The sequence below is a fragment of the Nonomuraea sp. NPDC050451 genome (assembly GCF_044458585.1).
In genome coordinates this window covers 1-54,178 of sequence record NZ_JBITHZ010000037.1, presented here as the reverse complement: position 1 = coordinate 54,178, position 54,178 = coordinate 1, and the positions used below count along the sequence as shown (strand labels likewise).

The window sequence follows — 54,178 nt, the reverse complement described above, 5'->3', positions numbered from 1 at the left end:
CGGCGTAGGCCCAGGTCGGGGAGGTGCCGCCACACCTGTCGAACCGGACATCTGCAGAATCGTATCGGTCTGTCCCATGTGTCGCAGCAGCAACCCCGGAAAGCGCGATGCTCCGCGTGCCAGTGCGGGTGTGGTCCCTGGGCAGTGACAAAAGAATTATCGGCGGGGAAATGGCGGTCACGAAGCGCGGCGCGTGCCATTGCTCTATGGAGCCGCGGCCCGCACTAGACGCCGATCCCCACGTCGTGGGAGATCGCCTCCGGCGGCTGCGGCACGAGCGCGGCGTGTCGCTGTCGGAGCTCGCCAAGCGCGCGGGCATCGACAGGGAGACGCTGTCGGACGTCGAGACCGGCAAGATCGACGCGACGGCGGAGACGCTCTGGGCGATCACCGCGCAGCTCGGGGTGCCGATCGGGGCGATACTCGACGCGCCGCCCGAGCCGCAGATCATGCGGGGCAGGGCGATGGAGGCGGAGCTGCTCGAGGTGTTCGAGGACGACCGGGTCACGTACGAGCTCTACCGGGTGATCGTCCCGCCGGGCCTCACCCAGACCTCGCCCGCCCACCACGAGGGCGTGAGCGAGCACGTCACGGTCTTCACGGGCACGCTCAGCGCGGGCCCCATGCGCGAACCGCTCACGGCCGGGCCGGGCGACCACATCTCGTGGATCTCCGACGTGCCGCACGGCTACCGCGCGCACGGCCCCGACGTCGTACGCGCCACGCTCCTCATACGCTACCCGATCAAGCCTTAGGCACCGGCGGGCCGGCACGTGCGGCACGGCCGGTAGCCGGCGGCCCTGGCCTGGGCGATGGTGCGGAAGCCGTGCCGGTGCCGCGGCGTGATGCGCCGGGCGTTGTGGCAGGTCGGGAAGCACACCACGCCCGTGGTGTCGCTGGCCAGGTAGAACACCCGGTCCCCCGCCAGCTCCCGCACCCGCTCCAGGTCGGCGCCCTCGGCCAGCAGCAGCCGTTCCTTGGCCGCCGGGCCGAACACGTAGTCGCCGACGACGCCGTCCGACCGGGTGACGCGGTGGCACGGGATGAGCAGCGGCACGGGGTTGCGGCCGAGCGCCGTGCCCACCGCGCGCACCGCCCTGGGCCGGCCGATCCGCTCCGCGATCCACGAGTACGGCCTGACCTCGCCGCGCGGGATCGTACGGGCCGTCTCCAGCACGTCGCGCTGGAAGTCGCTCATCCCCCGCAGGTCCAGCCGCAACTGGCCCAGGCGCCCCGTGCGCAGCGCGGGCAGCAGCCCGGCGGGCGGGCGTTCGGCGGGCAGCAGCGGGCGGGCGAAGCGCCCCCTGAACGCCTCGGCGAACCCGTCTCCCGGGTGCACGTAGGCCACGCCCTGGTCGGTGAACGCGACGCGCAACTCCCCGATCGGGCTCGGTACGCGTACCCAGCGGGCCGCGATCCGGTCGAGCAGTCCCTCGGGCGCGTCGGCGGCCAGTGCCGACAGCCCGGCCAGCAGTGGATCGTGGGTCATCGGGCACCTCCCAGTGCGCGCAGCCGCCGCAGTCCCCGCGACACGTGCGACTTGACCGTGCCCTGGGGGATCCTGAGCACGGTGGCGATCTCGCTGACCGGCAGGTCGACGACGTGCCTGAGCACCACCGCGACCCGCTGCTCCTCGGGCAGCAGGCCGAGCAGCCCGGCCAGTTCGTCGCCGGTCTCGTGGCGCACCGCAGCCTCCTCGACGTCCTGGCCGGGGTCGGCTTCCTCGATCGGCTGGTCCTGCAGCTCCGGTGGCGGCTTGCGGGACCTGGTCCTGGCGCAGTTGCGCCAGATGTTCATCAGGATCGTCATCAGCCAGGCCCTCGGCTGGAGCGTGGCGATGCGGTCGCGCTCGTATCCGGCCAGCGCCCGGTACGCGCGCAGGAACGCCTCCGCAGTGAGATCCTCGGCGTCGGCCCAGCGCCCGCTCAGCCGCAGCGCTGTCGAGAAGACCAGGCCGCGGTAGGCGCCGTACAGCTCGGCGAACCCCTCGTCGAGGTCGTCGAGCAGCGCCTTGCGCACCGGGTCGGGACAGTCGGTTTCTCTCACGCTGACTACAACACCGCCGTGCCCGGATCCGTTGCAGCGAAAAGACCCGCGTCCGGAAAGGACGCGGGTCTTTACGTCGGCAGGCTCAGACGGCGACCGCGAGCGAGGAGACCTCGCCCAGCTTGGCCTCCACCTTGATGTCCCGGGTGACGCCGCCGCCCGCGATGATGCGGACGGTCCAGTCGCCGGGGGCGGCGAAGAAGCGGAAGACGCCCTCGTCGGACACCACGACTTCGCCGGTGAACTCGCCGGAGTGGTCGAGCAGACGCGCGTACGCCGTGCCGGCGCCGGTCACCACGCCCTGGATCACGGCCTGGGTGGACAGGTCGATCCCGGCGGGCAGAGTGATCGTCTGCTCCGGCGCTCCGCAACCCTGTGCAGTAGTCATCAGCGGGCCTCTCCCAGCTCGATCGGCACGCCCACGAGCGAGCCGTACTCGGTCCACGAACCGTCGTAGTTCTTCACGTTGTCCTGCTCGAGCAGCTCGTGCAGCACGAACCAGGTGTGCGCCGAACGCTCGCCGATGCGGCAGTAGGCGATGGTGTCCTTGCCGAAGTCGACCCCGGCCTCGCTGTAGAGCGTGCGCAGGTCGTCGTCGGACTTGAACGTGCCGTCGTCGTTGGCGGCCTTGGACCACGGGATGTTGCGGGCGGTGGGCACGTGGCCGGCGCGCTGCGCCTGCTCCTGCGGGAGGTGCGCGGGAGCGAGCAGCTTGCCGGTGAACTCGTCGGGCGAGCGCACGTCGACCAGGTTGAGCTTGCTGATGGCGCCGACCACGTCGTCGCGGAAGGCGCGGATCTTGGTGTCCTGCTCCTGCGCCACGTACTGCGTCTTGGCCCGCTCCGGCACGTCACGAACCAGCTCGCGGGAGTCGAGCTCCCACTTCTTGCGCCCGCCGTCGAGCAGCTTGACGTTGGAGTGGCCGTAGAGCTTGAAGTACCAGTACGCGTAGGCGGCGAACCAGTTGTTGTTGCCACCGTAGAGCACGACGGTGTCATCGTTGGAGATGCCGCGGTCCGACAGCAGGGCCTCGAAACCGGTCTTGTCCACGAAGTCGCGGCGCACCGGGTCCTGCAGGTCCTGCCGCCAGTCGACCTTCACGGCGCCACGGATGTGGCCCTTGTCGTAGGCGCTGACGTCTTCGTCGACCTCGACGAGGACGACTCCGGGAGTGTCGAGGTTGGCCTCGACCCAGTCGGCGTCCACCAGGGCGGCGGAGCGGCTCATTTGGAAACCTCCATGTTGGCGGCGGGCAGTAGACGGCGAATGAGCAGGTACATCTCGCAGCCAAGGCAGAATCCGAAGGCTGCGTTGAGGAAGGCGGCGAGGAGAGCCGCAGCCGTGGCCGCGAGGGCCAGCGGCGTGATCCCGGTGAGATATCCGACCAGGCCCGCGATCGCGAAGACCAATCCCACCGCCTGCGCGAACTTCGGCGGGCGGGAGTCCTCGGTCTCCTTCGGGGCGCTCTTGACGAACGCCTTGAAGAGCATCGTGTACAGCGAGCGCGACACGACTCCGAGTGCGAAGACCATCGCCTGGACGGCGAGAAGCCAGGCACTCCCCGTCACCAGGACGAGGGTGAGGACCAGGGTGGTGATGGCCGCGCCGAAGCGCAGCGCTCTAGGGTCGGCACGCATCGCGGGATGCTCCTGAAGGGTCGACGGGGCGGACCGGATGTCCGCGGGATCGTCCTCAGGCAGCGCGACAGAGCGCGGTGGTCACGCGGCAGAAATCAACCGCGCGCCGCTTCGTCAGCAGCTCTGTCGTTGGGTTCATGCCGAAGACACTACTCGGCGTCTCGTCATCTGTCACATCTCGTCCGGTTGGTGAGACGATTCGTGAGACGACAGCGGCGACACGGCCGTGGCGAGGGCCGCCAGGACGTCCGCCTTGCGGGGCAGGCCGGCGGCCCTTTTCACGATCTTCCCGCTGGTGTCGAGCACGAGGACCGTCGGCGTGCGCATGATGTCCAGCCGCCGTACGAGGTCCAGCCGGGACTCGGCGTCGATCTCGACGTGGGTCACCCCCGGCACGATCCCGCTGACGTCGGCCAGGATCCTTCTGGTCGCCCGGCACGGCTGGCAGAATGCGGTGGAGAACTGCACCAGCGTCGCCCGCTCACCGAGACCGGCGCCGAGGTCGGCCTCGGACAGCCGGTCGCCACCCGTGTCACGCACCCGTCCGTCGCGGCGCAGGCGAACCACCCCGATCACAGAGCCGAGCGCCAGAGTCGCCAGCGCCACCCACCAACCAGTCATCTCCCGATGCAACCACGCGCACCCGCGTTTACTTCCGCACCGGGATCCTGATCAGCACCTTCTCCTTCCGGTCGACCACGTAGAACGCGGTGATCTCGGACATGGGCAGCGTCGTCGACCGCTTGAAGACGGCCTTGTCCTGGTATGCCTCGCGGCTGACCGTCCAGCTCTCCGTCAGCTCGTGCCGCCCGCCGGCCACGACGAGGAGGCTGCAGGTCGTGTCGACGGGCACGCCCCGCACGCTCACGTACAGCTCCGTGCCGCTGTCGCCGGGGTAGGCCGACACGGTTGCGGAGTACTCCTCGGCCTTGTTCACGCCGGAGAACTTGCGGCCCTGGGCCACCTTGAACGGCGACCCGGTCACCTTGGGCCGCTTGCTGGCGGTGGGCTGCGGCGACGGCTCGGCCAGACGACTCAGCGGCGCCTGGTCGCTCTCCGTGGAGGCCGAGTCCTGCATCGCCTTCGGCGCCTCGGTGGACATGGGAGCCGCCGCACCGGAGGCCACCTGCTGCTGCGAGCCGCTGTTCACGACCGTCACGATCGTGCCGCCGAGCCCCAGCAGCGCGGCGGAGGCGGCCGCCACCAGCAGCAGCCGGCCGCGCCTGTTCCGTTTGGCGCGGGCGTTCAGCAGCCGGTCGAGCACCTGCCGCGGCGGGCTTGCCACCAGCTCCACGTCGCGTTCGGACACCTTGCCAAGAAAGGAGGCCACGCCTTCGAGGTCGAGCAGCTCGCGGCCGCACTCCTCGCACGTCGCCAGGTGGTTGTCGATCTCCAGCGCCTCGTCGGGGTCGAGCGCGCCCAGCGCGTGCGCGCCCAGGGCGAGCCTTACCTCCTCGCACGTCATCATGGCGCCAACCCCCGCTCCTCGAGGGCCAGTTTGAGCGCCCGCAACGCGTAGTAGGTGCGCGATTTGACCGTGCCCGGCGGTATGCCCAGCGTCGCCGACGCCTCCTTCACCGATCGCCCCCGATAGTAGACCTCCAGCAGCACCTCACGGTGCTCCTGCCTGAGCGCGGCCAGCGCCTCGGCGACCGCCCACGACTCGACGGCGCGTTCCAGGTCGTCGTCCGCCGGCATGACGGCCAGCGCCTCGTCCCCGGTCTCCTGCGGTCTGGCCTTCTTGGCCCGATGCTGGTCGACAACAAGATTGCGGGCCACTGTGAACAGCCACGCGCGCACCGGCCGCCCCGAGAGGGCGTCGGGATGTCGCCAGGCCCGCAACAGGGTCTCCTGCACGACATCCTCCGCCCGCCCGGAGTCTCCGGTCAGCCGCAGGACGTAGCCGTAGAGTGGCCCGGCATGCTCGTCGAAGAGGGTCCTCACAAGTTCCTCGTCCGCGGTGCCGGCTGTACTCACACCCTCTTCACGTACGTCGGGCCGGTCCGGTTCAGCGTCATCCACGGATCGGCACGTCAGACGCTTCGGCCGAGATCTCCAATCCTTCGGCCACGCTCTTGACCCCGGTCACCTTCACGTCGAAGGGCAGCTTCCCCTTGAACTTGATGGTGTAGGAGACGAGCGACGCGAGCTGGTCGGGCACGCCCTCGATCTTCTCGGCCTGGATCTTGATGCCGCCGTCGGCCAGCTCGACCCGCATCTCGGCGTTGAACTTCACCTTCTGCACCCCGACCGTCACCTCGCCCGACGCCGTGAGCCGGTTGCCGTTGCCGCCGATCTTGACGCCGCTGGGGGCGTACTTGTCGATCGTCGCCCTGGTCAGGGTGCCGCTGATGGCCACGCGCCCGGCCTGGATGTTGGCTCTGTTCTGCAGGACGTCCGCCAGGGGAGCCGTCACGTCGTAGGCGGCGCCCCGGAGGTTCTTGATCGGCACGCCACCGTAGGTGAACGTGCCGAGATTGAACCGTACCTCCGGATAGTGCCCTGAGATGGCCTGCGTGAGAAAAGGGATGCCCTCAATTGTCACGGTCGGCTTGTCGGAGAGGTCGGTCGCGGCCGCGATCCGGTTCGAGAGATCGCGCTCCACGCCCGCCACTGCGACCCGGTCGACGGCGACAAGGAGAATGACCAGCACGATCAGGAAAATGATCAGCTTCCGCATGGGGCTCCCTGTCTGAGGCGGGGGTCAAGAGCCTATCGACTGGCCTCACTCATTCCCCCACGGAACGCCCCATCACCCGCCCGCGAACGGCGGCAGCACCTCCACGGTCGCCCCGTCGGCCAGAACGACCTCGTCATGAGGGCGTTTGCCGACCGGGTGGCCGTCCACGAGGAACGAGCAACGCCTCACCACACGTGCCAGATCTGCACGATTTTGTGTGATTTTCGTCATGAGTTCACCAAGAGTGACCGCGTCGAACGGCTCCTCCGCCACTCCGGCCGCCTCCTTCGCCGCAGCCCAATAACGTACCTTTCCCGTGGCCATGGGCACCTCACTATCGCTTTCTGGTCTATTGTGCGTCGCCCTTAACAAGGTTGTTTCGGGAGACGCGCTGTTCACCTGCTGGACGCGCAATGGACGCGACTTACTCGTGGGATATCCTCACCTACGGGACCTGGGCGACGTAGCCCCCGGGTCCTTGCGTGTTTGAGGAGGCCGTAATGAGCAACCTGCTCCTGCTGACCAACGCCCTCGAGCCGTCCGCCGAGGTGCTTCCTGCGCTGGGCTTGCTGCTCCACTCGGTCCGGGTCTCGCCCGCGGAGGCGTCCGCGCTGATCGACACGCCTCCGGCCGACGCGGTCCTCGTCGACGCGCGGAAGGAGCTCGTGCAGGCCAAGAGCCTGTGCCGGTTGATCCGCACGACCGGCATCGACTGTCCGCTGCTGGTGATCGTCACCGAGGGCGGGCTGGCCGCGATGACGGCCGAGTGGGGCGTGGACGACGTGCTGCTCGACAGCGCCGGCCCGGCAGAGGTGGAGGCGCGCCTGCGCATGGCCACGGGCCGCATCTCGCAGGCCGCCACGGAGGAGGTGCCCGACGAGATCCGCAGCGGCGACCTGTCGATCGACGAGGCCACCTACACCGCGCGGCTGCGCGGCCGGGTGCTCGACCTCACGTTCAAGGAGTTCGAGCTGCTGAAATACCTCGCCCAGCACCCGGGCCGCGTCTTCACCCGCGCCCAGCTGCTGCAGGAGGTCTGGGGTTACGACTACTTCGGCGGCACCAGGACGGTCGACGTCCACGTGCGGCGCCTGCGCGCCAAGCTCGGCACCGAGTACGAATCCCTCATCGGAACGGTCCGCAACGTCGGCTACCGCTTCGTCCCCGACCGGCAGGACACCGCCGCCGTCTGATCATTGACAGAGCCACCCGCCGATGTGACAAATTGTCGTTGAGGCTGTTTCACATCTGTCATACGAGGACACCGCCGTCCCCAGATTGGTGGTGTCGGGGTGGGTCTGTTCCGGTCGTTGGTGGACGAGGGCGCCAGGCCCCGCGTTTACCGGCGTAACGAGACCATTTGCTCGCCGTTGCGGCCCGCCAACCAGGTTTACCTCATCGACCACGGCTACGCCCGCGAATACACCCCCGCGGGCGAGCGCGAGGCCATCCACGACCTGCGCGGCGCCGGTGACCTCGTCGGCGAGCTCGCCTTCTGGAACCCCGCCGAGCGCGCCAAGGTGGACGCGCTGACCGAGGTAAGGGCCTGGCCCATCGACATGCGCCGGCTGCGCGAGCACGCCGCCGCAGGTCCGGCCGTGGCCACGGCGCTGGTGCAGGAGCTGTTCGCCAGGAACGTGGCCGCCCGCAGGCACGAGTCGCTGGCCCGCGCCCCCGTCGCCGCCCGGCTGGCCGTGTGGCTGCTGCACCTGGACGAGCGTTACGCGCTGGCCTCGGAGTCCGCGCCGCCGCTGTCCATGGAGACGCTGGCCGACCTCGTGGGCAGCTCCCCCGACGTGGTGCAGCGCCAGCTCACGCAGTGGGTCCAGCGAGGCTGGCTGGTGCGGCCCGGCTACCGGCGGCTGCGCGTCGAGGATCCGTCCGCGCTGCGCGACCTGGCGGGCGGCTGGGAGCACCTGTCGGAGCCGTGGCAGGGACGGGTGACGCCGTTCCTGACCAGGCCGGGGGCGCTCGCGGAGCCGCTGCCCCTCGGCGAGGTGCCGAAGCCGCGCCAGCTCTCCGCCGACGTGCCCGACTTCACCGGGCGCCAGCAGAGCCTGGACCTGCTCACCGCCTGGCTGGAGCGGCCCAGGCGGACGAACACCATGATCGTCCAGGGCCTGCCCGGCGTGGGCAAGACCGCGCTGGTGACGCACTGGGGACACCTGCACGCCGGCCGGTTCCCCGACGGCCAGATCGTGATCGACCTGCGCGGGCAGTCGCCGAGCCAGCCGCCGATGACCCCGGCCGAGGCGCTCGGGCAGATCCTGCGCTCGCTCGGGGTGGGCGAGCACATGCCCGCCGACGACGAGGCCGAGCTGACGCTGCTCTACCGCAGCAGGATCGCCGGGCGCAGGCTGCTGCTCATCCTCGACAACGCCGCCGACCCGGCGCAGGTGCGGGCGCTGCTGCCGGGCGGCAAGGACTGCGTGGTGCTCGTGACCAGCCGTACGCGGATGGCGCCCCTGCGGGCCACCGGGCACGCCGACCTCATGGACCTGCCGGTGCTCGACCCGGGCAACGCGGTGGCGCTGCTGGTGGCCGTGCTCGGGGAGCACTCGCCGCGGGCCGCCGACCGGGACGCGCTGGCCGAGCTGGCCAGGGTGTGCTCGTACCACCCGTTCGCGCTGCGGATCTCGGCGGCCAAGCTGGCCGAGAACCCCGGGCTGAGCGTGCAGAAGCGGGTCCAGGAGCTGCGCAGGCCGGGCACGCTCCTGGTGGGCGATCCGGAGGAGGCGTTCAGGTCGGCGCTCGACCTGGCGTACGAGTCGCTGAGCCCTGGGCAGCGGCGGGCGTTCCGGCACGTGGGGCTGCTGCCTGGCCGGGACTTCACGCCCGAGGTGCTGGCCGCGGCGCTCGGCGTCCCGGTCGGCGAGGCCGTGGTTGCGGTGGAGGGGCTGCACCGGGCCTATCTCGTCGAACCGCTGGCCGGGCCGCGCTACCGGGTGCACGACCTGGTCAAGCGGCTGGCCAGGGAGCTGGGCAGGCACGCCGAGGCAGGCGTGCGGGAGGCCAGGGCGCGGCTGCTCGACCACTACCTGGCGGTGGCGACCGACCCCGCGACGGCGCCCGAGTGGTTCGAGGCCGAGCGGCGCTCGCTGGTCTCGGCCGTGCGGCTGGCCGAGGAGAGCGGCGCCCAGGGGATGGCCTGGCGGCTGGCCGAGGCCGTGTTCGAGCCGTTCAGGAAGCTGCGGTACAACGAGATCAACCTGGAGATCCAGCAGGCCGGGCTGACCTCGGCGATGCAGGTGAGCAACCGGCGGGCGATCGCGCGCATGCGCAGCAACCTGGGCTCGATCCACCGGGACATCGGGCCCTCGACGCTCGCGGCCAGGTTCATCGGGGAGGCGCTGGAGGAGTTCGCCTCGCTCGGCGACGCCGAGGGGCGGGCCCGCGCGCTCAACGACCTGGCCGAGGTGCACGGCATCGCGGGCAACAACGAGGAGGCCCTGCGGTGCGCGGGTGAGGCGCTCGACCTCTACCGCGAGATCGGAGACCTGGCCGGGGTAGCGAGCTGCCTGCACACGCTCTCGCGGCTGCACGTGTCCCAGGAGCGCTACGAGCTGGCGTTGCAGCACGCGGGCCAGGCCCTGGAGGTACGGGAGCAGCTCGGCGACCGCAGGGGCACGGCGCAGAGCCTGATCATCCTGGCCACGGTGCAGCGGAACCTGGGCGAGCCGAACGCGGCGCTCTCCGAGGGCCTGGAGGCGCTGTCGATCTGCCACGAGCTCGGCGACGAGCACGCCGAGGCCGAGACGCTGCTCTGCCTGGCCGAGATCTACGACCTGCTGCGGCTGCCGCACGACGCGCAGCGGGACGCCGAGCGGGCCCTGTCCGGGTACACGGCGACGGGCGACCAGCACGGCTGCGGGCGCGCCCTGTGCGCCCTCGGCCGGATCGCGCGCAACGGCTCCCGGTACGACGAGGCCCTCGCCTACTACGAGCAGGCGCTGGCCGTGCAGGTGGAGCTCCACCACGAGCAGGGCAAGGCGGAGACGCTCGGGGACATCGGGCTGGTGCACTGGCGGCTGTCCGACTACCTGCGGGCCGACGACTACCTCAACCAGGCGCTGACGATCAGCCGGGTGATCCGCGACGAGCCGGTGGAGGCCCGCATGCTCAACCGGCTCGCGAGGGTGCGCAGGCGGCAGGGGCTGCCGCACGTGGCGTTCGTGTACGCGCTCGAAGCCCTGGACATCGTGCAGGGCATGGGCAACCGGCGGGCCGAGGCGGACGTGCAGGAGACGCTGGCGAACACGTACCTGTCGCTGGGGCAGCACCAGCCCGCGCTGCGGGCGGCCAAGGCGTCGCTGGCGATCAGGGAGGAGCTGCGGGACAACCGCGCCAGCGCGCTGCTGTCGATGGCGCAGGCGCTGCACACGGCGGGCGAGCCGCAGGAGGCGCTGAAGCTCGCGTGGGAGACGGTCGAGCTGCAGAACGAGACCGGCACGAAGGACCGGTGGGCGGCGGCGCTCACGACGCTGGCGATGGTGCTGCTGGACCTGGGCCTGGCCGGGGAGGCGCTGGTCTACGCGCGGCAGGCCAGGGACGTCCATCTGGAGTGCGGGACCAGGCGGGACCTGGGGTGCGCGCTGCGGGCGCTGGGGCTGATCTCGGCCAGGCTGGGGAACCGGGGCCCGGCCGGCGGCTATCTGCGGGAGGCGCTGCGGCTGCTGGAGGAGGTGGGGGACGTCTTCGAGGTACGGCGGGTGTCGGAGGATCTTCGCGAGCTGGGGACCAGCCCCACATCCTGAAATATCGCTAAAAGTCGTGAAATCTCGGATGTGAGGTCGCAGATCTTCTCCGGAAATTTCCGTTAGCTGGTGCTACCAGCTACTCCAACGGGGGTGATCCGGATGCTCAAGAACCATCTGCGTCGAGACCTTCAGTGGCTCAAGCGCCAGGCGCGCAAGGACAGGCGGATCACAGTTGTCCTGCTCACCGGCGTGCTGGCCGCCTGGGTCCGCCAGCTCCCGCCGTCGGACCTGCTCGGCGGGTCCCCGACCCTGCTGGCCCTCTCGCTGGGACTGCTCGCCGGCTCGGGGGCGGCCTGGCTGATGTCGGCGTACCTCGTCACCAGGACCCTCAAGGCGCGCAGGGAGCCCGCCGAAGAGCTCCGGTGGATCTCCAGGATCAGCCGGGGCAAGGAGTGGGCCTTCTGCTCGCTGAGCGCCTATGTGGCCTGGCACCTGCTGCAGTTCGTCACGGCGGTGGTGCTGGGCTGACCTGGACGGCGGCGGGGTGCCACCCTCGGAATGGGGCCCGGGTGGCACCCCGCCGTCACGCCCGGCCCAGCTGGGCCTCCTCCAGCGCCTTGACGTGGATGCTCGCGTCCGCGAGGACGAACTGCACGATCTCCGCCGTGTCCAGCTCGGCCAGGCCGAAATCGACGTCGGCGTGGGCGTCGCACCAGTCGACGATCGGGCGGGCGTCGGCGAGCGGGCCGGCGAAGTGGACGAGGCTGACGTACCAGCGGTCGCGTACGCGTCCGTGCTCCAGGTCCCGAACCCCGCGCGAGGCCATCGCGCGGGCGAACCGCTCCCACAGCCTGACCAGCGTGTCGTCCTCCGGGTGGCCGCAGACCAGGACGCCGCCGGGATGGGGGCTCACGCCCGCCAGCCGCACCCGTGCGGGCCCGACGCCCTCCGCCGCCTCGGCCAGGGCGTCCCGGTAGATCTCGCGGAGCGGGTCGCCGGCCGGGATCTGATCCCGGTAGGGCTCCAGGGACCTGAGCGTGACGTGCAGGGTCCGCCGGCCGTGCACCCAGTGTCCCGGCGCCTCTATGGTCCCGGCCAGCGCCGCCAGCCGGTCCAGCACCTCGCCCGAGGGGCGGAGCACGGCCGCCGCTCCCCACCGCCTCGCGCCCTCCACCATGGGACTGTCGTGGGTCGCCCGGCCCGCCAGCAGAGCCGCCCGCCCCTCGATCTGGAAGTCGGCGAAATCGGACATCCGTGCAGTATGCCTGATCACGCCGTACTGCCGCGGTGGAAACGTGGTCCGATCCCGCCACGGATAGAGCGGGGCTTGTGCGGGCAGTGGCAGGTGGACGGCAGGGAGGTGGGGCACGTGTCCGGCGATCTGGTCGTTCCTGACGCCGCTCATGGAGTGGTGGTGTTCGCGCACGGCAGCGGCAGCAGCCGGCTCAGCCCGCGCAACCGCTACGTGGCCGGGGCGCTCAACAAGGCGGGGCTGGGCACGTTGCTGTTCGACCTGCTCACGCCCCAGGAGGAGGCCGACAGGGCGAACGTCTTCGACATCGGGCTCCTGGCCGAGCGGCTGCTGGAGCGTACGCGACGGCTGCGCGAGCAGGAGGAGGCGGCGGGGCTGCCCATCGGCTACTTCGGGGCCAGCACCGGCGCGGCGGCGGCGCTGTGGGCGGCGGCCGAGCCGGACAACGCGATCTCCGCGATCGTCTCGCGCGGCGGACGGCCCGACCTGGCGGGGCCTCGACTCGCGGCGGTACGCGCGCCTACGCTGCTCATCGTGGGCGGCCGGGACCCGATCGTGGTGAAGCTGAACGAGGAGGCTCAGCAGCGCCTGCGTGCCGAGAGCCGCATCACCGTCGTGCCCGGGGCGACCCATCTGTTCGAGGAGCCCGGCGCGCTGGAGACCGTGGCCGAGCACGCCAGAAACTGGTTCACGACTCATTTCAGGGGTCCCGCATGAGCTTCCGGTGGTCGACCGTGTGTCTGGAGGCGCTCGACGGGCCGGCGCTGGCCGCCTTCTACCGCGAGCTGCTCGGCTGGCGGGTCAAGGAGGAGGAGCCCGACTGGGTGGTGCTCGCCGCACCGGAAGGTGGCCCCGGGCTGGCCTTCCAGAGCGACCCCGGCTTCGTCCGCCCGGCCTGGCCCGCGTCGCCCGGCAGGCAGCAGATGATGATGCACCTGGACATCGAGGTCGACGATCTCGACGCGAGCAGCGCCCGCGCTGTCGAGCTGGGCGCGACCGTGGCCGACTTCCAGCCACAGGACGACGTACGCGTGCATTTCGACCCGGCCGGGCATCCCTTCTGCCTCTGGGTGAACGGGTAACGAGGGGCGGACACGTAGCGGGAGCGGCCAATTACGTTGCCGTGATCCACTCTTTGTGAAAACGTCGAGTGGTGGTCGAGGTTCCGCCGCTTCTTGAGCTGTCCGGCCTCGCCTGGCAGGCGCACGGCACGCGCCGTGCCCTCGCGCCCGACCCCCTGACCGTCGGACCGGGGCACACCGCCGTGGTGGTGGCCGCCGACTGCGCCGAGGCCGACGCGTTCACCGACATCCTGGTCGGCCTGGAGATGCCCGACGACGGCCAGATCCGCATCCACGGCCAGGAGATCACCCTGCGGCTGCCGGCCGAGCGCGAGATCGGGCTGATCCCGGCCGGGGCGGGCCTGCTGCCGCACCTGACCGTCGAGCAGAACCTCGCGCTGACCGCCCGCGACGACCAGGCGTCCCCGCCCATCCGCGGCATGGTCGCGTACATGGCCAAGAAGACCGACATCCAGGGCTTCCTGCGGTCGAGGCCGCACGAGCTGGCCCATGACGAGCGGCTGCACGTGGCGCTGGCCCGGGCCCTGTGCCGGCGGACGGCGGTCAAGGTGATGGTGGTCGAGGACCGCACCGGCTGCGGGCCCTGCCACGCGGCCGTGAGCGCGGCGCTGGGCACCGATCCCAGCCTGGCCGTGCTGGTCGTCACCGACGACCGGACCAGGGTGGCCAGCCTCGCCTCCCCCTCGCGCTTCTGGGAGATCACCGATGCCCCTGAGCCGTAGAACGTTGCTGGCCGCGCTCCCGGCGGCGGCTCTCGCCGGCTGCGCCGGCGAGCGGCCGCTGCAGGTGGCCGTGGTGTGGAGCGGCGAGGAGCTGCGGCGCTTCCTCGGCGTGGTCAAGGAGTACGGGCGCCCGGTCCACGTCTTCTCGGCGGGCGACAACATCGCCGCCGTGCTGCGCGGCCCCGCGGAGGAGGTCGTCCCCGACGTGGCCGTGATCCCGAGGCTGGGCCTGCTCTTCGATCCGATGATCCGGCCGCGCGTCCGGCCGTGGGCCGGAGACCACAGGCAGCGGGAGTTCTGGCGCGGGCTCGTGACGCCGCCCGGGAGCCACGAGGAGCTCGGCGCCTGGTTCAAGCTCGCGCACAAGTCGCTCGTCTGGCACCGGGCCGGGGAGTACACGCCGCCCGCCGACCTGGCCTCCTGGCAGCCCTCCCCCGGCAGCCTGGCGATCGGGGCGGCCGACGGGTGGGTGCTCAGCGACTGGTTGGAGAACGTGCTGCTCGCCTTCGCCCCCGAAGTCTACGGCGGCCTCTTCCCGCCCGGGCTGCCGGGCAATCCCGACTGGTGGAGCGCGCCGCAGGTCACGGACGCCCTGGAGCTGCTCGGCACGATCTGGCGCGGCGCGTTCACCCCCGAGCAGGCCCGGCGGGCGCTCACCATGCAGTTCCACGACTCGATCTTGGACGTCTTCGCCTACCGCACCGCGGGAGTGGTGGCCGCGCCGGACTTCGCCCTGCCGGTCATCGAGCGGTACGGCGGCAAGGGCGTCGCGGCGCACTTCCGGTTCCCCGCCTACGGGAGCAACCCTCCCCCGCTGGTCGTCGGCGGCGACGTGGCGGTGGCGATGCGGGACGGCCCGGCGCACGCGGTCGAGTTCGTCAACTGGCTGACCAGGCCGCGAGCGAGCGGGGAGCACGACGCGCTGACCGGCTGGGTCGCCGACGGCGGCTTCCTGACGCCGTTCACGCCACCCTCCCACGCGTTGCTGCGCGGGCCCGCCCAGGAGCTGAACGCCGCCGTGAACGCCCACTACGACCTGTCCGACCGGCTCATCGGCGGCCTGGAGGGCGGCGACGGGCGCGGGCTGTGGCGGGTGCTCACCGAGCTGTTCACCGCCGTCGCCGTCAACGCGGTCGATCCCGCCACGGCCGCGGGCGCGGCCCGCGACAAGCTGGTCGCGGGCAGCAAGGAGGGCGCCCTGTGAAGGAGACGCTGTGAGCGAGCGGAACGCCTTCCTGTTCGAGGTCGCCTCGCACCACGACGCCAGGATCCCGCTGGCCGGGCACGGGATCGGCCGCCTGCGCGCCTCGCTCTACCTCCTCCTGGCGGTCCTGCTGTCGGCGGGCGTCATCCTGGTCCCGCTCTGCGCGACGGTGGTGCTCAGCCTCTCCGGCGGGCCCGGCGCGTACGACGTGCTGCTCGACGGCCGGGTGCTCCAGTCGCTCGGCAACTCGTTCATGTGGCTGGTGCTGGCCGTGGTCGTGTGCGCCGTGGGGCTCGGCCTGGCCTGGCTGGCCAGGAACGCGGGCCCGGTGCTCGGCGGCGTGCTGCGCTTCCTGCTGGTGCTGCCGGCCGCGGTGTCCCCGCTCACCACGGGCGCGATCTTCCGGCTGATGTTCGACACCAACCCGCGCCGCGGCCTGGTCAACGCCCTGTTCGGCACGGAGGTGGCCTTCCTCGGCCCCGTGTGGATCTGGGTGGTGTTCGGGCTGGCGCTGGTCTGGCAATGGGCCGGGGTCGCGTTCCTGGTCTTCCACGAGGCGCTGGCGCGGCTGCCGACCAACCTGCTGCGGATGGCCAGGGCGTTCGGCGTCGGGCGGCGGCGCAGGCTCTGGTCCGTCGTGGTCCCGGCGCTCGCCGGGCCGGCCGCGCTGGCGTACCTGTTCGCGCTGGCGGCGGCGGCCCGCGTGTTCGACGTGGTGCTGATGGGCGCGCCCGGGTCGATGCAGGCCGAGATCGAGGGCGGCGGGCTGTTCTGGTGGCGGCACCACGGCGACCTGGGCGACACGCGGGCCTCCGCGCTCTCCGTGGGGCTGTCGGTCCTCGTGGCCGTGATGGCGGTGCCCGCCCTGTTCGGGCTGCGCGGGCGGGTGACCTGGGCCGAGCCGGTGGTCCCGCCGCCGCCCCGGAAGGGCTGGCGGATCTGGCTGCTGTGCGCGGCCGTGTCGGTGCTCTGGGTGCTGCCGTTCCTGGTGCTCGTGCTGACCTCGCTGCGCGACCCGGTCGCCGCGGCGCTGTCCGGGTGGTGGGGCGGCGGTCCCTGGACGCTCGGCTCGTACACGGAGGCGCTGGCCGACGGCGGGTTCGCCGGCGCGCTCGGCACCACGTTCCTGCGGGCCGTCGTGGTGGTGTGCCTGGTGCTGCTGGCCGCCGTGCCGGCCGCGTACGTGCTGGCGCACGAGCACCTGCTGCCGCGCCGGGCCTGGCGTCCGGTGCTGCTGGTCGCGGTGGCCCTGGCCGTGCTGCCGCCGCAGGCGTTCGCGGTGCCGCTGCAGCGCTGGCTCAACCCGGTCGTCGGCACCGCTCCGGCGCTGGCCATCGTGCACGCGGCGCTGGTGATCCCGCTGGCGGTGCTGGTGCTCTACAACGCATTCGTCCGCGTGCCGGCCCCCATGCTGGCGCGCGACCGCTGGGAGCTGTTCCACGTCGTACGCGAGGCGCGCCCCGCCCTGGTGCTGGCCGCGGTCCTGGCGTTCGTCCTGGTCTGGAACGACACGGTCGTCGGGCTGCTGCTCAACTGGCCGTCGGGTGATCACCTGCCGCTGATCCTGCTGGAGCAGGCCCGCCACTTCATGAGCGCGGCCGGGCCGCTGGCGGCGCAGTCGGTGATCGCGACCGCAGTGCCCGTGCTGCTGGTGGTCGTCACCGGGCGCTGGCTGTACCGGGGGCTGACGCGAGGGGTGCGCCGATGACGGATATCTCGCGAAAGGACCGGCTGCGCTTCCGCCTGTCCCGGCTCTCCCGGCAGGCCGGGGCGCACCTGCCCGAGCTGGGTCTAGGCGGGCTGCTGACCGCCGGCGGCACGGTCCTGTTACTGCAGGAGAAGCTGATCGAGCGGGCGACGGAGTGGCTGCCCGCCTGGCTGCTCGTCATCCTGATCGTCTCCGTGCCGGTCGTGGGCGGCTGGCTCACCCATTTCGTACGCAGCCGCCGTAGGACGACCCCACCCCAGACGATCTTCCAGCGCCTGCCCTTCCCCGACAGGATCGACGGGCTCGTCGGCAGGGACGCCGAGGTCCAGCAGGTCAGGGAGCGCGCGAAGGAGCGCGGGATCGTCGTCGTGCAGGGCGCGATGGGCATGGGCACGTCCTCGGTGGCGGTCCTGGCCACATGGGACCTGACCGCGGACGCCCGCAAGCAGCGCTACGCCGACCTCCGCGGCCCCGACAGGGACCACGCGGAGACGCCGCTGAGCGTGGCCCAGCGGGTCCTGCGCACCCTCGACCGGCCGCCCGGCGCGATCCAGGAGCCGGAGGACGCCACCGCGCAGGTGATCGAGGCGCTCACCGGCACGGACCGGGTGCTCCTGCTGGACAACGTCAGCACCTGGAGCCAGATCGCCTGGCTCCCGCCCCGGGTGCCGGGCGCGCACATCGTGGTGGCGGGCACGTTCACCGACGAGCTGCCGCAGCACATCGAGCCGATCCAGCTCGGCCCGCTCGCGCCCGAGGCCGGGCAGGCGCTGCTGGCCCGCCACATCGGCGACGACCGCGTCAACCGCGACCCGAAGGCGCTCGGACTGCTGGTGGACGCCTGCCTGGGCAGCCCGCTGGAGATCGTCAGGATCGGCCGCTGGCTGGCCCGCAACCCCGGCGTCGCGCTCCAGTCCCTGGTCGACGACCTGCGGAACCTGTCCGTCGTCAAGACCCTCGACTTCGTGCTCAACCTCAGCATCAGGCAGCTCAGGCCGACGGCCAAGCAGCTGTTCGTCCTGCTGGCGGGCCTGCCGATCGCCGAGGTCGACCACCGGGCGGCCGCCGCGCTGCTCGGCGTGCCCTCCGCCGCCGACGCGATCGGGGAGCTGGCCGATCTGGGCTTGGTGGAGAACGTACGGATGACGCGCGTCAGGGTGACCGGCGCGTTCCCCAGCGGCACGCCCGGACCGCCTCCCTCGCCGAAGGACGCCGCGGCCTGGCGGCGGCTGGTCGAGCACTTCGCCGACGAGGCCGACTCGTTCGCCGCCCTGTTACCCGGCGAGGAGGCCCGCGCCTGGTTCGCGATCGAGGACAGGGTGCTGCTGCAGGTGCTGGCGCACGGGAGCCCCGTGCCCAAGACCGCCCGGGCGCTGGCGCGCATCGCGGACGGGCTGGAGACCTGGTTCCGGCTCGAACAGCGGCACGAGGACCGGCTGCGGGCCGCGGAGGCGCTGGCCAAGGCGGCCAAGGCGCTGCGCGACGAGCACGTGCAGGCCACGGCCGAGCTGCGCCAGTGCGCGATCCTGCTCACCTGGGGCGACCCGACCAGGGCGCGCCAGCACTTCAACCGGGCGGCCAGGCTCCGGGTCAGGGTGGAGTCGTGGCCCGCCGAGCTGCACCTGGAGCACGCGGCCATCCTCCTGGCCGCCGGCGACGAGTTCACCGCCGTCGAGTCGGCGCTCGTGCGCTACGGCCAGGCGCTGTCCGGCGGCGACCTGGCGGGGCACTCGCTCCGGCTGATCAACGTGGCCGCGCTGCTCCTGCGCAAGGGGCAGACGCTCGACGGCGACGGGCGCGACCCCGAGGCGCGCCGCCTGTACGCCGACGCCCGCGCCGTGCTGTTCGAGTCGCTCGACCTGGCCACGCGGGCCGACGACGACGAGGCGGCGGCGCACGCGCAGGAGCTGCTCGCGCTCGCGCACCACTACCTGGGGCTGCGCTTCGACGCGAGGTCCAACCTGAAGGAGGCCGAGCGGCTCTACGTGGAGACCGCGGACGAGATCGGGCGGGCCCGCTGCCTCGTACAGCGGGCCGGGGTGCTGCTGGAGGAGCCCGATCACCGTCCCGAGGAGGTCGTCGCGCTGCTGGAGGAGGCCGAGCCGCGCCTGCCCCCGACGGGGGTGAGCACGGCGCTGGCCCACCTCCACCTGGCCCGGCTGCGGGCCGAGAGCGCCGCCGAACACCGTGAGGCGGGGCTGGCGGCGCTCTCCCCCTGGGACGGGATCGCGGAGCCGCGGCAGGTCCGCGAGCTGCGCGCGAGCCTGTCGCGGCTGTGAGCTCACACTTGGATGGTGGCCAGGCTCCTGCCGTCGAAGGTCTCGACCCTGAAGTGGTTCAGCTCGGACTCCGGGAGGCTGGTGCCGCCGTGCAGCAGCAGGGGGTCGGGGGACCCGGGCACGCCGTACCCCTTGTCGGGCACGCCCCAGCTCGCCACCACCTCGGAGCGGCCGTCATCGCCCACCGCCATGAGGCGGCACTGCAGCGGGCCCTTGACGCCCTTGAGCTCCAGCGCGACGTGGGTGCCCCAGCCCTTGTCCTCCAGTCCGACGAGAGCGGACACGCCGGTGCTCTTGTCGGTGGCGGAGTAGGTGTGGCCGGTCATGAGGAGCGCGCGGGCCGGGCTGTGGATGCTGTCGGGGTTCGGGCCGCTGGTGACCGAGTTGACGGCGAGGAAGACGCCGGCGGCCACGAGCACGCAGGCGGCGGCGGACATGAACGTGCGGTGCAGGCTCCGGCGGCGGCGTTCGGTGGCGGCGCGGCGCACCAGGAGCGATTCGACCTCGGGGTCGGGCGGGTTGGGCAGGAGGTCGTCCGGATGGACGGTCTTGATCAGCTGCCCCATCTCGGCGAACGCCCCGGCCTCTTCCGCGCAGCTCGGGCAGCCCCTCAGATGGCGCTCGAACTCGGCCTTCTCCTCCCCGCGGAGCAGGCCGAGCGCGTACGCGGCCACGTCTTCGTGACGCACCTCGGTCATGAGAGCGTCACCCCCCTTTCCTCGTGACGCATCTCCATCATGAGCGCGTCACCCCCCTTTCGCGGTGGCTTCCGTAGTGACGCGCCTCCCTCGTCATGGCAACGTCACCCCCCTTTCGGTGTGACTCTTGTCGTGACGCGCCTCCCACGTCATGGCAGCGTCACCCCCCTTTCCTCGAGCGCCACGCGTAACGCGCGCATGGCGTAGTACACGCGGGACTTCACGGTGCCCACGGGGACCCCGATGATCTCCGCCGCCTCCTGGACCGTGCGGTCCAGGAGGAACGTCTCCGTGAGCACCTGGCGATGGGCAGGCGAGAGCGACATCATCGCGTCGGTCACGACGATCTCGCGTAACAGCTGCTCGTCCTCCGCGGCCACCGAGTTGAGGCGTTCCGGGACGTCCTCGACGGTGTCGAGCGGGCGCGAGCCGGAGCGGCGCCGGTTGTCGATGACCACGCGGCGGGCGACGGTCGCCAGCCAGGGCATCAGGGAGCCGGACTCGGTACGCAGGTCGGGGAGGTTGCGCCAGGCGCGCACCAGGGTCTCCTGCACGACGTCCTCGGCCCAGCGCCGATCGCCACCCGTCAGCCGGACGGCGAAGGCCATCAGGGGGGCGCCGTATTCGCGGTACAGGGCTCGGACCATGGCCTCGTCGGTCACGCGGTGATTCACCCGCGACTCCTCGCGCTGCGGATACCAGGGAATATCCCGCCGATATTGGAACCATCACTCTAGCCACCGGAGGGGGCCAGATGCTGGCACTTTGCCCTTCTCACCGCTTCGCTGGATTTACCGGCTAAATCGTGCTTTGCCCACCTGCGGCGCCCCGATAAACCGGTGACTTAATGATCTTCAGGCTCGGCGGTGAACAGCTCGTAGCTGTGACCGTTGGGGTCGCGCACGTAAACGCCACGGCCGCCCGCCAGGTGGTTGATCTCGCGGTCCCAGCCGTTCATCGGGCCGGAGCCGTAGTCGATCGCCGGATCCCCGCCGAGCCGCTCCATGACCGCGTCGAAGGTGTCGTCGTCGACCAGGAAGGCGTAGTGGCCGGGCTGGGGCGCGCGACGGTCGTCGAAGTCGAGCGTGAGGTCGTCGTTGACGCTGACGGGCGCGAACGGCCCGGCAGGCGGGCCGACCCGCAGCCCCAGCAGCCCGGCGAAGAACGCGGCCGCCGCCTCACGGTCCGCGGCGGGGACGATCAGGTGGTTCATGACGATGGCCATGACGAGATCCCTTCCGGAGGAAGATGTATGTGAATCGCACATAATCATACGTGCGTATCGCATGCAACCTGTCGTAGGGTGAGGGCATGAGCGAGGAGGCCGACGGTGGGCCGGCACTGTTCCACCTGGTGCGGTTCTGGTCCCGCCGGTGGGCCGGGCGGGCGTCGGAAGAGCTGACCGGGGAGCTGCGTCACGTGCAGCACATCCTGGTGGTGGAGGCCGCGCACACGAACGCGCGCGCCGACGGACAGGCGCCCGAGCCGCCCACGGTGGGCACGGTGGCGCACCAGCTCGGCCTCGATCATTCGGGCGCCAGCCGCATGGTCAAGGACGCCGTTGAGGCGGGCTATCTCGCCCGCGACACCTCCGAGCGCGACCGGCGCCGCGCCTCCCTGCGGCTCACGGACAGCGGCCACGCGCTGCTGGACGGGGCGAGGCAGTGGCAGCGCCGGGCCTTCGAGGAGCTGACCGCCTCCTGGGACGAACGCGACCGCCGGCAGTTCGCGACCTACCTGCGCCGGCTGGCCGACGACCTCGGCGCCCCCTGACCCCGGCGGTCTCAGGCGCCGCCCGTCTCCATCAGCCGGTCGAGCCTGAGGCCGAGGTCGATCATCTCGCAGCGCAGCGAGTCGATCTTCCCGAGCAGGTCCGACTGGACGGCCTTGTGGTTCTGGTTCATCTGCACGCGGAGCCCGGCGACCTCCACGATCAGAGCCTCGAAGTCCTGGCTCACCTCGGTGCGGACGTCCGCGATCTCGGCCCTCAGCTCGGATACGTTGAGCGACATCTGCGTGACGAGGGCCGGCAGCTCGGGCCGGTACGGGCCGGGCTGGGTGGGGACGATGTCGTTGTGCCGGGGGCGTCGGTCAAGACCGCCGCTGGAGCGCAAGGCTGCTTCGAGAGTTTCCACCCGGAGCTTCAGGTCGAGGATCTCCGACTCTACGTTCACGCACACCTACCTTCGCCGGGATTACTGCTTTGTGTGAGCACATGATGGCAAGCCGTTCATGATCAGGGGTGATCGATCGTTGAAGCGGGTGCGGATTTTTCTCCGCCGGCAGGCGTGCTGTCCTCCCGGGACGTGGAGATTCGCCCCCTGGCCGGATCCGGAATGGTGACGGCCATCGCGTGAACGCTCCCGCGAAAGAGCCACGCTTCACGTTTCGCGGGAGAACTGGCGATGGCCGCAGGAACAGTCTGCTGGCCGGCCGATCGCCGGTGAAGTCCCATCGCGATCGGTGACTCCTACTTGTTGGGTCCGGGGCCGCATGACCGTACTTTCGGCCGGTGTGGCGGGCGGGCGGCGGCTCCTAGCCTGTGCGGTGTGCGGGTGCGGGAGTGGCGGGCCGGGATCGCGGCCGACGTGGTGATCGGCGCGATGTCCGCGGCGGTGCTCGCCTTCTACTGCTACCGGATCAGCGCGAGCTGGGGTGGGGCGTACTGGGTGTCCGGATGCACCGCCGGGGCGGCCGTCTGCGCGCTCGCGCTCGTCCGCCGGCGGAGCCGGTTGTGGACGGCGGTAGCGGGGCTGGGCGTCGCGGCGGCCGCCATCGTGGTCGCGAGGGTCGCCCACCTGCCCACCGAGCCCGGTCCCGGCGTGACCTTGGGACTGTCCGTGCTCGTCGCGTCTGCCGTCCGGGCGCTTCCGCCCCGTCCGGCCTGCGCCGTAGCCGGTGGCGGGCTCGTGGTGGTGGCGGGGGCCTTCGCCGCCGCCGCCCAGCCGGCCATGGGGACGACGAGCGCCGTGGGCTGGGCGGGCGCCGTCGTGGCCGGGCTGTGGCCCCGGCTGCTGGCCGCCCGCCGCGGGGCCGTCGAGGAGCGCGTACGCCGTGGCGAGCGCCTGGAGCTGGCCAGGGAGCTGCACGACGTCGTCGCCCACCACGTCACGTGCGTCGTGCTCCAGGCGCAGACCGCGCGGTTGCTGGCCCACAAGCAGCCGGAGCGGCTGGCGACCTCGCTGGCGGACATCGAGGTGGCCGGCTCCGACGCCCTGGCCGCCACCCGCCGCGTCGTCGGCCTGCTCCGCGACCCGGCCCGGGGCCTGCCCGCCCTTGAGGGCCTCGACGAGCTGGTCAGGCGCTTCGGCGGCCACGGACCCGCCGTACGGCTGCGGCTCCCCGACGACGAGGACACCTCGCTCTGGCCGCCCGAGGTGGCCACCACCGTCTACCGGATCGTCCAGGAGTCGCTGACCAACGTCTCCCGCCACGCCCCGCAGGCCCGCTCAGTCACGGTCACCGTCACGCGCGCCCGGGACTCGGTCACCGTCGCGGTCGCCGACGACGCCCCTCCCGCCCCGGCCCGTCGGCGCGGACGCGGCGGATACGGCCTGGTCGGAATGCGTGAGCGCGTCGAGGCCCTCGGCGGGACGCTGCGCGCCGGCCCGCGCCCCGGCGCCGGCTGGTCCGTGGTCGCCGCCCTCCCCGTGCCGGCACGGGAGCACCCATGAGCGGCATCACCGTCATGCTGGCCGACGACCAGGCGATGATCCGTGACTGCCTGCGCCTCATCCTGGAGGACCAGCCCGACATCAGCGTCGTCGCCGAGGCCGCCGACGGCGCCGAGGCGATCGCCCTGGCCCGCCGGCTGCGCCCCGACGTGTGCCTCGTGGACATCCAGATGCCCGGGCTCGACGGCATCGAGGTCACGCGGGCCCTCGCGGGGCCGGAGGTCGCCGACCCGCTGCGGGTGGTCGTCGTCACCACCTTCGACCTCGACGAGTACGTCTACGGCGCCCTGCGCGGCGGGGCCATCGGCTTCGTGCTGAAGGACGTCGGCCCCGACCTGCTCGTCGAGGCGGTCCGGGCCGCGAACGCCGGGGACGCCCTGATCTCCCCCTCGCTCACCCTCCGGTTGCTGCGCCACCTCACGGCCACCGCCGCCCCGGTCGCCCGCGCGCCCGCGCAGCCGCTGTCGGACCGGGAGTTCGAGGTCGTCCGGGCCGTCGCCAGGGGCCGCACCAACCAGGAGATCGCCGCCGAGCTCTTCATCTCGCTGAGCACCGTCAAGGGCCACGTGTCCGGCATCATGACGAAGCTGGGCCTGCGCAACCGGGTCGAGATCGTCGCCTGGGCCTGGGAGCACCGCCTGGTCGACTGAGCCGCTAGAGATCGGCGAGACCGCCTTGGGCCCGCAGCTCCCTGCGCGACGGGAGGCCGAGCTTGCGGAGCGCGCTGGAGATGTGGCTCTCCACGGTCCGCCTCGACAGGAACAGTTCGGTGGCGATCTCCTGGTTGGTCTTGCCCCCGGCGGCCAGCAGCGCCACCTCGCGTTCCCGTGACGACAGCGTCTGCCCGTGGGACGGCCGTCCGCCCCGCCACGGATAGGGGATCGGCACGCCGTTCTGCCGCATGATCCGGCTGATCCGGGCGAGGTCCCGGTCGGCGCCCATCCCCGCGTACAGGCGCAGCGCCGTTTCGAGCAGGGGCCCGCCGTCGCCCGTGCCGCGTTCGCAGCGCCATCGGCCCAGTCGCTCCGCCGCCTGGGCCTCCTCGTAGCGCAGCCCGGCCTCCTGGAGGGTGGTACGGGCCGCGTCGAGCAGTTCGTCGGCCTCCGCCGGGTCCTGGGAGACGACGGCGCGGGCGGTCAGGAGCGCCGCCCGCGCGATCGGGGCGTCGGCGCCTTCGAGGCCGGCGCCCAGCTCGTCCACGAGCTCGACGGTTCCGGCCGTCCTGCCTAGCGCCTCCACCAGGCACAGGACGGTCTCCGCGCCCCACACCCAGTTCCCCTTGGCCCGTACGAGGGAGAGGGCGGCGGTGGCGTGCGCGGCGGCGCCGGCGACGTCGTCCAGGGTCAGCAGGAGGCGGGAGAGCGTCATCTTGGCGGGGATGAGCGGCCAGACGGCGCCGGCCCGTTCGGCGATGGCGATCACCTCGCCCAGGCACGCCACGGCCTCCTCGGCCGGACCCGTCGCCGCCAGCAGCGCGCCGAGCAGCAGCCCCGCCTCCATCGACGCGGCCGGGAAGGCGGCCGTCCCCGAGCCAGGGGAGGCGGCCCAGCCGGGGGCGCCGCCCAGGCGGCGGACCCGGGTCTCCAGGCCGTCCCAGCGCCCCGCCGCCCGGTCGACCGCGGCCATCACCAGCTCCACGACCTCCGCGACCCGCAGATATTCGGCCTGGTCGGCCACCCGGCGCCCCTCCGCCAGCAGGGCCTCGGCACGCTCCAGGCATCCGATGTGCAGCGCGCCCTGGGCCCAGTTGAGGCAGGCGCAGGCGTGTTCCCGGGGCACGTCGCGGAGCCGGTCGTCGCGCAGCAGGTCGTCGATGAGCCGCCCGCTCCCCGGGTCCCCCTGCTCAAGCAGCAGGGACGCCCGCGCGATGCGTACCGCGATGTCCACGTCGGGGTCGCCGCTGCGGCGGGCGGCCTCCTCGGCCCCCGAAGGACTCCAGCCGAAGTACGGCGCGACGTAGGCGCCGGGCCTCGCCATCCACCGCCAAGGGCCCCAGCCGAGCGGGCCCGCTGCGGGCCTCCCATCCCCGAAGGACCCAGCCGAAGTGCGGCGCGACGCTAAACGCCCCGCCGTCCACCCCCGAAGGACCTCGGCCGAAGTGCGGCGGGGGGCGCGCTCACTGTCCCCAGGGACCGCCGGGCGACGTTTCGGGAGGAGCGGCAGCGGGTAAGGCCGTCGTTAATTTCTGAGCTGCCTGATTTTCAGGAGCCACAGATGCCCCGTGTCACGCTCACGCCGGCCGCCCGTGAAGCACTGCGCGACGACGAAGTGGTGTTCTTCGACTGGCACGTGACCGGCCTGTGCTGCGCCGACGCGGGAGAGTTCTCGGTCCGGCCGTTATCCCGCTCCCGCCTCCCACGGCGAGCGCGCCGGCTCGGCGACGAGGACGAGAAGGTGTACGCCCATCCGACCGCCTGGGTGCATCTCGCCGGACTCCCCGTCACGATCGACTGCCGCCCGCTGTGGCGCTGGCGGCGTTTCACGAGCGATCTGCCGCCGGACGCCGGACTGCGCTGTTGCCTGGGGCGACCTCTATATGGCCCTTCACATATGGGAGGTAACCGGTGAAGCTTCGTTCCATCATCATCTGGACGGCGGTCGCGCTCGTCGGGGCCGCGGGGTGGGCCGTGCTGGCCCTGTCCAGAGGGGAGAACGTCAACGCGGTCTGGCTGCTGGCCGCCGCGCTCGGTTCGTACGCCATCGCCTACCGGTTCTATGCCCGTTTCATCGTCCGCAAGGTGCTGGGCGCGGACGACCGCAGGGCCACCCCGGCCGAGCGGCTCGACAACGGCATCGACTACCAGCCGACCGACCGCCGGATCCTGTTCGGTCACCACTTCGCCGCCATCGCCGGGGCGGGACCGCTGGTGGGGCCCGTGCTGGCGGCCCAGATGGGCTACCTGCCCGGCACCATCTGGATCGTCGCGGGAGTGATCTTCGCCGGGGCCGTGCAGGACATGGTGATCCTGTTCTTCTCCATGCGGCGCAACGGCCGCAGCCTCGGTCAGATGGCCCGCGAGGAGATCGGGCCGATCGGCGGGGTGGCGGCGCTCGTCGCGGTCTTCGCCATCATGATCATCCTGCTCGCCGTGCTGGCGCTGGTCGTGGTCAACGCCCTGGCCAAGTCGCCGTGGGGCGTCTTCTCCATCGCCATGACCATCCCGATCGCCCTGTTCATGGGCTTCTACCTGCGGGTGATCAGGCCGGGCAAGGTCGTCGAGACCACCGTGATCGGGGTCGCGCTGCTGCTGCTGTCGATCGTGGCCGGCGGCTGGGTGCAGGAGTCGAGCTGGGCGCCGTTCTTCACGCTGAGCCCGTCCGCGCTGGCGCTGTGGCTCATCGCGTACGGGTTCGTCGCCGCGGTGTTACCCGTCTGGATGCTGCTCGCGCCGCGCGACTACCTGTCGACGTTCATGAAGATCGGCACCATCGTGCTGATCGCGATCGGGATCGCCGTCACGATGCCCACGCTCAAGACGACGGCGTTCACGGACTTCGCGTTCAACGGCAAGGGCCCGGTGTTCGCCGGGTCGCTGTTCCCGTTCGTGTTCATCATCATCGCGTGCGGCGCGCTGTCGGGGTTCCACTCGCTGATCTCGTCCGGCACCACGCCCAAGATGATCCAGAAGGAGACCCAGGTCCGGATGATCGGGTACGGCTCCATGCTGATGGAGTCGTTCGTGGCCGTCATGGCCATCACCGCGGCCTGCGTCCTGTCCCCCGGGCTCTACTTCGCGATGAACTCCCCGGCCGGCGTCGTCGGGGCCACCGTGCAGAGCGCCTCGCAGGCGGTCACGAACATGGGCTTCGTGATCACGCCTGAGCAGTTGCAGGCCGCGGCGGCGGCCGTACAGGAGCAGACCCTGATCGCCCGGACGGGCGGCGCGCCCACGCTGGCAGTGGGGATCTCGCAGATCTTCTCCGGGTTCATCGGCGGGGCGGGGCTGCAGGCGTTCTGGTACCACTTCGCGATCATGTTCGAGGCGCTGTTCATCCTCACGACGGTCGACGCGGGCACCCGGGTGGGGCGGTTCATGCTGCAGGACACGCTGGGCAACCTGTGGAGGCCGATCGCCAGGGTGAGCTGGTGGCCGGGGCTGGTGGCGGCCAGCGCCGTCGTCGTGGCTGCCTGGGGATACTTCCTGTACGTGGGCGTCAACGACCCGCTGGGCGGGATCAACCAGCTGTTCCCGCTCTTCGGCATCGCCAACCAGTTGCTCGCCGCGGTGGCGCTCACGGTCGCCACGACGTTGCTGATCAAGAGCGGCCGGCTGAAGTGGGCCTGGGTGACGGGGGTGCCGCTGGCCTGGGACGCGGCCGTCACGCTGACGGCCAGCTACCAGAAGGTGTTCTCCCCCGACCCCACGCTCGGCTTCTTCGCCCAGCGCGACCGCTACCAGACGGCGCTGGACCAGGGGAAGCTGCTCGCGCCGGCCAAGACCCAGGACGCGATGGAGCAGATCGTGCTCAACTCCACCGTGGACGGGATCCTGGCGGCGCTGTTCGCGGTCCTGATCGTCATCGTGATCCTCGACGCGCTGCGCGTGTGGGTGAAGGCGGTCAGGTCGCGTGAGCCGCTGCCGACCACGGAGGCGCCGTTCGAGGAGTCGAAGATCCTCGCGCCCGCCGGCCTGATCCCCACCCGCGAGGAACGGGAGACGATGGCCAGGTCCGCCCCCTAGAAAGCCCCTCAGAAGGCGTCGATGACGCGGCTCAACGTGGCGTTCAGCTCGGCGAGGCCGTCCTCGCCGAGCAGGGCCGCCAGGCGTCGTTCGACGCCGTCGATCGCGGTGTAGCCGACCCTCAGCGCCTCGTCGCCGCGCTCGGTGAACTCGATGAGCTTGGCGCGGCGGTCGGCCGGATCGGGCACCCGGCGCAGGTAGCCCAGCTCCTCCAGGTCGTCGACCAGCGCCCCCATCGCCTGCGGGGTCATCTGCGCCTTCTCCGCGAGCCTGCTCAGCCGGATGCCGTCGTGCTCCATGTGGAAGAACACCGCCGAGTGCGCGGGCCGGACGCGGTCGTCGTACGTCCTGCCCACGTCGAGCACGACGTCCTGCAGGCGCAGGTACGCCTCGTAGAGCAGGGCTATGACGTGCGGTGGATGTGTGGCGGCCAAGCCCCTTCTCCAATTACTCAGGAAGCCTTATATTAAGGCCACCTTAGCAACTGGGGGAGTGCGATGAACCAGGAAGACATCTGGGCCGCCCTCGAGATCGAGCGGCGCGGCGTGGCCGACCTGCTCGGCTCGCTGCCCGCGGACGACTGGGAGCGGCCGTCGCTCTGCGAGGGCTGGCGGGTTCGCGACGTGGCCGCCCACCTCGCGCTCGCGACCAGGGTGAGCGTCCCTCGGGCGATGGTGGACTTCGTCCGGGCTCGCGGGAGCTTCGATCGCGCCGTCCACGACACGGCGGTACGTCACGCCAGGCTGCCGACCGGCGAGATCGTCGCGCAGGTGCGCGAGTCGGCCACCTCGCACCGCCGGGCGCCGACGACCAAGCCGCTCGACCCGCTCTTCGACGTGCTGGTCCACGCCCAGGACATCGCCGTGCCGCTCGGCCTCGACCGGGCCATGCCGCTGGAGGCGGCCCGCGCCTGCGCCGTGCACATCTGGGAGCGCGGCTTCCCCTTCCATCCGCAGCGGCGCCTGCGCGGGCTCCGGCTCGTGGCCACGGACGTGGACTGGTCGGCGGGCGAAGGAGACGTGGTCGAAGGGCCCGTACAGGCGCTGCTCCTGCTGCTCAGCGGGCGGCGGGCCGCGCTGCCCAGCCTGCGAGGAGCTGGTACGGCGCGCCTATAGGCGCAGCTCGGGCGGGAATCCGGTCCACCTGAGCTCGGGCGGCAGGTGTTCCATGTCGTTGAAGAAGAGCACGGAGAACGGGCGGTCGGACGCGTACCGGATGACGGTCAGGGCGGCGTTGCAGTGGTTGAGCCCGAGCCAGCGCCAGCCGGGGGCGTCCAGGGCCTCGCGGACGAGCCAGCCGATCAGGAAGTTGTGCGTGACGACGAGCTCGTGGCGCGTCTCCTCCACCGGACCCGTGAACAGCTCCTCGGCCTGGCGGGCGAGCCGCGCGCCGCCGTCCTCCGGGAACTGGGCGAGGAAGCCGAGCAACCGGTCCGCGTGCTCCGGGGGCAGCTCTTCCTTCGGCGGCACGTACGGGACGTAGTCCCCGGCCGCCTCCGAGACGCGCACGGGCACACCGGGAAGGTGCTCGGCGATCAGGCGCGCGGTCTGGGCGGCCCTCGGGAGCGGGCCGTGGTGGACGGCGGAGAGGGGGACATCCTTCAGCCGCTCGCCGAGCAGCGCGGCCTGGCGCCGGCCGTTCGCGGTCAGGCCGGTCTCGTCCGGCGTGGCCTCGCCGTGGCGGGTGAGGTAGAGGTAGCGAGTCATCGGGCTCCAGTTGTTGACCTCGGACGCACGTCATGGGCATCGTAGGTCGGGTGGCCGGCGATGAGACACGTGACGGGGTGGCGCTCACCAACCTCGACCAGCCCCTGTTCGACGGGGCAGGTGCGACCAAGCGCGACCTGGTCGACTACCTCGACGCGGTCAGCGACCGGATCATCCCCGTCCTGCGTGACCGGGCGCTCTCGGTCATCCGCGTACGGCCGGGGCAGGAGCCGTTCATGCAGAAGAACCTGCCCAAGTACGCCCCCGAATGGGTGCAGTCGGTCTCCGTGTGGGCCGAGGCGTCACGCAGGCAGGTGACGTACGCGCTCTGCAACGACCGCAGGACGCTGCTCTGGTTCGCCAACCAGCGGGCGGTGGAGTATCACCCGGGGCTGTTCGTGGGCTCTCATCCCACCCACATGATCCTCGACCTCGACCCGCCCGACGGCAGCGACTCCTTCGAGCTGGCCGTGCGCGGGGCCTTCCTGGTGCGCCAGGCCCTGGACGACGCCGGGCTGGCGGGCGCGGTGAAGACCAGCGGGGCGAAGGGCGTGCACGTGTTCGTGCCCGTGGCCGAGGGGACGGGCATGGAGGACCTGGCCGCGGCCACGCGCGCGCTGGCGGCCCGGGCCGAGCGGGTGGACCCGGCGCTGGCGACCACGGCGTTCATCCGGGAGGACCGCGCGGGCAAGGTGTTCATCGACTCGACCAGGGCGGGCGGGGCCACGGTGGCGGCCGCCTACAGCCCTCGCGTACGCCCCGGCGCGCCCGTGTCGTTCCCCGTGGCGTGGGAGTCGCTCGATCAGGTCGTGCCCTCCGACTTCACCGTGCACACGGCGGCCGGGCTGCTCAAGGACGCGGACCCGTGGGCCGAGTCCATGCCCGAGCCGCAGCGGCTGCCCGCCGACCTGGTCGAGGAGGGGCACACGATCCCGGTCGCCCGCGTACAGGCGATGCACGAGGGCAAGCGGCGCGCCCGCGCCCGCCGCGCCGAGTGACCCTAACCGGATATGTCCGGATATTGACGCCCTAGTGGGCCTTCTCAGTGATCCTCTGCCGGGTTACGTTCACGTGGCGGCTCGGGGGAATCATCGCATTCGTCCACCAGGGGAACCCTTATGCGTCGAATCGCCATCGCACTGATCACCGCACTGGCCCTACCACTGGCTCTGACCACCCCGGCCAACGCCGGCGGCCTTGACGACCTCTTCGCCAAGTTGCTCGTCAAGCAGGTGAAGGGCCCGAACGCCAAGAAGCACCTCGACGCCCTGCAGGCCATTGCCGACGCCAACGGCGGCAACCGCGCCGCGGGCACACCCGGCTACGACGCCTCTCGCGACTACGTGGCGGGCAAACTACGCAAGGCCGGATACAAGGTCACACTCCAGCCGATCAACTTCGTCGAGAGCTGGACCGAGAACTCCCCGCCCACGCTCAACCTCACCGCGCCGAGCTCGAAGACGTACGTGCCGAACGAGGATTTCTTCTCCTTCGAGCCCTCCCCCGCGGGTGACGTGACCGCGCAGGTCCAGGCCGTGGACCTGACCCTGCCGCCGACCCCGACGCCCACCTCGACCAGCGGCTGTGAGGCGTCCGACTTCGCCGGGTTCGTGGCCGGCCGGATCGCGCTCATCCAGCGCGGCACGTGCGCCTTCGCCCTGAAGATCCGCAACGCGGGCCGCGCCGGGGCGTCCGGGATCATCGTGTTCAACGAGGGCCAGCCGGGCCGGACCGACGCGTTCCCGCTCGACATCGGCGAGTGGCGGGCCGGGGTCCCGATGGTCTTCGCCGACTTCGCGGTCGGCAACGAGCTGGCGGCCGCGGCCGGGACGACCGTGCGGCTCAAGGTGGACTCCACCCTCGTGCTCGGCACCAACGACAACGTGATCGCGGAGTCGCGCTTCGGCGACCCGCGCAACGTGGTGATGGTCGGCGCCCACCTCGACAGCGTGCCCGCCGGTCCCGGCATCAACGACAACGGCTCGGGCTCCGCGTCCATCCTGGAGATCGCCGAGGAGATGGCGCTCTACCCGGTGAAGAACAAGGTCCGCTTCGGCTTCTGGGCGGGCGAGGAGATCGGGCTGCTCGGGTCGGACCAGTACGTCGCGTCGCTGTCGGAGACGCAGCGCGACCGGATCCGGGTCTACCTGAACTTCGACATGGTGGCCTCGCCCAACTACGCGTACAAGCTGTATGACGGGGACAACTCCGACAACGAGGGCTCCCCGGCCGGTCCGCCCGGATCCGCCCAGATCGAGAAGCAGCTTGAAGCCTTCTACGGCTCGCGCAACCTGCCCACCGTCGGCACCGACTTCGACGGGCGCTCCGACTACGGCCCGTTCATCGACGTCGGCATCCCGGCGGGCGGGATCTTCACGGGCGCCGAGGGCATCAAGACGGCCGAGGAGGCGGCGCTGTTCGGCGGCACGGCGGGGGTCGCGTACGACGCCTGCTACCACCAGGCGTGCGACACGATCGCCAACATCAACGACACCGCGCTGGACGTGGACCTGGACGCGATCGCGGACTCCGTCGCCCGCTTCGCCTTCGACCTGCGCTCCATCCCGCCGCGCACCGCCCCCGCGGCAGCGGCGCCCCTGGCCGCCAAGACGGCGGCCTGACGGCTCCACACCGGGTGGGCAGCACCTCTGCCCACCCGGGCACCACCTTGGCACCACCTTGGCACCACAGCACCATCTCGGGATCTTCCACCCTCGACCTCGGATGGAGGCGCCGCAATGCGATCGATCATCGTCGCGGCAACAGCGTTATCCCTGGCCATCGCCGCCCTGACGGGCGTGCCGGCCCAGGCGGCAGCAGCCCCGAACATCTCCCTCACCAACGTCAAGGCCCACCTCACCCAGCTCCAGTCCATCGCCACCGCCAACGGCGGCAACCGGGCACACGGCCGCCCGGGTTACCTGGCCTCCGCGAACTACGTACGCGGACAACTGGACGCCGCAGGCTTCACCACCACGCTCCAGTCGTTCACCTACAACGGCGCCACCGGCTACAACGTGATCGCCGACTGGCCTGGCGGTGACCCCAACGACATCCTCATGGTCGGCGCGCACCTCGACAGCGTCACCGCCGGTCCCGGCATCAACGACAACGGCTCGGGCAGCGCGTCCATCCTGGAGACCGCGCTCGAGGTGTCGCGCCAGGCGCTCCAGCCGTCCAAGCACCTGCGCTTCGCCTGGTGGGGCGCGGAGGAGCTGGGGCTGCGCGGGTCACAGTTCTACGTGAACAACCTGCCGGCCGCGGACCGGGCGCGGATCAAGGGGTACCTGAACTTCGACATGGTCGGCTCCCCGAACCCCGGATACTTCCTCTACGACGGCGACAACTCGGACGGCACCGGCTCAGGTCCCGGCCCGGCCGGGTCCGCGGAGCTGGAGAAGGTCCTCCAGGACTACTTCACGTCGATCGGCGTGCCGACCCGGGGCACCGACTTCGACGGCCGCTCCGACTACGGCCCGTTCATCGCGGTCGGCATCCCGGCGGGCGGCACGTTCACGGGCGCGGAGGGCATCAAGAGCTCGGCCCAGGCCACGCTGTGGGGCGGCACCGCGGGGCAGGCGTTCGACGTCTGCTACCACCGCTCCTGCGACACCTCGTCCAACATCAACGACACCGCGCTTGACCGGAACGCCGACGCGATCGCGTACTCGGTGTGGACGATCGCCACCGCCGTACCGCCCGTCGTGGTCTGGCAGGACACGTTCGAGACCGCCACGGGCTGGACGGTCAACCCGTCGAGCACCGACACCGCCACCACCGGACAGTGGGAGCGCGGCGACCCCGAGGCCACCACCTCCAGCGGCGCCAAGCAGCTCGGCACCACGGTCAGCGGCACGAACGACCTGGTCACGGGCCGCCTGGCAGGCTCGGCCGCCGGTGACTTCGACATCGACGGCGGCGTCACCTCGATCCAGTCGCCCCCGATCACGCTCCCGTCCACGGGTCCGCTGAACCTGTCGTTCTCGTGGTACCTGGCGCACGGCTCGAACGCCTCCAGCGCCGACTACTTCCGGGTCCGCGTGGTCGGCAGCACCACCACGACGGTCCTGAACCAGGCGGGCGCCGCGTCCAACCGCAACGGCGCCTGGACCACGGCCACGGCCGGCCTGAACGCGTTCGCGGGCCAGACGGTCCGCATCCTCATCGACGCCGCCGACGCCTCGGGCGCCTCCCTGGTGGAGGCCGGCGTGGACGACGTCAAGATCACCCGCTAACCACTCGGAGGGCCGGGCCCGTTGCGGCCCGGCCCTCCTCGGATCAGGCGGCAGTCCGGTCTGTACGCAACGCCGCCATGACCTTCTCCGGCTCATCGGCGAAGAACCGGATCGAGGTGGCCTCCCCGCGCCGACCGAACGGGCGCACGAAGGCGACCGGCTCGGTCAGCTCGACCGTCATGTTCGTCTGCGAGGAGACCGCCACGCTGAGCCGCCCGTCCTTGACGGTGACCATGCTGCTCTCGTTGTAGTTGCGACTGGTCCGCACGGCGGCGATCCGCTCAACGGGTACGCGTACGTCGACGTACACGCCGAACCGGATGCGCAGCTCGTCCGAGGTGATGACATGCGGCCTGGTGGCACAGGCGGCGGCCAGCATGACCCCGAACAGCAGCCCGTACACGTCGCCGATCAGCACCGTGAACCGCAGCCACGGCGGCACGTCGAGCGCGACCAGCAGCAGATCGACCACCACGGTCTCGACCGCCATCGCGAACAGCATCAGCGACAGCATGAACGTCTGCGCCTTCGCGTACGTCACGACGGTCGCCCCCTCCGGCACGCCATCACGGCGCCGGACGATCCACTGCCCGATGGCCAGCAGGCCTTTCAGCTCGAACACCACGATCCGCAGCGCGGCTCTGACCATCGGTCCCCCACTCTCGGCTCTCTCGGCGCGGTCGCCCCCGATTAGACACGTTGACGTCGCGTCAAGGTCAACCCGAGGCGTCCGCGTCAGGCGCCCGGGGCGGCGACGGCGTCGGCTGGGAGGCGGCGGGAGAGGCGCAGGAGGGTGACGCCGGCCAGCGCGAGCAGGACGGTGAGCGTGCCCCACAGCAGCCAGGGCGCGGCGCCCAGCAGGGCCGAGAAGGCGGCCGGGGCGACGACGTTGCCGATGGCCCAGGTCTGCTGGTGGATCGCCAGGTAGCGGCCGCGGAGGGCGGCCGGCGCCGCCGCCGCGGCCAGGGCCCATGACGGGGTGGCGTGCATCAGCTCACCCGCCGTGAAGACGAGGGTGGCCGCCACCAGGGCGATGACGCGCGGCGGTCCGGGGGGAAAGGCGGCCGCCGCGGCGTACGCGACGCACGACACGATCAGGACCGCCCCGCCGAGGGCCATGGCATGGGTACGGCGGGCGGCGCGCTGCCGTCGCCGCACCGCGAGCTGGCCCACCGCCACCAGGATCGTGTTGAGCGTGTACAGCAGGCCCAGCAGCCAGGCGGGGGCTCCGAGCACCGTGACGGCGTACACCGGCAGCGCGACCGGAAGGACCAGGCGCGTCAGCGTGAACGCCTGCTCGGCGGCCACCAGCCCGAGGAACGGCCGGTCCGCCAGCACCCGCCGGTACCCGCCCGGCTCCGGGGTCGCCGGCTCCACCGGTGCGCGCCGCCCCGACAGGACCAGGCACGCGCTGGCCACGACGAAGCTGGCCGCGTTGACCGACGCGATGATCACGAAGCCGGTCGTGCCGCCCAGCGACACCACCCCGGCCGACAGCAGCCCGCCCAGGCCGAACGCGACGTTCCTGGCGGTCGACATCAGCGCGTACAGCCGGTCCCGGTCCGCGCCCGTGGCCAGGACCGAGATGTAGCCGCCGGAGGCGGGATAGTAGGCCCGATCTCCGAACGCGACCACCGCGGCGACCACGATCAGCGCGGCGAAGCCGTCCACGAACGGGTACGCGGCGAAGCCGAGCCCGCGCAGCACGTACGTACCCATCAGCACCCGCCGCGCGTCGAACCGGTCGATGAGCACGCCGGCCACCGGATTGGCGGCCAGCCCCACCGCGGCCGCCGCCGTCACCCCCAGCCCGACCACGGTCATGGGCAGGCCGGTGACCCGGTGGATGAACAGCAAGGTGAGCGGGTAGTACAGGCCGCTGCCCAGGGCGTCCACGAACATCCCGACGAGAAACGGCCGCACGCCCGACTGGCGCTGCGCGAAGGCGATCGACATGTCGAGGAGTATCAGCACGCGCGAGGGCCGTCCCGGATCGGTCGCCGGTCCTAGACGTTCTACATCAATAGTCCTAGCCCTCCCTGGACCCTTGCGTTCGTGTTCGCACGATCCACGTAAAAGGCCAGGTCAGGAACCGTACGACACGCTCTTTTGGTGAATGGGGCCTATCGCTCGCGGGTATCGCTCGCATGCATCTCCGGCAACACCACCATGCCTGAAAGGGAATCAGATGACCCAGACCGCAGAGCGTACCGAGACGACTGAGCGCGAAACCGAGGAGCGGGAGGCGTTCGAGCAGCTGATGTTCGCCGCACTCGCGACCCGCCGCGAGGAGACCACCGAGGTGGGCATCGAGCACCCGCTCCTCCTCGCCATGCTCATGCGCCGCCGCAGAGAAGGCGGAACGAGCATGATCGAGCACCCCCTCCTGCTCGCCATGCTCATGCGCGGCCGCCGCACAGAAGGCGAAGAAAGCGGCATCGAGCACCCGCTCCTCCTCGCCGCGCTCATGCGCCGCCGCAGAGAAGGCGGAACGAGCATGATCGAGCACCCCCTCCTGCTCGCCATGCTCATGCGCGGCCGCCGCACAGAAGGCGAAGAAAGCGGCATCGAGCACCCGCTCCTCCTCGCCGCGCTCATGCGCCGCCGCAAGGAAAGCGGAACGAACATCATCGAAAACCCCCTCCTGCTCGCCGCGCTCATGCGCCGCCGTACAGAAGGCGGCGAAGAAGGCGGCATCGAACAGCCGCTGATGCTGGCCGCCCTTGCGTCCCGATAACCGCGCCCGCTGGACCGCAGGGAAGAACGCCGTCTCCCGGTTTCCCGGCAAGGGGAACCGGGGGGCGGCTCACACCGACCGTAAAGGAGCACCTCATGGCGCCGGAGCAAACCGGTAACTCATCCGAGCACAACCCTCTGGAGTCCATGATCGACGACCTCATCCGCGACATCCTCAGCGAGTCCGGCCAGACCACCAAAGCCCGCGCACGCGGTGTGGATCCCATGGCGAGCCTGATCGAATCGGCCCTGTCGTCGACATCGCGTACGGCGTCGAAGGCCTCGCCGATGGAAAGGATCCTGCTCACGCAGGTGTTGTCGTCCGCGCTGGCGGACGCTCTCGCGCCCGCGCTGGCAGAGGTCCTGGCACCCGAGATCATGAAGGCTTTGGAGCATCATCTCTCTCCCAGCCCGACCGGGGGCGCGGCTTCGACGCGCGCCTCTGCCAAAGGAGGAACGGCGAGCAGAAGAAAGACGTGAATCTCCGGCCGCGGCGACAGGGCCCGGCCGCCGTCCGGCAGCAGTCCGGCGACGGCGGCCGGGCCCTGCTGTCTGACGGCCCGGGGCACGCGCCCGAAATCAGGACCCAGGCGGCTTATGGCGCGTGCTGATCAGATGGAATCATCGGCGCATGAACGCTGACGTCATCGTCGTCGGAGCCGGGCTGGCCGGCCTGGTGGCGACCTGCGAACTGACCTCCCGGGGCAAGAAGGTCGCCGTGGTCGACCAGGAGAACGCCGCCAACCTGGGCGGCCAGGCCTTCTGGTCGTTCGGGGGCCTGTTCCTGGTCGACTCCCCGCAGCAGCGGCGGATGGGCGTGAAGGACTCCTTCGAGCTGGCCTGGAACGACTGGCAGGGCAGCGCCCAGTTCGACCGCCTGGAGGACGAGGACTCCTGGGCCGTGCGGTGGGCGCGGGCCTACGTCGAGTTCGCCGCCGGGGAGAAGCGGGCCTGGCTCGACGGCCTGGGCATCAGGTTCCTGCCCACGGTCGGCTGGGCGGAGCGGGGCGACCTGCGCGCGGACGGTCACGGCAACTCCGTGCCGCGCTTCCACGTCACCTGGGGGACGGGGCCGGGCGTGCTGAAGCCGTTCGTCCGCATGGTCCGGCAGGCGGCCGACAGCGGGCTGGTCACCTTCCACCACCGCCACCAGGTGGACGAACTGATCGTCAGCGGCGGAGCCGTACAGGGCGTGCGTGGCACGCTGCTGGCCGAGGACGACTCGCCGCGAGGAGTGGCCTCCAACCGCGACAAGATCGGCGAGTTCGAGCTGACGGCACCGGCGGTGATCATCACCAGCGGCGGCATCGGCGGCAACCACGACCTGGTGCGCCGCTACTGGCCGGAGCGGATGGGCAGCGCGCCGGAGAGCATGGTCACGGGCGTGCCGGCGTACGTGGACGGCCGGATGCTCGACATCAGCGCCGAGGCCGGGGTACGGCTGGTCAACCGCGACCGCATGTGGCACTACACGGAGGGCCTGCGCAACTGGGACCCGATCTGGCCGGGCCACGGCATCCGGATCCTGCCCGGCCCCTCCTCCATGTGGTTCGACGCGCTGGGGCAGCGGCTGCCCGACCCCTGCCTGCCCGGCTACGACACGCTGAGCACGCTGCGGCACCTGCGTGGCACCGGCCACGACCACTCCTGGTTCGTGCTCACCCAGAAGATCATCGAGAAGGAGTTCGCGCTGTCGGGCTCCGAGCAGAACCCCGACATCACCGGCAACGACCGCAAGGCGTTCCTCCGGGAGCGCCTCCTCGGGAAGGGCGCGCCCGCCCCGGTGGAGGCGTTCAAGCGCAACGGCGCCGACTTCGTCGTGGCCGGCAGCCTGGACGAGTTGGTCGCCAAGATGAACCAGCTGACGCTCGAACCCCTGCTCGACGCCGACCTCGTGCGCCGCCAGATCGAGGCGCGCGACCTGCAGGTGGCCAACCCGTTCAGCAAGGACTCCCAGATCCAGGGCATCCGCAACGCCCGCCGCTACCTCGGCGACAAGCTGGGCCGGACCGTCGCCCCGCACCGGATCCTCGATCCCGCCGCCGGGCCGCTGATCGGGGTCATGCTCCACGTGCTCACGCGCAAGACGCTCGGCGGCATCCAGACCGACCTCGACTCCCGCGCCCTGGGGCCGTCCGGCGAGCCCGTCGACGGCCTGTTCGCGGCGGGCGAGATCGCGGGCTTCGGCGGTGGCGGCGTCCACGGCTACAACGCCCTCGAAGGCACCTTCCTCGGCGGCTGCCTCTTCTCCGGCCGCCAGGCCGGCCGCGCCGCGGCCCGGTGACCTATTTCCACAGATAGTCGTAACGTGGCGAGGCCCGGCCGACGAGGACGCCGCCGTCGCGGACCTGCCACTCCTGCTGCCCCTCGACCTCGTGGAACACGAGGAAGAGGCCACAGACGCGGTCACCGTCCGCGTCCGCGGGCAGAGCGGCGATCTGACGGATCCGCGCGAGAACCTCGTCGGCGTCGCTCTCGCGGACGGCACGCGCGTAGCAGGCGGCGTCGAGCCAGCCCCCTTCGGGGAAGGCCCAGCCCTCCGTCTCGCCCTGCCGGATGATCCGCTCCGCTTCGGATCGTTGACCCGAGAACTCCAGCCAGCCGCGTATGTAGACCAACGTGCTCATAACGACATGATGGCTTGCGGGAAGTCGAGACCATTTGTCGGAATTGGCTGCGGCGGTCACCTCTCGGGAGGCAGACTGTTGCCGCGGCCATCACGAGCCTTCCTTCGTTCTCTGACGAGAGCCCGCGGAGGAGGCCGGGGTGGCCGTCACCATTTCCGGATGATCATTGCGCCTGGCTCAGCAGCCGGGCCTCCAGCTCCGGGGCGAGGCCGACGCTCGGCCGGTCCGGGCGCATCGGGGGCCGGCCGCCGATGCTCTGGAGCCACTCCCACGTGTCGGCCACCGTCTCCTCCAGCGGACGGCAGCGCAGGCCCGCCGCCACCGCCTTGGACACGTCGCCCCCGTGCATGAAGTCGTGGTCCTCGCCCACCAGCCAGATCGGCAGGTCCGTCCACGGCTGCACGCCCGCCGCCAGGATCTGCTCGGCCGCCAGCCAGCGCAGCTCGGCGTCCGATCCGGTCACCTTGACGCAGGTCTCCAGGAGCTGCCTCATCGTCGCGAATCCCGGCGGGCTCACCACGTCATAGGCCCCGCCGAGCCCGCGCTCGGCCGCCGCCAGGCACCAGAGGGCCAGGTCGCGGGTGTCGATGTACTGCAGGCCGAGGTCGCGCGGCTCCGGGGCGAGCACCGGGCCGCCGCGGGCGATCCGGCTCAGCCACCAGGGCAGGCGTCCGATGTTCTCGTGCGGGCCCAGGATCAGGCCCGCGCGGGCCAGCAGCGCCCGGTCACCGAACGCCGCGACCGCCCCGAGCTCCGCCCCCGCCTTGTTCTTGGCGTAGTCGCCGTCGCCGTCGTCCGCCGCCACCGCCACGACGGGGGCGCTCTCGTCCGCGCCGAACGGCACCGGCGGCGCGTACACCGACCGGCTCGACACGTAGACGTAATGGCCGGCCCGGCCGGCCAGGAGCGACGCGGCCGCACCGACCGCGGCCCGCGCCCACGACCAGGTGTCGACCACCACGTCCCACTCCCCGCGCTCCAGCGCCGCCAGCCCGCCCGGGGCCGTCCGGTCGCCGCGCAGCGCCGTCACGCCGGCCCTCGGCTCGTGGGTGCCGCGGTTGAACGTCGTCACCTCCCAGCCCAGCGCCACCGCCTCGTCGACGAACGCCCGCCCCACGAACTCCGTGCCGCCCAGCACCAAAAGTTTCATGGCATCCAACATGGCCCGCCGGGTCCAGGCGCGCTAGGTGTGCACGCCCTCAGCGGAATCGCCACCAGCGAAAGCCCAGGTTGCGCCGGTGGCGTCGGCCGTGCGCGGGTAAATGTCACAGACAGTGATGCAGTTGGGACGGGATGGGATGGTGAGACGGCTGTTTCCACGCTCGATCCGCGCACGCCTGACCACGGTCGCGACCTTGATAGCGGCCCTGGTCTTCATCGCGACCGCCGCCATCACGCTCGCCACCGTGCCCGACAACCTGCGGAACATGGTCCAGACGAGGGTCGAGCTGGCCGTACGGCGGGTCGCCGCCGAGGCGCGCACGGGACACCTGCCCCGGGTGCTGGAGACGCCGTCACGCGTTCACTTCCTCCAGGTGGTCTCGGCGGACGGCAGGCTGCTCGCGAGCAGCCCCGGACCGGCCCAGAGCCTGTGGCTGCCGGATCTCAAGCCCGCCTGGCCCAACACCGTCCGCTACGCCGAGCGCACCGTGTCCCGCAACCCCGACGAGCCCGAGACCCACTACCTCGTCATGGCCCTGCTGGCGTGGACCCCTCAGGGCACTGTGACGGTCTACGGGGCGTCCTCGCTGACCGACGTGGACCGTGCCCTCAACTGGATATATGTCCTGGTGTTCATTGGCACTCCGCTCATCCTGGTGAGCGTGGCGGGCATCACCTGGATCACGGTCGGGTCCGCGTTGCGCCCCGTGGAACGCATCCGTGCGGAAATGGCCGAGATCACCGGCCAGGACCTCAGCAGGCGCGTGCCCGTGCCCGACACCGGCGACGAGATCACCGACCTGGCCACCACCACCAACGACACCCTCGACCGCCTCGAGCGCTCCGCCGAGACCCAGCGCCGCTTCGTCGCCGACGCCTCCCACGAGCTGCGCAGCCCCATCTCCGCCCTGCGCGCCCAGCTGGAGCTGGCCAACGCCTACCCCGACGAGACGGACTGGCAGGCCACCGGCGAGCAGGCGCTGGCCGCCGCCGACCGCCTGACCGGCATCATCGACGAGTTGCTGATGCTGGCCCGGCTGGACGCCGGCGCGGTCAGCGAGCGCCGCGTGGTTGACCTGGTCCGCGTGGCCGAGGACCAGATCCGCCGCCGTGCGGGCAGCCGGGTGCCCATCCTCCCCGACCTGTGCGTCTCGGCCCCGGTCTACGGCTCGCCCATGCAGCTCGACCGCCTCCTGACCAACCTGCTCGACAACGCCACCCGGCACGCCGCCACCCGGATCGACCTGGAAGTGGCCGTGGAAGGCGGCAAGGTGATCGTCACGGTGACCGACGACGGCGACGGCATCCCACCGCAGGACCGGGAACGCGTCTTCGAACGCTTCACCCGCCTGGCCCCCGCCAGGGCCAAGGACAAGGGCGGCAGCGGCCTGGGCCTGGCCCTCTCACGCGACATCGCCGCGGCCCACTGCGGCACCCTCACCCTCGCCGATCACTCCCCCGGGGCCCGCTTCGTGGTCACCCTCCCCCTTTACGGGGAGCCCTGATCTGACGCGGCCTGCCGTAGGCTCGCGCCCATGGATCTGCGCCAGCTCGCCGCCGAGATCGAACCCATTTCCAGCCGGTACGCGGACAAGCTCGGGATCGAGCGCGACGACACCTGGTTCCTGCTCAAGCTCCAGGAGGAGATCGGCGAGCTGACCCAGGCGTTCCTCATGCGCTCGGGCCGCGCCAGGACCAAGGGTCGCACGGCGGACGAGCTGGACGCGGGCTTCCGGGAGGAGCTGGCCGACGTGCTGTGCCACGTGGTCCTCATGGCCCACCATCATGGGGTGGACCTGGAGGAGGAGGTGGCGCGTAAGTGGCTGGCGTGGAAGGTCTGATGGGGGCGCCGTTGCGGCGGCCGGCCCCGTGCGGGTCAGCGGGCGTCGCCCTGGAGGCCCTCAGCCACGGGCGGCGGGTGGTGCCGGCCGTGCTTTGCCGTACGGGATGAAAAAGCGCCACGTGCGGCGGGAAGGACCCCGAGCGAAGAGCGCCACGTGCGGCGGGAAAAGGGGCGGCCCGCCCGAGAGGAAACGGGCGGGCCGGAGGGAAAGAGGCGTCAGCCGACGGCGGTGATCCGGTTGACGGCCGGCGGGGCGATGGGGTTGTCCTTGCCGAGGCGGTCGACGAAGGCGTCGATGTCCAGCGGCCCGCTCCACAGGTCGGTGCCGTCCTTGAAGGCGGCGAAGGCGTCACCGCCGCCCACGAGGAAGTTGTTCGCGGCGACCCGGATCGACTGCGTGTCCGTCACCGGCACCCCGTCGATCTTCATGTCCGACACCTTGGAGCCCCAGGCGGCGCCGCGACTGTAGGTGTAGGTGAAGTTCGACGACGGCTGCAGGATCTTGGTGAACGGCTGGTTGTTGGGCCCGCCGGTGAACTGCTGCTCGAGCACCGTCTTGAGCTGGGCACCCGTCAGCGTGACGACCTGCATGAGGTTGTTGAACGGCTGCACGGTGAACGCCTCGCCGTACGTGACGACGCCGTCGCCCTCGTTCGCCGGGGAGGTCGCGTACGTCAGGGAAGCCCGCACGCCGCCCGGGTTCATCAGGGCGATCTGGGCGTTGCCGCCGGTCTTCGTGGCGGCCAGCTGGCCGTCGGCGATCAGGTCGCCGAGGGCGGACTCGCCGGAGGGCGCGGCCGTGTTCGTGATGTCGGCGGTGATTTTGCCGACGGCCTTGTTGGCGACAGGCGCGACGCGGTCCTTCCACGTCTGCACGAAAGTCGAAATTTCGGGATCCGGGGTAACTGTCCGGGTCACGACGTGGTTGTCGGCGACGATCGAGGCCCGGTCGATGTCCCGCGTCTTGACGTTCACGTTCAGGTCCACCTGCGTGATGACCCGCCCGAACGAGCCGCCCTGCGAGTAGACGCGGTCGTTGCCCGCCGGGTCCTTGACCTTGCACAGGTACGCCTGGTGGGAGTGCCCGCTGAGCACGATGTCGATCTCCGGGTCCACCTGCGTGGCGATGCGGTTGCCCGCCCCCGGGATGGCGCTGCACGCGTCGGGCGACTGGCCCGCGTTCACCTGGTCACCCTCGTGCACCAGTACGACCTGCGCCTTCACCCCGACGAGCTTGAGCAGCTTCGAGGCGACGTTCGCGGCCTTCACCTCGTCCACGAACTTGAGGTCCTTGATCCCCTCGGCCGTGACGATGCTCGGCGTGGTCTGGGTGACGAGGCCGATGAAGCCGATCGGCATGCCGTTCATCCACTTGATGCTGACCGGCGGCAGCGCGGGCACGCCCCAGTCCGACAGGACCTGCTTGACCTGCGGCGAGTTCGAGCCCCCGAGGGCGGCGAGCGCGTCGGTCTTCTCGTTGGCGTTCTTGAACAGGACGTTCGCGCCCACGTAGTCGAACTGCGCGCCCTTCCACGGGCCGGCGGGCGAGCAGCCGTCCACCGGGTGGCAGCCGCCCTTCATGATGCGCCGCAGCTCGGTGTAGCCCTCGTCGAACTCGTGGTTGCCCACCGCGGCCACCTTGAGCCCCAGCTTGCCCAGGAACTCGACCGACGGCTCGTCGTGGTAGGCCGCCGAGATCAGCGGCGTCGCCCCGATGAGGTCGCCCTGGGCCACGGCGATGGTGTTCTTGTCGGCCAGCGCCTTCATGTGCGTGGCGACGTACGCGGCGCCACCGGCGTCCACGGTCTGGCCGTGCTCGTCCACCATGCGGCCCGAGGATCCGGTGGGGGGTTCGAGGTTGCCGTGGAAGTCGTTGAGCGCGAGCAGCCGTACGGGCACCGTACGAGGGGCTTTGCTCGCATCCGCCGGGAGCGTGGCGAGCATGACCGCACCCGAGGCGACGGCTCCGGCCAGCGCCAGCCGGAGGAAGGAACGAGACGTCATGGCCCAAGACGTTACGTTGGGAACCTATGCAGCCAATGGCGCAAAGGTAACGATTTGCCAGGTTGTCACATGGCGTTATTTGCCAGTCATGCGCCTAGAGTTCGTTCTGTGAGCGAACGAGGGGGATTGGCGCCACCTGATCGCTCACAGCGAAGGAGGGCCTGTGGGCGAGCATGTGAAGGTCAGGGGACGGCTCGATGACACCGAGGTCGCCGCGGTGCTCGGCCTGGTGGAGGCGGCGACGGAGGCCGACGGCGTCCGCCCGCTCAACGAGCACGTGATGCTCCATCTCCGCTACGGCGGCGACCCGCAGGCCCGGTCCCTGCTCCTGGAGGCGGACGGCACGCTCGTGGGCTACGCCCACATCGACCCGACGGACGAGGTCGAGGGCCCGAGCGCCGAACTCGTCATCCACCCCGCCCACCGCCGTCAGGGCCACGGCGCGCGCCTGCTGAGCGCGGTCGTGGAGCTGGCGGACGGGCGGCCGCGCCTGTGGGCGCACGGCGACCACGAGGGCGCCGGGGCGCTGGCGGCCGCGTTCGGCTTCGAGCGGGTGCGCTCGCTCTGGCAGATGCGCCGCTCCCTCTTCGCCCCTCTTGAGGCTTCCGCCCTGCCCGACGGGGTACTGCTGCGCACGTTCGTACCGGGTCAGGACGAGGAGGCCTGGCTCAAGGTCAACGCCGCCGCCTTCGCCCACCACCCCGAACAGGGCGCCTGGACGATGGACGACCTGCTCCGCCGCGAGCAGGAGCCCTGGTTCGACCCGGAGGGGTTCTTCCTGGCCTTCCGCGGCGACCGGCTCGCCGGCTTCCACTGGACGAAGATCCACGGCTCCTCGTCCCACGGCCACGAGCCCCTGGGAGAGGTGTACGTCGTGGGCGTCGACCCCACACAGCAGGGCACCGGCCTGGGCAAGACGCTGACCCTGGCCGGGCTGTGCCACCTGCGCTCGCGCGGCCTCGCCCAGGCGATGCTGTACGTGGACGAGGCCAACACGGCGGCGATCAGGTTGTACGAGTCCCTCGGCTTCAACCGCTGGGACGTGGACGTGATGTATGCCCCCTCCGGGGAGGCGGCTACTCCACGATCGCGTGAAGGATGAAGTAGGAGACGGCGGCCACCAGGGCGGCGGCCGGGATGGTCAGGATCCAGGCGGTCACGATGTTCCCGGCGACCCCCCAGCGCACGGCGCTGAGTCGCTTGGTGGCCCCCACACCCATGATCGCCGAGGTGATCGTGTGCGTGGTGGAGATCGGCGCCCCGAACCCGATGGCCGCCCCGTACAGGACCGTCGCCGCCGCCGACTCCGCGGCGAAGCCCTGGGGCGGGTCGAGCGCGATGATGCGCCGGCCCAGCGTACGCATGATGCGCCAGCCGCCCGCGTACGTCCCCAGCGAGATCGCCCCGGCGGCGGCCAGGATGACCCACTGCGGGATGGGGTCGGACGGGTTGGCGAGCCCGCCGACGGTGAGTGCCAGGAAGATGACACCCATGGTCTTCTGCGCGTCCTGCAGCCCGTGCCCGAGCGCCATGGCGGCGGCCGAAACGGTCTGCGCGTAGCGGAAGCCCCGGTTGGTCTTACCCGGCTGGCTGTTGCGGAAGATCCAGTAAATTGCGATCATGATCAAGGCCGCCAGCGTGAACCCGATCAGCGGCGACAGCACCATCGGGATGACGACCTTCTCGAACACGCCGTCCCAGTGCACCACGCTGGCCGAAGCCAGGGCGGAGCCCACCAGGCCGCCGATGAGCGCGTGACTGGAGGAGGAGGGCAGGCCGAAGTACCACGTGATCAGGTTCCAGGAGATCGCACCGATGAGCGCCGAGGCCACGACGACCAGTCCGTGGGGGCCGTTCGGAGCATCGATGATCCCCTTGCCGACCGTCTGCGCGACCTGGGTGCCCAGGTGGGCGCCGATGAAGTTCATGGCCGCGGCCATGAACAGCGCGGCCCTGGGGGTCAGGGCCCGGGTCGAGACGGAGGTTGCGATGGCGTTCGCCGCGTCATGGAACCCGTTGGTGTAGTCGAATACCAAAGAGATGACGACCACGCCGATGACGAGGGCGAGCGTGAGGTCCACTACTGGGCCTAGCTTTCCTTGACCGCGATCGACTCGACGGTGTTGGCCACGTGCTCGAAGGCGTCGGCCGCCTCTTCGAGGGCGTCGACGACCTCCTTCATCTTCATGACGGTGAGCGCGTCGTACTCGCCGCTGAACAGCTTGGCCAGCAACCTCCGGTAGACCTGGTCACCCTGGTTCTCCAGGCGGTTGACCTCGATCCAGTACTCGTTGAGGTTCTTCATGGACCGCAGCCGCGGCATGGCCTCGGCGGTCAGCTCGGCGGCCCGCTCCAGCACCTCGACCTGCCTGACCACGTCCTTCGGCAGGTGGTCGAGCTGGTACAGGACGATGAGGTCGGAGGCCGCCTCCATGGCGTCCATCACGTCGTCGAGGTTGGAAGCGAGTCGGTAGATGTCCTCACGGTCGAACGGAGTGATAAAGCTCTCATTGAGCCGGTTCATGATCGCATGGGTGCGTTCGTCCCCGGCGTGCTCGCAAGCACGCATCTTCTCGGCCAGGGCCTCCCTGTCCGATCCGTCACTAATGATCTCTACCAGCAAACGGGATGCGGTGACCAGGTTGTTCGCGGAGTCTGCGAACAGGTCGTAGTAGCTGTCCTCACGTGGCGTGAGACGCAGGCGCACGTCGTTCTCCAGATGTGCGGGGATGGTCCGTGGAAAGGGTACGGGCTACCAGGCGAAATGCGAACTTCATGTCCCCTTCTCCTACTGGTTACCCTGCGTATGTTGTGCAACACCCGGGACAGAGGGTACTTTGGTGCCTTTTTTGTCACCTTACCGGGGGACCGTTATTAAACCTTGGTCCGATGGAAGTCCCGGAACGACCTCGACGGCGTCGGCCCCCGCTGCCCCTGATACCGCGACCCGTACTTCTCGGACCCGTACGGATGCTCGGCCGGCGAACTGAGCCGGAACACACACAACTGCCCGATCTTCATCCCCGGCCACAGCTTGATCGGCAACGTGGCCACGTTCGACAACTCCAGCGTGACATGCCCGCTGAAGCCCGGATCGATGAACCCCGCGGTCGAATGCGTCAGCAACCCGAGCCGCCCCAGCGAACTCTTCCCCTCCAGCCGCGACGCCAGATCATCCGGCAACGTCACCACCTCATAGGTGGAGGCCAGCACGAACTCCCCCGGATGCAGGATGAACGGCTCATCCCCATCGGGCTCGACCATCCGCGTCAGATCCGGCTGCTCCACAGAGGGGTCGATGTGCGGGTAGCGGTGGTTCTCGAACACCCGAAAGAACCGGTCAAGCCGTACGTCGATGCTGGAGGGCTGGATCATGTCCCGGTCGAACGGATCAAGCCCGAGCCGGCCGACTTCGATCTCGGCAAGGATGTCACGGTCAGATAGCAGCACGGTGAGCAACTTACCGCCCGATCGGAAACTCTGCGGGGTCGGGATTGCTGTTGTACGCCAAGTTTCCGCTACAGTGGGGGACGCGGCTTCGGGTCGCACGCGGGTGTAGTTCAATGGCAGAACATCAGCTTCCCAAGCTGACAGCGCGGGTTCGATTCCCGTCACCCGCTCCACAAGCAAGGCCTTCTCCTATGGGCGCTTCGCGCTCAAGAGCTCAGACAGTGTTCAGTGGGGGCGCGGCCCCCACGCCCCGCTCGACTGCATCGCCTTCGCTCCTGGGGCGCTTCGCGCCGATCAAGCTCAGACTGTGTCTATTGGGGCTCCCGCCCCAAACCCCAAGTCGAGGGGCTACCGCCCCTCGAGCTCCCCGACCGCTCGGCCCTTGCCTACGGTTGGCTCCTTCGTTGACCTGAGTCGCATCGGTAACGCTGGATGGCCGTTGGCCTCCTCGGGAGCCGGCACAGGAAACGGTCATCACTGCAAGCCAGGTCGGGCGCTCTTCGCCACCGTGTCATGAAATGGAGGCGGCCATCGCGTGACGCTTCTATGTTTGTCAAGCGGCCTGTGCTGTTGAGGGCGGGTGTTCGAGGGCGCGGTAGATCTTGCGGGCGAGGTAGCGCTTGAGGCAGCGGATGGCTTCGCGTCGGGTCTTGCCATCGCTGGTGCGTCTGGCCAGGTAGTTCCGGGTTTCGGGGTCGCAGCGTTCCAGGGTGAGGGCGATGTGATGCAGAGCCCGGTTCAGCGCTCGGTCGCCGAAGGGATTGAGCCGGTGGCGGGTGTGTCTGCCGCTGCTGGCCTCGATGGGGCTGACGCCGGCCAGGGCGGCGAAGGCGGCCTCGTTGCGGAAGCGGCCGGGGCCTGACCAGGACACCCAGCATTGGGCGGCGGTGATGACGCCAACGCCACGCATCTGTAGTAGGTGGCTGACGTGCTCATCGACGAGTTCGGCCAGCTCGGTTTCGGCAGCGTGCACTTCGTCGGTCAGGTTGCGGATGCGGCGGGCCAGACGTTGCATGACGGTGCGGCGGGTGCGCTCTTCGGCGTCGGCGACCGCTGCGGGGCGCAGGCGCAGGCAAGCGTCGATCAAGGCCTGGCGCTTGAGGCTGCGCAGCCGTCGCCACAGTGGTTCGGGGGCGGTCAGGATGAGGGCCTTGAGCTGGTTGACGGCGCTGGTGCGTGCGCTGATGGCGCTTTCGCGGGTGACCAGCAGCATGCGTGCTGCCTCCCGCGGGCCGTCCGTGCGGGGTATGGCGCTCTGCTCGCAGCCGAGGGCTTCGCGGGCGGCGCGGCGGGCGCCGAGGGCGTCGTTCATGCCGCTGCCACGCCGGCTGACGCGTTTGGGCCGATCGGACTCGATGACCTGCTGGCCAGTGATACGCAGGGCGCGGGCCAGGCCGGCGCCGTGGCTGCGGGTGCCTTCGATGGCCCAGACCACGTTTGGTCCGGGCGCGTGTTGGGCGGCCCAGCGGATCAGATGCGCGTACCCGTCGGCGTCGGCGGTGATAGTGATGGCGGCCAGCTCGCCGCCAACCGGGTTGACCAGGCGGGCACTGTGACTATCGCGGTGAGTGTCGACTCCGATGACGGCATCGACCGATTCCGACAGCATCGCCATCTGCGCGGCTCCCTCTCCTTCGACGATGGGGGTGGCCCGGGCGAAGCCGCCGCGCAGACACATCTGTGAGGAGTCACGCCAGCAGGGCGGACAGGCTTCTGATCAAGTCAGCGGGGCGAGCCAGGAAGCTTGAGATCATCCGACCATGCCGGACGGCTCTTCAGGACAGTACCGAGCAGGCGAGACGGCCTTGCTGGCCGTCGTGAAGGAAGCTGAGCCGGTGGTTGGGCGCTGGCGGCGGCGTTTTGATTCCTCTGCCTCGGCAGGGGTTCCCGCGCACGTGACGGTGCTTGTGCCGTTCCTGGACACCGATCGCATCGACACCACGGTGATCGACGAACTCAGAGCACTGCTCGGCGAGCACAGCCCGATGACCGTCCGGTTCGACAAGTGCCGGCGTTTCCCCGAGGTGCTCTACCTCGCACCGACACCCGACCAGCCGTTTCGCGTCCTGACCGAGGCTGTCGCGGCACGGTGGCCCGAAGCACCGCCCTACGGTGGACAGTTCACGGAGGTCATCCCGCACCTGACTGTCGCCCACGGCCAGCAGACGCACGTGCTCGACGAGGCGGAAGCCGCGTTGACCGCACGACTGCCCATCATTGCCAATGTGGCGTCGGTCAGCCTTTTTGTCAGCGACGGCGACCGCTGGCACCCAAGCGCCGAGTTCCCACTACTCGGATGATCTCTCCACCCGCCAAGCCACATCGTTCCGGACTCAGCAACCAGTCGATGCACAAGTCTTGACAAGTGCTCCCGCCTCCGGTGGGGGCCTCCGACTCCGGGATGATCCCAAAGTGCCTGCTGCTGGGGCCGGAGGCGGCTGAGGTGGGAGCCTAATCATCCCGCCCGCCATCGACCCGGGTCGACGGCAGACGGGATGATCAGGGCGCAGGGTGCGCGCGTCGCGCGAGAAAGCCCAGGTCGTTAAGCTGATCGCCGTGCAATTAGCGGGCAATTAGGCAGGGTGACGAGGGGTCAATCACGGTCACTCGGGACCAGGCTTTCCCCCAGCTCAGAGCCCCCACGTGCTGCGATCCGTGCAGTTCCCAAGCTGACAGCGCGGGTTCGATTCCCGCCACCCGCTGACTCTCATACTGTGGCAGGCCCATCTCTCGCGTGTGCGTGAAGGATGTCACCCCTCCTCTGTAGTCTCTAGAGGACAAGGAAGGGAGCGGGCATGACCGCACAACCGCAGGACTTCATCTCCGTTGGCGCGCCTCTGCCTGAGAAGAACCTGCGGGCCATCCGCGCCGCGCTGGTCGTCCCGGAAGATCGCGAAGCTTTCGACGCCGGGCTCAAGGCCGTGCTCGACGAGGTCAGGGTGAGCCTGGATCTTGGGGCGCTGAACGCCTTCGTGCACCGCTGGTGGATCTCCGCATGTGACACCGCAAAGGACCCCGAGGGGCGCCGCCAGATGCACGTCCGCGCTCAGCAGGCTCTTGCCGGCGAACCCGTTCCTCAAGGGAGGCCGTGGCGGGAGATCCTTGCTGCTCGTGGGATCGATGTCTAGGTGTTCAAGCTCATCATCGATCCCGTAGCCGAGGAACAGATCGCCGCGCTACCCGATCACGCACTGCATCCGCTCGCGGATCTGTTCGCGCTGCTGGAGACCGCTCCTTGGAGTGGAGACCCGTACAACTCCAAGAACCCAAGGGCGAACATGCTTACGCACCCGTTCGGAGAACGTGGTCTCGCCACCTATGTGGTCCTGGACCGGCAGCGAGAGGTCTATCTTGTTCGCATCGAATGGCCATAGGTTCGTGCCCGTTCGCAGAGCGATCAGCGGGGAGTCACGGTCACTCACGGTCACTCCACCCGCAGATGCCCAGGTCAGCGTTTCCCTGCTCAGAGGTCTGGATCTTGAAAGAGTTCCCAAGCTGACAGCGCGGGTTCAATTCCCGTCACCCGCTCTCATCGTGAAGGCCCAGGTGGGGACATGAATCCCGACCCGGGCCTTGATTGTTTCCGGACTGGTTCGATCTTCGCGGGCCATTGACGGACCATTAGCTCTTGATCACCCTGTGGGGACCAGTGCGCCCGCCGTGCCCTTGTCGTCGTCATCGTCGCGCGATTCGAGTTGCCGATCGATGGCGTTGGTGATCGCCTCGTCGGCTCCCCTGACCGCGTGCTGGTAGATCATGGCTGCTCGGACGTTGTCGTGTCCCATGCGTGCCATGAGGTCCTTGAGCCCCGCGCCGGAATCGGCGGCCAGCATGTTGCCCGTGTGCCTCAGGTCGTGGAAATGAAGCCCTGGCAAGCCGATCTCCGTGACGACATCCACCCAGCGAGTGCGGGTGTTGAAGCCACTCCGGCGTATCGGCCCGCCCTTGGCCGCCGGGAACATGAGGGCGCCCGGCTCGTCCTGGACGTAGGTGTTCATGTGCTCTTGGAGGACGCGGACGATGCTCTGCGGAATGCCCACCGTCCGACGTCCGGCCTTGGACCTGGGCGGTCCCAGCATCAGTCCACCCGCAGAGCGCTCGACGAAGGCGACCCGGACGCGGACCGTACGCGCCTTGAGATCGACATCCATCCGGCGTAGTGCGCTGACCTCACTCCATCGCAGGCTCGCGAAGGTGGCCAGGAGCACGAAAGCCCTGTACCGCCAATCGTGGGTGCAGTCGGCCTGTCTCGTGTCGATCATTCGCCACAGCGCCCGCTCGGCTTCTGCCCTGGTTGGGAAGACCGCCGAGTACGTCCGCATCTCGCCGTGCCGCTGGAATCGGATGCGATGCCCCTCGCCTCACTTGAGCCCTCGGATGCTGCCCACTGGGCGGCGCCCCACCTTGTCCGCCAGTTCGAAGACCTGCCCCACAGAGAGGACCGGCCGCTCCTCGGCGTGCTCGTCGCCGGCTCCGCGGATCCGGCACGGGTTGCGGGAGATGATCCGGTCGTCCTCGGCCGCCGTCATGAGCACGGCACGGCGGAGGCGGTATGCCTTGGCCGCCATGCTCACCGAGACGCCCTTGCCGAGCAGGTCCGCCCGCCACTGCCGAATCATCGCCGTGGAGAGCTCGCCGAGCGAGACGTTGCCGAGATACGGCGTGATGTGCTTCTTGAGCAGCTAGCGGTACAGATCCGCCGTCCGAGGTCGGAGGCAGAAAGATGTCGGTCCCTCCTGCGAGGATCGGTCTGAGTTTGATCCTTCAGGAAAGGCGAGTAGATGAGCGACGCCATGGCAGAAGAGTACGCATGGCTCTATCAGGAGTTCACCGATGATGCCGACGATACCTGGCTATGCATCAGCTTCGTGCAAGGCTTAATTCCCCGCGAGGTTCTACGTCGGATCGATGTCATCCCGGGGACCATCGGCGAATTCGGAGTCGAAGCTTATGCGGCCGATGGCGGAACCGTTCTGATCGACTACGGATGGGGCACGTCTGTGGACGCAGCACCAGAACTCCTGTCGTCGGGCACGACCATGGCCACGGTGGTTGCCAATATCAAGAGCGACAATTTCAGCCTCCTCATCGACGGAGACTTGATCACCAAGTTCGGCCTGTATGGCTACTCCTATCGCCACGGAGAAGTCCCCGAGAACCTCCTTCCCCACCTTCAGGAACTGGGTCTCGACCGTGATGACCTCACCGAGAACCTCGTCCCCAGGGCTCTCGCCTTCGCCTCCCGCGCCACCGGTGTGCGTTTCTCGCGCAGACACTTCGCCCAAGATGCCCTGACCGGCGCAAGTGACCATCTCCAGTGAGGCCCCGCTTCCCGGCTGCATACGCCCCGGTCTTGATCGCGTGCCAGAGCAGCGGGGAACTGCGGTCACTCACGGCGACTCGCGAGCACTCAACATGCCCCACCTGCACCTCTGTTTTCCAGGTCAAAGAACCAAGATCACCCCAGCACAAGGGATAACCCGACTTCCATGACCATCAAGCCTGCCGGATGTCGTGACCGTGGTCTATGCGTCCGACGGGGACCTCAGGCTCCGGGATGCTTCGTTACACACAACTCCAGGCCCGAAGGCGGCTGAGGTGGAAGCCGGAACCAAGGTGCTGAGCAGGGCGACCGGTTCCGGGACGGTGAACAGTTGGCCCAAGATCTCCCCTGCTCAGGCATGCGGTCTGGGGGCCAGTCCCGGACGGCGCGGGACTACGAGCCGGGCGCCACACGCCGAGACCGCCATAGCGGCTGAACGCGCCAGCCGGATCTACCACGCCACCACACAGATACGGTCCTTACGATCGCCACGGCGTGCCAGTCGCCTTACGTACTTGAGGGCAATCGACGATTCGCGCGCGGCACAGAGCACAGACATGTGCCTTGCCTCAGCCACCGGTCTAATTCCAAGGCCGACAAAGTTGGTGGGACGCACATAGCGCCAGGATGTCAAGGGTGAACCGCCCCGACTTTGATGGAGACCTCAACGGTTGATTCCGGCGGGTTCGCTGGGTTGGTGTTGAGCGTAGTAGAGAGCCTCGTACTCCTCTG

Annotated in this window: 58 protein-coding genes and 1 tRNA gene; 30 read left to right on the top strand and 29 right to left on the bottom strand. The window is 70.3% G+C overall.

The annotated features are described in order from the left end of the window. The first annotated feature begins 245 nt into the window (after positions 1–245). The gene (locus ACIBI9_RS54870; RefSeq protein WP_397235405.1) at positions 246–755 is read left to right on the top strand and encodes a helix-turn-helix domain-containing protein; all 510 of its coding nucleotides are present in this window, start codon (positions 246–248) and stop codon (positions 753–755) included. Here the strand turns inward: ACIBI9_RS54870 and ACIBI9_RS54865 are convergent. From ACIBI9_RS54865 to ACIBI9_RS54820, 10 genes are all read right to left on the bottom strand, one after another. Continuing rightward, complete coding sequence (locus ACIBI9_RS54865; protein WP_397235404.1) at positions 752–1,489, bottom strand: methylated-DNA--[protein]-cysteine S-methyltransferase; 738 nt, start codon at positions 1,487–1,489, stop codon at positions 752–754. The two genes, ACIBI9_RS54870 and ACIBI9_RS54865, sit on opposite strands and share 4 nt — an antisense overlap. Further along, a complete protein-coding gene (locus ACIBI9_RS54860) occupies positions 1,486–2,046 on the bottom strand; it encodes an RNA polymerase sigma factor (protein ID WP_397235403.1) in 561 nt (186 codons plus the stop codon). Before ACIBI9_RS54860 ends, ACIBI9_RS54865 begins: the two co-directional genes overlap by 4 nt. Positions 2,047–2,131: 85 nt before the next feature. Then, complete coding sequence (locus ACIBI9_RS54855) at positions 2,132–2,434, bottom strand: DUF1416 domain-containing protein (protein ID WP_192789757.1); 303 nt, start codon at positions 2,432–2,434, stop codon at positions 2,132–2,134. After that, positions 2,434–3,273 (bottom strand): sulfurtransferase, encoded by an 840-nt coding sequence (locus ACIBI9_RS54850; RefSeq protein WP_397235402.1) that lies wholly within the window; start codon positions 3,271–3,273, stop codon positions 2,434–2,436. Before ACIBI9_RS54850 ends, ACIBI9_RS54855 begins: the two co-directional genes overlap by 1 nt. Further along, positions 3,270–3,683, bottom strand: a complete 414-nt coding sequence (locus tag ACIBI9_RS54845) for a DUF4395 domain-containing protein (protein WP_397235401.1) — start codon at positions 3,681–3,683, stop codon at positions 3,270–3,272. Before ACIBI9_RS54845 ends, ACIBI9_RS54850 begins: the two co-directional genes overlap by 4 nt. Positions 3,684–3,854: 171 nt before the next feature. After that, positions 3,855–4,304, bottom strand: coding sequence for a thioredoxin family protein (locus tag ACIBI9_RS54840; RefSeq protein ID WP_397235400.1), 450 nt, complete (start codon positions 4,302–4,304; stop codon positions 3,855–3,857). 28 nt (positions 4,305–4,332) lie between these two features. After that, on the bottom strand, positions 4,333–5,151 hold the full coding sequence (locus ACIBI9_RS54835; RefSeq protein ID WP_397235399.1) for an anti-sigma factor family protein: 819 nt from the start codon (positions 5,149–5,151) through the stop codon (positions 4,333–4,335). Then, positions 5,148–5,660 (bottom strand): sigma-70 family RNA polymerase sigma factor, encoded by a 513-nt coding sequence (locus ACIBI9_RS54830; protein WP_364850197.1) that lies wholly within the window; start codon positions 5,658–5,660, stop codon positions 5,148–5,150. The genes ACIBI9_RS54835 and ACIBI9_RS54830 overlap by 4 nt, the downstream gene beginning before the upstream one ends. Positions 5,661–5,697: 37 nt before the next feature. Continuing rightward, complete coding sequence (locus ACIBI9_RS54825) at positions 5,698–6,363, bottom strand: DUF2993 domain-containing protein (protein ID WP_397235398.1); 666 nt, start codon at positions 6,361–6,363, stop codon at positions 5,698–5,700. 72 nt (positions 6,364–6,435) lie between these two features. Beyond that, positions 6,436–6,687, bottom strand: a complete 252-nt coding sequence (locus tag ACIBI9_RS54820; protein ID WP_397235397.1) for a MoaD/ThiS family protein — start codon at positions 6,685–6,687, stop codon at positions 6,436–6,438. 176 nt (positions 6,688–6,863) lie between these two features. Between ACIBI9_RS54820 and ACIBI9_RS54815 the strand changes: the two genes are divergently transcribed. The 3 genes from ACIBI9_RS54815 to ACIBI9_RS54805 all read left to right on the top strand — a co-directional run bounded on the left by ACIBI9_RS54815 (position 6,864) and on the right by ACIBI9_RS54805 (position 11,588). Further along, a complete protein-coding gene (locus ACIBI9_RS54815; protein ID WP_185070386.1) occupies positions 6,864–7,556 on the top strand; it encodes a response regulator transcription factor in 693 nt (230 codons plus the stop codon). A 99-nt stretch (positions 7,557–7,655) separates the two neighbouring features. Continuing rightward, positions 7,656–11,117, top strand: coding sequence for a tetratricopeptide repeat protein (locus tag ACIBI9_RS54810; protein ID WP_397235396.1), 3,462 nt, complete (start codon positions 7,656–7,658; stop codon positions 11,115–11,117). Positions 11,118–11,219: 102 nt separating this feature from the next. Beyond that, on the top strand, positions 11,220–11,588 hold the full coding sequence (locus ACIBI9_RS54805) for a hypothetical protein (protein ID WP_397235395.1): 369 nt from the start codon (positions 11,220–11,222) through the stop codon (positions 11,586–11,588). Between the two features lie 55 nt (positions 11,589–11,643). Here ACIBI9_RS54805 and ACIBI9_RS54800 read toward each other — a convergent pair whose 3' ends face one another. Beyond that, positions 11,644–12,312, bottom strand: coding sequence for a 2'-5' RNA ligase family protein (locus ACIBI9_RS54800; RefSeq protein WP_397235394.1), 669 nt, complete (start codon positions 12,310–12,312; stop codon positions 11,644–11,646). A gap of 117 nt (positions 12,313–12,429) precedes the next feature. Here ACIBI9_RS54800 and ACIBI9_RS54795 point away from each other — a divergent pair, with 117 nt between their 5' ends. From ACIBI9_RS54795 to ACIBI9_RS54770, 6 genes are all read left to right on the top strand, one after another. Continuing rightward, positions 12,430–13,029 (top strand): dienelactone hydrolase family protein, encoded by a 600-nt coding sequence (locus ACIBI9_RS54795; protein ID WP_397235393.1) that lies wholly within the window; start codon positions 12,430–12,432, stop codon positions 13,027–13,029. After that, positions 13,026–13,394, top strand: a complete 369-nt coding sequence (locus ACIBI9_RS54790; RefSeq protein ID WP_397235392.1) for a VOC family protein — start codon at positions 13,026–13,028, stop codon at positions 13,392–13,394. The genes ACIBI9_RS54795 and ACIBI9_RS54790 overlap by 4 nt, the downstream gene beginning before the upstream one ends. Before the next feature lie 71 nt (positions 13,395–13,465). Next, complete coding sequence (locus ACIBI9_RS54785) at positions 13,466–14,116, top strand: ATP-binding cassette domain-containing protein (RefSeq protein ID WP_397235391.1); 651 nt, start codon at positions 13,466–13,468, stop codon at positions 14,114–14,116. Continuing rightward, on the top strand, positions 14,100–15,320 hold the full coding sequence (locus ACIBI9_RS54780; protein WP_397235390.1) for a hypothetical protein: 1,221 nt from the start codon (positions 14,100–14,102) through the stop codon (positions 15,318–15,320). The genes ACIBI9_RS54785 and ACIBI9_RS54780 overlap by 17 nt, the downstream gene beginning before the upstream one ends. Positions 15,321–15,330: 10 nt before the next feature. Next, positions 15,331–17,028, top strand: a complete 1,698-nt coding sequence (locus ACIBI9_RS54775) for an ABC transporter permease subunit (protein ID WP_397235389.1) — start codon at positions 15,331–15,333, stop codon at positions 17,026–17,028. Next, a complete protein-coding gene (locus tag ACIBI9_RS54770) occupies positions 17,025–19,307 on the top strand; it encodes a hypothetical protein (RefSeq protein WP_397235388.1) in 2,283 nt (760 codons plus the stop codon). The genes ACIBI9_RS54775 and ACIBI9_RS54770 overlap by 4 nt, the downstream gene beginning before the upstream one ends. A 2-nt stretch (positions 19,308–19,309) precedes the next feature. Here the strand turns inward: ACIBI9_RS54770 and ACIBI9_RS54765 are convergent, their stop codons facing one another. The 3 genes from ACIBI9_RS54765 to ACIBI9_RS54755 form a co-directional block, all read right to left on the bottom strand. Beyond that, the gene (locus tag ACIBI9_RS54765) at positions 19,310–20,005 is read right to left on the bottom strand and encodes a zf-HC2 domain-containing protein (RefSeq protein WP_397235387.1); all 696 of its coding nucleotides are present in this window, start codon (positions 20,003–20,005) and stop codon (positions 19,310–19,312) included. Positions 20,006–20,154: 149 nt separating this feature from the next. Next, positions 20,155–20,652 (bottom strand): sigma-70 family RNA polymerase sigma factor, encoded by a 498-nt coding sequence (locus ACIBI9_RS54760; protein WP_387570666.1) that lies wholly within the window; start codon positions 20,650–20,652, stop codon positions 20,155–20,157. 197 nt (positions 20,653–20,849) lie between these two features. Continuing rightward, the gene (locus tag ACIBI9_RS54755; protein ID WP_397235386.1) at positions 20,850–21,230 is read right to left on the bottom strand and encodes a VOC family protein; all 381 of its coding nucleotides are present in this window, start codon (positions 21,228–21,230) and stop codon (positions 20,850–20,852) included. An 86-nt stretch (positions 21,231–21,316) separates the two neighbouring features. Here ACIBI9_RS54755 and ACIBI9_RS54750 point away from each other — a divergent pair, with 86 nt between their 5' ends. Continuing rightward, positions 21,317–21,778, top strand: a complete 462-nt coding sequence (locus ACIBI9_RS54750) for a MarR family winged helix-turn-helix transcriptional regulator (protein WP_397235385.1) — start codon at positions 21,317–21,319, stop codon at positions 21,776–21,778. An 11-nt stretch (positions 21,779–21,789) separates the two neighbouring features. Here the strand turns inward: ACIBI9_RS54750 and ACIBI9_RS54745 are convergent, their stop codons facing one another. Continuing rightward, positions 21,790–22,179: a hypothetical protein gene (locus tag ACIBI9_RS54745; RefSeq protein ID WP_397235384.1), complete on the bottom strand. Its 390-nt coding sequence runs from the start codon at positions 22,177–22,179 to the stop codon at positions 21,790–21,792. Between the two features lie 375 nt (positions 22,180–22,554). Here ACIBI9_RS54745 and ACIBI9_RS54740 point away from each other — a divergent pair, with 375 nt between their 5' ends. Both ACIBI9_RS54740 and ACIBI9_RS54735 read left to right on the top strand, forming a co-directional pair. Next, positions 22,555–23,679 (top strand): sensor histidine kinase, encoded by a 1,125-nt coding sequence (locus ACIBI9_RS54740; RefSeq protein ID WP_397235383.1) that lies wholly within the window; start codon positions 22,555–22,557, stop codon positions 23,677–23,679. Next, complete coding sequence (locus ACIBI9_RS54735) at positions 23,676–24,329, top strand: response regulator (RefSeq protein ID WP_397235382.1); 654 nt, start codon at positions 23,676–23,678, stop codon at positions 24,327–24,329. Before ACIBI9_RS54740 ends, ACIBI9_RS54735 begins: the two co-directional genes overlap by 4 nt. A 4-nt stretch (positions 24,330–24,333) precedes the next feature. Here ACIBI9_RS54735 and ACIBI9_RS54730 read toward each other — a convergent pair whose 3' ends face one another. Then, the gene (locus tag ACIBI9_RS54730) at positions 24,334–25,656 is read right to left on the bottom strand and encodes a LuxR C-terminal-related transcriptional regulator (protein WP_397235381.1); all 1,323 of its coding nucleotides are present in this window, start codon (positions 25,654–25,656) and stop codon (positions 24,334–24,336) included. A gap of 237 nt (positions 25,657–25,893) precedes the next feature. On the opposite strand from ACIBI9_RS54730, the gene ACIBI9_RS54725 reads away from it, so the two are divergent. Next, the gene (locus ACIBI9_RS54725; protein WP_397235380.1) at positions 25,894–26,247 is read left to right on the top strand and encodes a hypothetical protein; all 354 of its coding nucleotides are present in this window, start codon (positions 25,894–25,896) and stop codon (positions 26,245–26,247) included. Continuing rightward, a complete protein-coding gene (locus tag ACIBI9_RS54720) occupies positions 26,244–28,361 on the top strand; it encodes a carbon starvation CstA family protein (protein ID WP_397235379.1) in 2,118 nt (705 codons plus the stop codon). Before ACIBI9_RS54725 ends, ACIBI9_RS54720 begins: the two co-directional genes overlap by 4 nt. A gap of 8 nt (positions 28,362–28,369) precedes the next feature. Here ACIBI9_RS54720 and ACIBI9_RS54715 read toward each other — a convergent pair whose 3' ends face one another. Further along, complete coding sequence (locus tag ACIBI9_RS54715) at positions 28,370–28,795, bottom strand: MarR family winged helix-turn-helix transcriptional regulator (protein ID WP_397235378.1); 426 nt, start codon at positions 28,793–28,795, stop codon at positions 28,370–28,372. Positions 28,796–28,858: 63 nt separating this feature from the next. On the opposite strand from ACIBI9_RS54715, the gene ACIBI9_RS54710 reads away from it, so the two are divergent. After that, entirely contained in the window at positions 28,859–29,476 is a 618-nt protein-coding gene (locus ACIBI9_RS54710) for a maleylpyruvate isomerase family mycothiol-dependent enzyme (RefSeq protein ID WP_397235377.1), read from the top strand. Here ACIBI9_RS54710 and ACIBI9_RS54705 read toward each other — a convergent pair. Further along, positions 29,471–30,067: a histidine phosphatase family protein gene (locus tag ACIBI9_RS54705; protein WP_397235376.1), complete on the bottom strand. Its 597-nt coding sequence runs from the start codon at positions 30,065–30,067 to the stop codon at positions 29,471–29,473. The genes ACIBI9_RS54710 and ACIBI9_RS54705 overlap by 6 nt on opposite strands. A 50-nt stretch (positions 30,068–30,117) precedes the next feature. Between ACIBI9_RS54705 and ACIBI9_RS54700 the strand changes: the two genes are divergently transcribed. The 3 genes from ACIBI9_RS54700 to ACIBI9_RS54690 all read left to right on the top strand — a co-directional run bounded on the left by ACIBI9_RS54700 (position 30,118) and on the right by ACIBI9_RS54690 (position 34,302). Beyond that, on the top strand, positions 30,118–31,065 hold the full coding sequence (locus tag ACIBI9_RS54700; protein WP_397235375.1) for a DNA polymerase domain-containing protein: 948 nt from the start codon (positions 30,118–30,120) through the stop codon (positions 31,063–31,065). Positions 31,066–31,185: 120 nt separating this feature from the next. Next, entirely contained in the window at positions 31,186–32,688 is a 1,503-nt protein-coding gene (locus ACIBI9_RS54695) for a M28 family metallopeptidase (RefSeq protein ID WP_397235374.1), read from the top strand. Positions 32,689–32,805: 117 nt separating this feature from the next. After that, a complete protein-coding gene (locus tag ACIBI9_RS54690; protein WP_397235373.1) occupies positions 32,806–34,302 on the top strand; it encodes a M28 family peptidase in 1,497 nt (498 codons plus the stop codon). 43 nt (positions 34,303–34,345) lie between these two features. Here the strand turns inward: ACIBI9_RS54690 and ACIBI9_RS54685 are convergent, their stop codons facing one another. Next, positions 34,346–34,951, bottom strand: coding sequence for a hypothetical protein (locus tag ACIBI9_RS54685; RefSeq protein WP_397235372.1), 606 nt, complete (start codon positions 34,949–34,951; stop codon positions 34,346–34,348). An 86-nt stretch (positions 34,952–35,037) separates the two neighbouring features. Further along, positions 35,038–36,258, bottom strand: a complete 1,221-nt coding sequence (locus ACIBI9_RS54680) for an MFS transporter (RefSeq protein ID WP_397235370.1) — start codon at positions 36,256–36,258, stop codon at positions 35,038–35,040. A gap of 232 nt (positions 36,259–36,490) precedes the next feature. Between ACIBI9_RS54680 and ACIBI9_RS54675 the strand changes: the two genes are divergently transcribed. From ACIBI9_RS54675 to ACIBI9_RS54665, 3 genes are all read left to right on the top strand, one after another. After that, complete coding sequence (locus tag ACIBI9_RS54675; protein WP_397235369.1) at positions 36,491–37,039, top strand: hypothetical protein; 549 nt, start codon at positions 36,491–36,493, stop codon at positions 37,037–37,039. A 95-nt stretch (positions 37,040–37,134) separates the two neighbouring features. Then, the gene (locus ACIBI9_RS54670) at positions 37,135–37,518 is read left to right on the top strand and encodes a hypothetical protein (protein WP_397235368.1); all 384 of its coding nucleotides are present in this window, start codon (positions 37,135–37,137) and stop codon (positions 37,516–37,518) included. Between the two features lie 151 nt (positions 37,519–37,669). Continuing rightward, the gene (locus ACIBI9_RS54665) at positions 37,670–39,322 is read left to right on the top strand and encodes an FAD-binding dehydrogenase (protein WP_397235367.1); all 1,653 of its coding nucleotides are present in this window, start codon (positions 37,670–37,672) and stop codon (positions 39,320–39,322) included. A 1-nt stretch (position 39,323) separates the two neighbouring features. Here the strand turns inward: ACIBI9_RS54665 and ACIBI9_RS54660 are convergent, their stop codons facing one another. Continuing rightward, positions 39,324–39,665 carry a hypothetical protein gene (locus ACIBI9_RS54660; protein ID WP_397235366.1) on the bottom strand — a complete coding sequence of 114 codons (342 nt, stop codon included), beginning with the start codon at positions 39,663–39,665 and terminating at the stop codon, positions 39,324–39,326. Positions 39,666–39,828: 163 nt separating this feature from the next. Next, entirely contained in the window at positions 39,829–40,815 is a 987-nt protein-coding gene (locus tag ACIBI9_RS54655; RefSeq protein WP_397235365.1) for an NAD-dependent epimerase/dehydratase family protein, read from the bottom strand. A gap of 148 nt (positions 40,816–40,963) precedes the next feature. Between ACIBI9_RS54655 and ACIBI9_RS54650 the strand changes: the two genes are divergently transcribed. Next, positions 40,964–42,331 (top strand): sensor histidine kinase, encoded by a 1,368-nt coding sequence (locus ACIBI9_RS54650; protein ID WP_397235364.1) that lies wholly within the window; start codon positions 40,964–40,966, stop codon positions 42,329–42,331. 30 nt (positions 42,332–42,361) lie between these two features. Beyond that, on the top strand, positions 42,362–42,667 hold the full coding sequence (locus ACIBI9_RS54645; RefSeq protein ID WP_394503605.1) for a pyrophosphatase: 306 nt from the start codon (positions 42,362–42,364) through the stop codon (positions 42,665–42,667). 218 nt (positions 42,668–42,885) lie between these two features. Here ACIBI9_RS54645 and ACIBI9_RS54640 read toward each other — a convergent pair whose 3' ends face one another. Continuing rightward, positions 42,886–44,673, bottom strand: coding sequence for a bifunctional metallophosphatase/5'-nucleotidase (locus ACIBI9_RS54640; protein ID WP_397235363.1), 1,788 nt, complete (start codon positions 44,671–44,673; stop codon positions 42,886–42,888). A 163-nt stretch (positions 44,674–44,836) separates the two neighbouring features. Between ACIBI9_RS54640 and mshD the strand changes: the two genes are divergently transcribed. After that, entirely contained in the window at positions 44,837–45,775 is a 939-nt protein-coding gene (mshD, locus tag ACIBI9_RS54635; RefSeq protein WP_397235362.1) for a mycothiol synthase, read from the top strand. Here mshD and ACIBI9_RS54630 read toward each other — a convergent pair. The 3 genes from ACIBI9_RS54630 to dcd form a co-directional block, all read right to left on the bottom strand. Next, positions 45,750–46,754 carry an anion permease gene (locus ACIBI9_RS54630; protein ID WP_397235361.1) on the bottom strand — a complete coding sequence of 335 codons (1,005 nt, stop codon included), beginning with the start codon at positions 46,752–46,754 and terminating at the stop codon, positions 45,750–45,752. The genes mshD and ACIBI9_RS54630 overlap by 26 nt on opposite strands. An 8-nt stretch (positions 46,755–46,762) precedes the next feature. Continuing rightward, on the bottom strand, positions 46,763–47,380 hold the full coding sequence (locus ACIBI9_RS54625; RefSeq protein ID WP_043625094.1) for a DUF47 domain-containing protein: 618 nt from the start codon (positions 47,378–47,380) through the stop codon (positions 46,763–46,765). A gap of 167 nt (positions 47,381–47,547) precedes the next feature. Continuing rightward, positions 47,548–48,123, bottom strand: coding sequence for a dCTP deaminase (gene dcd / locus ACIBI9_RS54620; protein WP_318787641.1), 576 nt, complete (start codon positions 48,121–48,123; stop codon positions 47,548–47,550). A gap of 99 nt (positions 48,124–48,222) precedes the next feature. On the opposite strand from dcd, the gene ACIBI9_RS54615 reads away from it, so the two are divergent. Further along, positions 48,223–48,296, top strand: a tRNA-Gly gene (locus ACIBI9_RS54615). Positions 48,297–48,676: 380 nt separating this feature from the next. Here the strand turns inward: ACIBI9_RS54615 and ACIBI9_RS54610 are convergent. Next, complete coding sequence (locus tag ACIBI9_RS54610) at positions 48,677–49,738, bottom strand: IS110 family transposase (RefSeq protein WP_397235360.1); 1,062 nt, start codon at positions 49,736–49,738, stop codon at positions 48,677–48,679. Positions 49,739–49,883: 145 nt separating this feature from the next. Between ACIBI9_RS54610 and ACIBI9_RS54605 the strand changes: the two genes are divergently transcribed. The 3 genes from ACIBI9_RS54605 (at position 49,884) to ACIBI9_RS54595 (ending at position 51,497) form a co-directional block, all read left to right on the top strand. Then, entirely contained in the window at positions 49,884–50,423 is a 540-nt protein-coding gene (locus ACIBI9_RS54605; protein WP_397235359.1) for a 2'-5' RNA ligase family protein, read from the top strand. Between the two features lie 495 nt (positions 50,424–50,918). After that, positions 50,919–51,251, top strand: a complete 333-nt coding sequence (locus ACIBI9_RS54600) for a DUF6247 family protein (RefSeq protein WP_397235358.1) — start codon at positions 50,919–50,921, stop codon at positions 51,249–51,251. After that, positions 51,252–51,497, top strand: coding sequence for a hypothetical protein (locus ACIBI9_RS54595; protein WP_397235357.1), 246 nt, complete (start codon positions 51,252–51,254; stop codon positions 51,495–51,497). It begins immediately after the preceding gene. Between the two features lie 258 nt (positions 51,498–51,755). Here ACIBI9_RS54595 and ACIBI9_RS54590 read toward each other — a convergent pair whose 3' ends face one another. Together ACIBI9_RS54590 and ACIBI9_RS54585 are read right to left on the bottom strand one after the other, a co-directional pair. Further along, entirely contained in the window at positions 51,756–52,385 is a 630-nt protein-coding gene (locus ACIBI9_RS54590; protein ID WP_397235356.1) for a tyrosine-type recombinase/integrase, read from the bottom strand. A gap of 99 nt (positions 52,386–52,484) precedes the next feature. Next, positions 52,485–52,742, bottom strand: a complete 258-nt coding sequence (locus ACIBI9_RS54585) for a hypothetical protein (protein WP_397235355.1) — start codon at positions 52,740–52,742, stop codon at positions 52,485–52,487. A 162-nt stretch (positions 52,743–52,904) separates the two neighbouring features. Between ACIBI9_RS54585 and ACIBI9_RS54580 the strand changes: the two genes are divergently transcribed. Next, entirely contained in the window at positions 52,905–53,444 is a 540-nt protein-coding gene (locus tag ACIBI9_RS54580) for a DUF6461 domain-containing protein (RefSeq protein ID WP_397235354.1), read from the top strand. Positions 53,445–54,178 lie beyond the last annotated feature (734 nt).

What these genes read in the sequence shown, in the direction of transcription:
- ACIBI9_RS54760 (WP_387570666.1), bottom strand. Translation starts at nt 20,652, where the DNA reads ATGGTCCGAGCCCTGTACCGCGAATACGGCGCCCCCCTGATGGCCTTC.
- ACIBI9_RS54580 (WP_397235354.1), top strand. Translation starts at nt 52,905, where the DNA reads ATGAGCGACGCCATGGCAGAAGAGTACGCATGGCTCTATCAGGAGTTC.
- ACIBI9_RS54730 (WP_397235381.1), bottom strand. Translation starts at nt 25,656, where the DNA reads ATGGCGAGGCCCGGCGCCTACGTCGCGCCGTACTTCGGCTGGAGTCCT.
- ACIBI9_RS54640 (WP_397235363.1), bottom strand. Translation starts at nt 44,673, where the DNA reads ATGACGTCTCGTTCCTTCCTCCGGCTGGCGCTGGCCGGAGCCGTCGCC.
- ACIBI9_RS54845 (WP_397235401.1), bottom strand. Translation starts at nt 3,683, where the DNA reads ATGCGTGCCGACCCTAGAGCGCTGCGCTTCGGCGCGGCCATCACCACC.
- ACIBI9_RS54680 (WP_397235370.1), bottom strand. Translation starts at nt 36,258, where the DNA reads ATGTCGATCGCCTTCGCGCAGCGCCAGTCGGGCGTGCGGCCGTTTCTC.
- ACIBI9_RS54690 (WP_397235373.1), top strand. Translation starts at nt 32,806, where the DNA reads ATGCGATCGATCATCGTCGCGGCAACAGCGTTATCCCTGGCCATCGCC.
- ACIBI9_RS54755 (WP_397235386.1), bottom strand. Translation starts at nt 21,230, where the DNA reads ATGGCCATCGTCATGAACCACCTGATCGTCCCCGCCGCGGACCGTGAG.
- ACIBI9_RS54650 (WP_397235364.1), top strand. Translation starts at nt 40,964, where the DNA reads ATGGTGAGACGGCTGTTTCCACGCTCGATCCGCGCACGCCTGACCACG.
- ACIBI9_RS54790 (WP_397235392.1), top strand. Translation starts at nt 13,026, where the DNA reads ATGAGCTTCCGGTGGTCGACCGTGTGTCTGGAGGCGCTCGACGGGCCG.
- ACIBI9_RS54590 (WP_397235356.1), bottom strand. Translation starts at nt 52,385, where the DNA reads ATGATCGACACGAGACAGGCCGACTGCACCCACGATTGGCGGTACAGG.
- ACIBI9_RS54645 (WP_394503605.1), top strand. Translation starts at nt 42,362, where the DNA reads ATGGATCTGCGCCAGCTCGCCGCCGAGATCGAACCCATTTCCAGCCGG.
- ACIBI9_RS54675 (WP_397235369.1), top strand. Translation starts at nt 36,491, where the DNA reads ATGACCCAGACCGCAGAGCGTACCGAGACGACTGAGCGCGAAACCGAG.
- ACIBI9_RS54805 (WP_397235395.1), top strand. Translation starts at nt 11,220, where the DNA reads ATGCTCAAGAACCATCTGCGTCGAGACCTTCAGTGGCTCAAGCGCCAG.
- ACIBI9_RS54705 (WP_397235376.1), bottom strand. Translation starts at nt 30,067, where the DNA reads ATGACTCGCTACCTCTACCTCACCCGCCACGGCGAGGCCACGCCGGAC.
- ACIBI9_RS54820 (WP_397235397.1), bottom strand. Translation starts at nt 6,687, where the DNA reads ATGGCCACGGGAAAGGTACGTTATTGGGCTGCGGCGAAGGAGGCGGCC.
- ACIBI9_RS54605 (WP_397235359.1), top strand. Translation starts at nt 49,884, where the DNA reads ATGCCGGACGGCTCTTCAGGACAGTACCGAGCAGGCGAGACGGCCTTG.
- ACIBI9_RS54825 (WP_397235398.1), bottom strand. Translation starts at nt 6,363, where the DNA reads ATGCGGAAGCTGATCATTTTCCTGATCGTGCTGGTCATTCTCCTTGTC.
- ACIBI9_RS54765 (WP_397235387.1), bottom strand. Translation starts at nt 20,005, where the DNA reads ATGACCGAGGTGCGTCACGAAGACGTGGCCGCGTACGCGCTCGGCCTG.
- ACIBI9_RS54665 (WP_397235367.1), top strand. Translation starts at nt 37,670, where the DNA reads ATGAACGCTGACGTCATCGTCGTCGGAGCCGGGCTGGCCGGCCTGGTG.
- ACIBI9_RS54800 (WP_397235394.1), bottom strand. Translation starts at nt 12,312, where the DNA reads ATGTCCGATTTCGCCGACTTCCAGATCGAGGGGCGGGCGGCTCTGCTG.
- ACIBI9_RS54695 (WP_397235374.1), top strand. Translation starts at nt 31,186, where the DNA reads ATGCGTCGAATCGCCATCGCACTGATCACCGCACTGGCCCTACCACTG.
- ACIBI9_RS54835 (WP_397235399.1), bottom strand. Translation starts at nt 5,151, where the DNA reads ATGATGACGTGCGAGGAGGTAAGGCTCGCCCTGGGCGCGCACGCGCTG.
- ACIBI9_RS54840 (WP_397235400.1), bottom strand. Translation starts at nt 4,304, where the DNA reads ATGACTGGTTGGTGGGTGGCGCTGGCGACTCTGGCGCTCGGCTCTGTG.
- ACIBI9_RS54610 (WP_397235360.1), bottom strand. Translation starts at nt 49,738, where the DNA reads ATGGCGATGCTGTCGGAATCGGTCGATGCCGTCATCGGAGTCGACACT.
- ACIBI9_RS54655 (WP_397235365.1), bottom strand. Translation starts at nt 40,815, where the DNA reads ATGAAACTTTTGGTGCTGGGCGGCACGGAGTTCGTGGGGCGGGCGTTC.
- ACIBI9_RS54685 (WP_397235372.1), bottom strand. Translation starts at nt 34,951, where the DNA reads ATGGTCAGAGCCGCGCTGCGGATCGTGGTGTTCGAGCTGAAAGGCCTG.
- ACIBI9_RS54725 (WP_397235380.1), top strand. Translation starts at nt 25,894, where the DNA reads ATGCCCCGTGTCACGCTCACGCCGGCCGCCCGTGAAGCACTGCGCGAC.
- ACIBI9_RS54600 (WP_397235358.1), top strand. Translation starts at nt 50,919, where the DNA reads ATGACCGCACAACCGCAGGACTTCATCTCCGTTGGCGCGCCTCTGCCT.
- ACIBI9_RS54865 (WP_397235404.1), bottom strand. Translation starts at nt 1,489, where the DNA reads ATGACCCACGATCCACTGCTGGCCGGGCTGTCGGCACTGGCCGCCGAC.
- ACIBI9_RS54855 (WP_192789757.1), bottom strand. Translation starts at nt 2,434, where the DNA reads ATGACTACTGCACAGGGTTGCGGAGCGCCGGAGCAGACGATCACTCTG.
- ACIBI9_RS54735 (WP_397235382.1), top strand. Translation starts at nt 23,676, where the DNA reads ATGAGCGGCATCACCGTCATGCTGGCCGACGACCAGGCGATGATCCGT.
- ACIBI9_RS54710 (WP_397235377.1), top strand. Translation starts at nt 28,859, where the DNA reads ATGAACCAGGAAGACATCTGGGCCGCCCTCGAGATCGAGCGGCGCGGC.
- ACIBI9_RS54815 (WP_185070386.1), top strand. Translation starts at nt 6,864, where the DNA reads ATGAGCAACCTGCTCCTGCTGACCAACGCCCTCGAGCCGTCCGCCGAG.
- ACIBI9_RS54850 (WP_397235402.1), bottom strand. Translation starts at nt 3,273, where the DNA reads ATGAGCCGCTCCGCCGCCCTGGTGGACGCCGACTGGGTCGAGGCCAAC.
- ACIBI9_RS54670 (WP_397235368.1), top strand. Translation starts at nt 37,135, where the DNA reads ATGGCGCCGGAGCAAACCGGTAACTCATCCGAGCACAACCCTCTGGAG.
- ACIBI9_RS54780 (WP_397235390.1), top strand. Translation starts at nt 14,100, where the DNA reads ATGCCCCTGAGCCGTAGAACGTTGCTGGCCGCGCTCCCGGCGGCGGCT.
- ACIBI9_RS54770 (WP_397235388.1), top strand. Translation starts at nt 17,025, where the DNA reads ATGACGGATATCTCGCGAAAGGACCGGCTGCGCTTCCGCCTGTCCCGG.
- ACIBI9_RS54585 (WP_397235355.1), bottom strand. Translation starts at nt 52,742, where the DNA reads ATGATTCGGCAGTGGCGGGCGGACCTGCTCGGCAAGGGCGTCTCGGTG.
- ACIBI9_RS54750 (WP_397235385.1), top strand. Translation starts at nt 21,317, where the DNA reads ATGAGCGAGGAGGCCGACGGTGGGCCGGCACTGTTCCACCTGGTGCGG.
- ACIBI9_RS54660 (WP_397235366.1), bottom strand. Translation starts at nt 39,665, where the DNA reads ATGAGCACGTTGGTCTACATACGCGGCTGGCTGGAGTTCTCGGGTCAA.